Annotated in this window: 49 protein-coding genes (2 of these 49 cut by a window edge); 32 read left to right on the forward strand and 17 right to left on the reverse strand. The window is 75.4% G+C overall.

Annotated features, from left to right (window positions below):
• Together IEW03_RS05550 and IEW03_RS05555 are read right to left on the reverse strand one after the other, a co-directional pair.
• Nucleotides 1-1,083: the 5' portion of a YncE family protein gene (locus IEW03_RS05550; protein ID WP_188522651.1), read on the reverse strand. Its footprint begins 120 nt before the window's first position; only the first 1,083 of its 1,203 coding nucleotides appear in the window; the start codon lies at nt 1,081-1,083; the stop codon falls past the left edge of the window.
• Nucleotides 1,041-1,673, reverse strand: coding sequence for a GlcG/HbpS family heme-binding protein (locus IEW03_RS05555; RefSeq protein ID WP_188522796.1), 633 nt, complete (start codon nt 1,671-1,673; stop codon nt 1,041-1,043). Before IEW03_RS05555 ends, IEW03_RS05550 begins: the two co-directional genes overlap by 43 nt.
• Before the next feature lie 165 nt (nt 1,674-1,838).
• On the opposite strand from IEW03_RS05555, the gene IEW03_RS05560 reads away from it, so the two are divergent.
• Nucleotides 1,839-2,990, forward strand: a complete 1,152-nt coding sequence (locus IEW03_RS05560) for a sensor histidine kinase (RefSeq protein WP_188522652.1) — start codon at nt 1,839-1,841, stop codon at nt 2,988-2,990.
• Nucleotides 2,987-3,628 (forward strand): response regulator, encoded by a 642-nt coding sequence (locus IEW03_RS05565; RefSeq protein WP_188522653.1) that lies wholly within the window; start codon nt 2,987-2,989, stop codon nt 3,626-3,628. The genes IEW03_RS05560 and IEW03_RS05565 overlap by 4 nt, the downstream gene beginning before the upstream one ends.
• Before the next feature lie 24 nt (nt 3,629-3,652).
• Here IEW03_RS05565 and IEW03_RS05570 read toward each other — a convergent pair whose 3' ends face one another.
• Entirely contained in the window at nt 3,653-6,250 is a 2,598-nt protein-coding gene (locus IEW03_RS05570; RefSeq protein ID WP_188522654.1) for an ATP-dependent DNA ligase, read from the reverse strand.
• Nucleotides 6,251-6,329: 79 nt separating this feature from the next.
• Between IEW03_RS05570 and IEW03_RS05575 the strand changes: the two genes are divergently transcribed.
• Together IEW03_RS05575 and IEW03_RS05580 are read left to right on the forward strand one after the other, a co-directional pair.
• Nucleotides 6,330-7,634 (forward strand): MFS transporter, encoded by a 1,305-nt coding sequence (locus IEW03_RS05575; protein WP_188522655.1) that lies wholly within the window; start codon nt 6,330-6,332, stop codon nt 7,632-7,634.
• Nucleotides 7,627-8,415, forward strand: a complete 789-nt coding sequence (locus tag IEW03_RS05580; protein WP_188522656.1) for a MerR family transcriptional regulator — start codon at nt 7,627-7,629, stop codon at nt 8,413-8,415. The genes IEW03_RS05575 and IEW03_RS05580 overlap by 8 nt, the downstream gene beginning before the upstream one ends.
• A gap of 33 nt (nt 8,416-8,448) precedes the next feature.
• On the opposite strand, the gene IEW03_RS05585 is transcribed toward IEW03_RS05580, so the two are convergent.
• The gene (locus tag IEW03_RS05585; RefSeq protein WP_188522657.1) at nt 8,449-9,363 is read right to left on the reverse strand and encodes a MerR family transcriptional regulator; all 915 of its coding nucleotides are present in this window, start codon (nt 9,361-9,363) and stop codon (nt 8,449-8,451) included.
• Between the two features lie 106 nt (nt 9,364-9,469).
• Here IEW03_RS05585 and IEW03_RS05590 point away from each other — a divergent pair, with 106 nt between their 5' ends.
• Both IEW03_RS05590 and IEW03_RS05595 read left to right on the forward strand, forming a co-directional pair.
• Nucleotides 9,470-10,246 carry an SDR family NAD(P)-dependent oxidoreductase gene (locus IEW03_RS05590; protein ID WP_188522658.1) on the forward strand — a complete coding sequence of 259 codons (777 nt, stop codon included), beginning with the start codon at nt 9,470-9,472 and terminating at the stop codon, nt 10,244-10,246.
• A gap of 42 nt (nt 10,247-10,288) precedes the next feature.
• Nucleotides 10,289-10,561 carry a glutaredoxin family protein gene (locus tag IEW03_RS05595; RefSeq protein ID WP_188522659.1) on the forward strand — a complete coding sequence of 91 codons (273 nt, stop codon included), beginning with the start codon at nt 10,289-10,291 and terminating at the stop codon, nt 10,559-10,561.
• Nucleotides 10,562-10,565: 4 nt separating this feature from the next.
• On the opposite strand, the gene IEW03_RS05600 is transcribed toward IEW03_RS05595, so the two are convergent.
• Both IEW03_RS05600 and IEW03_RS05605 read right to left on the reverse strand, forming a co-directional pair.
• Nucleotides 10,566-11,390 (reverse strand): ABC transporter permease, encoded by an 825-nt coding sequence (locus tag IEW03_RS05600; protein ID WP_188522660.1) that lies wholly within the window; start codon nt 11,388-11,390, stop codon nt 10,566-10,568.
• Nucleotides 11,387-12,184 (reverse strand): ABC transporter ATP-binding protein, encoded by a 798-nt coding sequence (locus tag IEW03_RS05605; protein ID WP_188522661.1) that lies wholly within the window; start codon nt 12,182-12,184, stop codon nt 11,387-11,389. Before IEW03_RS05605 ends, IEW03_RS05600 begins: the two co-directional genes overlap by 4 nt.
• Nucleotides 12,185-12,296: 112 nt before the next feature.
• On the opposite strand from IEW03_RS05605, the gene IEW03_RS05610 reads away from it, so the two are divergent.
• From IEW03_RS05610 to IEW03_RS05620, 3 genes are all read left to right on the forward strand, one after another.
• Nucleotides 12,297-13,436 (forward strand): sensor histidine kinase, encoded by a 1,140-nt coding sequence (locus IEW03_RS05610; protein WP_229737567.1) that lies wholly within the window; start codon nt 12,297-12,299, stop codon nt 13,434-13,436.
• On the forward strand, nt 13,433-14,140 hold the full coding sequence (locus tag IEW03_RS05615) for a response regulator (RefSeq protein WP_229737568.1): 708 nt from the start codon (nt 13,433-13,435) through the stop codon (nt 14,138-14,140). The genes IEW03_RS05610 and IEW03_RS05615 overlap by 4 nt, the downstream gene beginning before the upstream one ends.
• 65 nt (nt 14,141-14,205) lie before the next feature.
• Nucleotides 14,206-14,424, forward strand: a complete 219-nt coding sequence (locus IEW03_RS05620) for an SCO4848 family membrane protein (RefSeq protein ID WP_188522662.1) — start codon at nt 14,206-14,208, stop codon at nt 14,422-14,424.
• 57 nt (nt 14,425-14,481) lie between these two features.
• On the opposite strand, the gene IEW03_RS05625 is transcribed toward IEW03_RS05620, so the two are convergent.
• Nucleotides 14,482-15,462: an NHL repeat-containing protein gene (locus IEW03_RS05625; protein ID WP_188522663.1), complete on the reverse strand. Its 981-nt coding sequence runs from the start codon at nt 15,460-15,462 to the stop codon at nt 14,482-14,484.
• Nucleotides 15,463-15,593: 131 nt separating this feature from the next.
• Here IEW03_RS05625 and ku point away from each other — a divergent pair, with 131 nt between their 5' ends.
• On the forward strand, nt 15,594-16,538 hold the full coding sequence (ku, locus tag IEW03_RS05630) for a non-homologous end joining protein Ku (RefSeq protein ID WP_188522664.1): 945 nt from the start codon (nt 15,594-15,596) through the stop codon (nt 16,536-16,538).
• A 12-nt stretch (nt 16,539-16,550) separates the two neighbouring features.
• Here the strand turns inward: ku and IEW03_RS05635 are convergent, their stop codons facing one another.
• Nucleotides 16,551-17,099, reverse strand: coding sequence for a TetR/AcrR family transcriptional regulator (locus tag IEW03_RS05635; protein ID WP_188522665.1), 549 nt, complete (start codon nt 17,097-17,099; stop codon nt 16,551-16,553).
• A 98-nt stretch (nt 17,100-17,197) separates the two neighbouring features.
• Between IEW03_RS05635 and IEW03_RS05640 the strand changes: the two genes are divergently transcribed.
• The 14 genes from IEW03_RS05640 to holA all read left to right on the forward strand — a co-directional run bounded on the left by IEW03_RS05640 (nt 17,198) and on the right by holA (nt 40,378).
• Complete coding sequence (locus IEW03_RS05640) at nt 17,198-18,754, forward strand: MFS transporter (RefSeq protein WP_188522666.1); 1,557 nt, start codon at nt 17,198-17,200, stop codon at nt 18,752-18,754.
• Nucleotides 18,755-18,839: 85 nt separating this feature from the next.
• Nucleotides 18,840-20,627 carry a metallophosphoesterase family protein gene (locus IEW03_RS05645; RefSeq protein WP_188522667.1) on the forward strand — a complete coding sequence of 596 codons (1,788 nt, stop codon included), beginning with the start codon at nt 18,840-18,842 and terminating at the stop codon, nt 20,625-20,627.
• 9 nt (nt 20,628-20,636) lie between these two features.
• Nucleotides 20,637-21,317: a metal-dependent transcriptional regulator gene (locus IEW03_RS05650; protein ID WP_188522668.1), complete on the forward strand. Its 681-nt coding sequence runs from the start codon at nt 20,637-20,639 to the stop codon at nt 21,315-21,317.
• Between the two features lie 92 nt (nt 21,318-21,409).
• Entirely contained in the window at nt 21,410-22,633 is a 1,224-nt protein-coding gene (locus IEW03_RS05655) for an MFS transporter (RefSeq protein ID WP_229737570.1), read from the forward strand.
• Nucleotides 22,630-23,274 (forward strand): vitamin K epoxide reductase family protein, encoded by a 645-nt coding sequence (locus tag IEW03_RS05660; RefSeq protein ID WP_188522669.1) that lies wholly within the window; start codon nt 22,630-22,632, stop codon nt 23,272-23,274. Before IEW03_RS05655 ends, IEW03_RS05660 begins: the two co-directional genes overlap by 4 nt.
• Nucleotides 23,275-23,317: 43 nt before the next feature.
• Nucleotides 23,318-26,275: a leucine--tRNA ligase gene (gene leuS, locus IEW03_RS05665; RefSeq protein ID WP_188522670.1), complete on the forward strand. Its 2,958-nt coding sequence runs from the start codon at nt 23,318-23,320 to the stop codon at nt 26,273-26,275.
• A gap of 99 nt (nt 26,276-26,374) precedes the next feature.
• Nucleotides 26,375-27,931: a DUF3375 domain-containing protein gene (locus IEW03_RS05670; protein ID WP_188522671.1), complete on the forward strand. Its 1,557-nt coding sequence runs from the start codon at nt 26,375-26,377 to the stop codon at nt 27,929-27,931.
• Nucleotides 27,928-28,713 (forward strand): DUF4194 domain-containing protein, encoded by a 786-nt coding sequence (locus IEW03_RS05675; protein ID WP_188522672.1) that lies wholly within the window; start codon nt 27,928-27,930, stop codon nt 28,711-28,713. The genes IEW03_RS05670 and IEW03_RS05675 overlap by 4 nt, the downstream gene beginning before the upstream one ends.
• Nucleotides 28,710-32,159, forward strand: a complete 3,450-nt coding sequence (locus tag IEW03_RS05680) for an ATP-binding protein (protein ID WP_308808199.1) — start codon at nt 28,710-28,712, stop codon at nt 32,157-32,159. Before IEW03_RS05675 ends, IEW03_RS05680 begins: the two co-directional genes overlap by 4 nt.
• Nucleotides 32,160-32,201: 42 nt before the next feature.
• Complete coding sequence (locus IEW03_RS05685; protein ID WP_188522673.1) at nt 32,202-34,670, forward strand: glycogen/starch/alpha-glucan phosphorylase; 2,469 nt, start codon at nt 32,202-32,204, stop codon at nt 34,668-34,670.
• 98 nt (nt 34,671-34,768) lie between these two features.
• Nucleotides 34,769-35,650 carry a DegV family protein gene (locus tag IEW03_RS05690; RefSeq protein WP_188522674.1) on the forward strand — a complete coding sequence of 294 codons (882 nt, stop codon included), beginning with the start codon at nt 34,769-34,771 and terminating at the stop codon, nt 35,648-35,650.
• A gap of 110 nt (nt 35,651-35,760) precedes the next feature.
• Nucleotides 35,761-36,849, forward strand: a complete 1,089-nt coding sequence (locus tag IEW03_RS05695; protein ID WP_188522801.1) for a ComEA family DNA-binding protein — start codon at nt 35,761-35,763, stop codon at nt 36,847-36,849.
• Nucleotides 36,846-39,293: a ComEC/Rec2 family competence protein gene (locus IEW03_RS05700; RefSeq protein WP_229737580.1), complete on the forward strand. Its 2,448-nt coding sequence runs from the start codon at nt 36,846-36,848 to the stop codon at nt 39,291-39,293. The genes IEW03_RS05695 and IEW03_RS05700 overlap by 4 nt, the downstream gene beginning before the upstream one ends.
• 56 nt (nt 39,294-39,349) lie before the next feature.
• Nucleotides 39,350-40,378, forward strand: coding sequence for a DNA polymerase III subunit delta (holA, locus tag IEW03_RS05705; protein ID WP_188522675.1), 1,029 nt, complete (start codon nt 39,350-39,352; stop codon nt 40,376-40,378).
• A 133-nt stretch (nt 40,379-40,511) separates the two neighbouring features.
• Here holA and rpsT read toward each other — a convergent pair whose 3' ends face one another.
• The 5 genes from rpsT to IEW03_RS05730 all read right to left on the reverse strand — a co-directional run bounded on the left by rpsT (nt 40,512) and on the right by IEW03_RS05730 (nt 43,924).
• A complete protein-coding gene (gene rpsT / locus IEW03_RS05710; protein ID WP_188522676.1) occupies nt 40,512-40,772 on the reverse strand; it encodes a 30S ribosomal protein S20 in 261 nt (86 codons plus the stop codon).
• 225 nt (nt 40,773-40,997) lie between these two features.
• Nucleotides 40,998-41,534: a type II toxin-antitoxin system PemK/MazF family toxin gene (locus IEW03_RS05715; protein WP_188522677.1), complete on the reverse strand. Its 537-nt coding sequence runs from the start codon at nt 41,532-41,534 to the stop codon at nt 40,998-41,000.
• A gap of 51 nt (nt 41,535-41,585) precedes the next feature.
• Entirely contained in the window at nt 41,586-42,419 is an 834-nt protein-coding gene (locus tag IEW03_RS05720; protein WP_188522678.1) for an alpha/beta fold hydrolase, read from the reverse strand.
• A 77-nt stretch (nt 42,420-42,496) separates the two neighbouring features.
• A complete protein-coding gene (locus IEW03_RS05725; protein ID WP_188522679.1) occupies nt 42,497-43,339 on the reverse strand; it encodes a maleylpyruvate isomerase N-terminal domain-containing protein in 843 nt (280 codons plus the stop codon).
• 30 nt (nt 43,340-43,369) lie between these two features.
• Nucleotides 43,370-43,924, reverse strand: a complete 555-nt coding sequence (locus IEW03_RS05730; protein WP_188522680.1) for a type 1 glutamine amidotransferase domain-containing protein — start codon at nt 43,922-43,924, stop codon at nt 43,370-43,372.
• Between the two features lie 162 nt (nt 43,925-44,086).
• Between IEW03_RS05730 and lepA the strand changes: the two genes are divergently transcribed.
• Entirely contained in the window at nt 44,087-45,961 is a 1,875-nt protein-coding gene (lepA, locus tag IEW03_RS05735; RefSeq protein ID WP_308808200.1) for a translation elongation factor 4, read from the forward strand.
• On the forward strand, nt 45,961-47,259 hold the full coding sequence (hemW, locus tag IEW03_RS05740) for a radical SAM family heme chaperone HemW (protein ID WP_188522681.1): 1,299 nt from the start codon (nt 45,961-45,963) through the stop codon (nt 47,257-47,259). Before lepA ends, hemW begins: the two co-directional genes overlap by 1 nt.
• 42 nt (nt 47,260-47,301) lie before the next feature.
• Here the strand turns inward: hemW and IEW03_RS20545 are convergent, their stop codons facing one another.
• Nucleotides 47,302-47,814 carry a DUF4870 domain-containing protein gene (locus IEW03_RS20545; RefSeq protein WP_188522682.1) on the reverse strand — a complete coding sequence of 171 codons (513 nt, stop codon included), beginning with the start codon at nt 47,812-47,814 and terminating at the stop codon, nt 47,302-47,304.
• A 148-nt stretch (nt 47,815-47,962) separates the two neighbouring features.
• Here IEW03_RS20545 and IEW03_RS05750 point away from each other — a divergent pair, with 148 nt between their 5' ends.
• Together IEW03_RS05750 and IEW03_RS05755 are read left to right on the forward strand one after the other, a co-directional pair.
• Nucleotides 47,963-48,808: a DUF2189 domain-containing protein gene (locus tag IEW03_RS05750; RefSeq protein WP_188522683.1), complete on the forward strand. Its 846-nt coding sequence runs from the start codon at nt 47,963-47,965 to the stop codon at nt 48,806-48,808.
• 91 nt (nt 48,809-48,899) lie between these two features.
• Entirely contained in the window at nt 48,900-49,487 is a 588-nt protein-coding gene (locus IEW03_RS05755; protein ID WP_188522684.1) for a DUF4282 domain-containing protein, read from the forward strand.
• A gap of 15 nt (nt 49,488-49,502) precedes the next feature.
• Here the strand turns inward: IEW03_RS05755 and IEW03_RS05760 are convergent, their stop codons facing one another.
• The 3 genes from IEW03_RS05760 to IEW03_RS05770 all read right to left on the reverse strand — a co-directional run bounded on the left by IEW03_RS05760 (nt 49,503) and on the right by IEW03_RS05770 (nt 53,702).
• Nucleotides 49,503-50,384 (reverse strand): DUF3097 domain-containing protein, encoded by an 882-nt coding sequence (locus tag IEW03_RS05760; RefSeq protein ID WP_188522685.1) that lies wholly within the window; start codon nt 50,382-50,384, stop codon nt 49,503-49,505.
• Nucleotides 50,385-50,505: 121 nt separating this feature from the next.
• Nucleotides 50,506-53,385, reverse strand: a complete 2,880-nt coding sequence (locus IEW03_RS05765) for an ATP-binding protein (protein WP_188522686.1) — start codon at nt 53,383-53,385, stop codon at nt 50,506-50,508.
• Nucleotides 53,386-53,525: 140 nt separating this feature from the next.
• Nucleotides 53,526-53,702: a hypothetical protein gene (locus tag IEW03_RS05770; RefSeq protein ID WP_188522687.1), complete on the reverse strand. Its 177-nt coding sequence runs from the start codon at nt 53,700-53,702 to the stop codon at nt 53,526-53,528.
• Nucleotides 53,703-54,038: 336 nt separating this feature from the next.
• Here IEW03_RS05770 and IEW03_RS05775 point away from each other — a divergent pair, with 336 nt between their 5' ends.
• The 4 genes from IEW03_RS05775 to IEW03_RS05790 form a co-directional block, all read left to right on the forward strand.
• Nucleotides 54,039-55,148 carry an HrcA family transcriptional regulator gene (locus IEW03_RS05775; protein WP_188522688.1) on the forward strand — a complete coding sequence of 370 codons (1,110 nt, stop codon included), beginning with the start codon at nt 54,039-54,041 and terminating at the stop codon, nt 55,146-55,148.
• 73 nt (nt 55,149-55,221) lie between these two features.
• Nucleotides 55,222-56,346: a molecular chaperone DnaJ gene (dnaJ, locus tag IEW03_RS05780; protein WP_188522689.1), complete on the forward strand. Its 1,125-nt coding sequence runs from the start codon at nt 55,222-55,224 to the stop codon at nt 56,344-56,346.
• Between the two features lie 179 nt (nt 56,347-56,525).
• Nucleotides 56,526-57,290 (forward strand): 16S rRNA (uracil(1498)-N(3))-methyltransferase, encoded by a 765-nt coding sequence (locus tag IEW03_RS05785; RefSeq protein ID WP_188522690.1) that lies wholly within the window; start codon nt 56,526-56,528, stop codon nt 57,288-57,290.
• A 31-nt stretch (nt 57,291-57,321) separates the two neighbouring features.
• On the forward strand, nt 57,322-57,671 hold the 5' portion of the coding sequence (locus IEW03_RS05790; RefSeq protein ID WP_188522691.1) for a histidine triad nucleotide-binding protein. The gene runs 31 nt beyond the window's last position; the window shows 350 of its 381 coding nt (coding positions 1-350); it begins with the start codon at nt 57,322-57,324; the stop codon falls past the right edge of the window.

Genomic DNA, 57,671 nt, shown 5'->3' on the forward strand with positions numbered 1-57,671 from the left:
CACCACGGTCATACCGTCCCACCACCCGTCCTGCGTGTACCCACCGGCGAGCACCCCGAACAGCCTGCCTTCTGCGCCGCGCCACGTGCTGACCGTCTCGTGCCGGCGGTCGGTGGGCAGCACGGTGGAGCCGCCGTCCGGGGCCACGACCTCGATGCTCGGGCCGGAGCCGGCGTTGCCGAACGGTCCGTTGCCGGCGACGACGAGCGTGCCGTCGTCCGCCCGGGCCACGCCGTGCTGGTGGGTGTCGGCGGCGAGCTCGGTGGTGGACACCTCGCCGCTGTCGGGGTCGACCCGGGCGAGCGCCCGCCCCTGGTACGGCAGCAGCAGGTCGCCGTCGTCGAGCACCGCGTAGTGCGGCTTCTCGAACGACGCGAGCCCGCCCTCGGTGCCGAACGGCGCGACCTGGATCGGGCGCGCCTCGCCCGTACCGCCGCCGGGCCGGACGTCGACGACCGTCACCGTGAACGCGTCGTGGTCGACCGTGTAGACCTCGGCGCCGTCGTCGCCGAGCAGCACGTCGAACGGGCGCAGCCCGACGGGCGTGGACCGGCGGACGTCGCCGCTGCTCACGTCGATGGACTCCAGGTACGACCGGTCGCCCGTGCTCACCGCGACGTGCACCGTCTCGCCGTCGGGGGAGACCGCGAGGCCCAGCCCGCCCGGCCGGTACTCGCCGTGCGCGACGTGGTCGGGCGCGTGCCGGTAGCGCAGCAGTTCGGTGCGCCGGCCGGCTTCGAGGTCGACCACGGCGACCCCCTCGGCCGTCGAGACGAACGCGCGCCCGGTCTCCTCGTGCACGGCCACGTCCCACGGAGCCGCGCCCACGGGGATCTCGTCCACGACGGCGGACCCGCGGCGGTCGCGCGGGTCGACGACGGCGAGCGCGTCGCCCTCCGCCAGCGTGGCCAGCAGGAGCCGCCGGGGCGTGGTGTCCGGTGACGAGGGGCCCGGCGGCGCACCGCTCGGCGTCGCGGGCGCGCAGGCCGCGACGCCGAGCAGCGCGAGCAGGGCGAGGGCGGCGCCCCGTCGCCGGGAGGTCAGCTCAGCCCCTTCAGCGTCTCGAGCCCGGCCGCGGCGCACGACTCGTCGACCGCGCCGTCGGGCGCGCCACCCACGCCGATGCCGGCGATCGACGCGTCCCCGTCCTTCACGGGCACGCCGCCGGCGAGGTACATCGTGCCCGGCAGGTCCGCAATCGACGGGCCGTGGTCCGCGACCCGCTCGGCGAGCTCGCTCGTCGGGGCGCCGAACGCCGCCGCGGTGTACGCCTTGCGCTGGGCGGCCTCGAGCGTGTGCTCGGCCGCGTCGTCGCCGCGGAGCATCGCCTGCACCTGGCCGTTGCGGTCGACGACCGCCACGGTGACGAACGGCACGTCCTGCGCCTGGCACTCGGCGAGCGCCGCCTCGGCGGCCCGCGTCGCGCCCGCCACCGTCACGCGCGGCACGTCCTGCACGTCCGGGCCGCCCTTGCCCGCGCCCTGCCCGACGGACTGCTCGGCGGCCTGCTCGACGGACTGTGCCGCCGGCGGCGCGTCCGCCTCCGCGCCCGGGGCGGTGAGGGTCGTCGCGGCGATCCCGGCGGTGGCGACGACGGCGACGCCCGCGAGGGCGAGGACGGTCGCGCGGCGACGGGGGTGACGGTCTGCGGCGGTGTGCCCGTTGCCGGGCATGGTCTCGGTCATGGTGCTGCCTCTCGCGTCTGGAACGGCCCCCGGTGCGGGGGTGCCACCAGGCTCCGACGCGGCGGCCTGCCCGGGCATCGGCTCGACGTCGCGCCGGCTCTCATCCGAACGGATGAGGTGCGGTCCGCCGCCGGCGGGCTAGCGTGGACGCTCGTGCCCGTCTCCCTCACCCGCGGGGTGCACGTCGCGTTCGCCGCCCTGGTCGTGACGTCGGCCCTGCGCTACCTGACGAACCACGGCCCCGGCGGGCGGTGGTGGCTCGTGGTGCTGCTGACCCTCGGGGTCGGCGCCGCGTACGCCGTGCTCGTCGTGCTCGCGCGGCGGCCTGCGACGGCCGCGGCGCACGTCGTCCTCGGCCTGCTGCTCGCGGGCTGGCTCGTGCTCGTGCTCGTCGCGCCGAGCTTCGCGTGGTCGGCGATCCCGCTGTTCTTCGTCTGCCGCAGCCTCGTGCCCGCCCCCGGGGCGCACGTGCTCGTGGGGGCCGTGGCCGTCGTCACCGGCGCGGCCCTGTGGCAGCTGTCCGGCGGGACCGACTGGGCGGCCGCCGTCGCGCCGCTCGTCGTGGCCGTGCTGCTCAGCCTCGCCTACGACGCGATCGTGCGGCAGGCGACCGAGCGCGTGCGCCTGCAGCGCGAGGTCGCGGTGCTCGCCGAGCGGGAACGCGTCGCGCGCGAGATCCACGACACCCTCGCGCAGTCCCTGTCGTCGGCCGTGCTGCACCTGGAGGCCGCGGACCAGCGCTGGGACGACCCCTCCGGCGACACCCGGGACACCGCGCGCGACGACGTGCGGCAGGCCGCCGTCGTCGTGCGGGGGGCGCTCGGGCAGACGCGCGAGCTGGTGCACGACCTCGTGGAGCCTGCCGTGGCGCGCGACGGCGTCGCCCCGGCCGAGCTGGAGGCTGCCGTGCTGTCGGCCGCGCGCCGGCACGTGCCGGACGCCGAGCTGACCGTGGTCGGCGAGCGCACCGGCGTCGGCCCGGACGTGGCGCACGCCCTGGCGCGCATCGCGCAGAGCGCGGTGGCCAACACGCGCCGGCACGCCGGGCCCGCGCGGCTCGGGCTCACGATCACCTACCTGCCGGACGCCGTGGCGCTCGACGTCTTCGACGACGGCCGCGGGTTCGACGTGGGCGCCGTCGCGTCCCGGACGGTCGGCGCCACGGGCGGCTTCGGGCTGCGCGCCATGCGCCAGCGGGTCGAGCAGCTCGGTGGGACGATCACCGTGGAGAGCACGCCCGGGGAGGGCACCGTGGTCGGCGTGCAGCTGCCGGCCGGGGCCGGACGGGAGGAGGGCGCGCGATGACCGGACCGACGACGGGCCCCATCACCGTGCTGCTGGTCGACGACCACCACGTGGTCCGGGCGGGGCTGCGCGCCCTGCTCGACTCGCAGGCGGACATCGAGGTCGTCGGGCAGGCGTCGTCCGGCGAGGAGGCGCTCGGCGAGGTGGCCGCGCTCGACCCCGACCTGGTCGTCATGGACCTCGCGCTGGGCGACGGCATGGACGGGGTGGCGGCGACGCGCGCCGTGCGGGCCGCGCACCCCCAGGTCCCGGTGCTGGTCTTCAGCGCCTACGACACGGACGCGGACGTGGTGCGCGTCGTCGACGCCGGCGCCATCGGGTACGTGCTCAAGGACGCCCCGCCGGCGGAGATCTTCGCGGCCGTGCGCGGGGCCGTCGTCGGGCGCAGCGTGCTCTCACCGCCCGTCGCGTCGCGGCTGCTGCAGCAGGCCCAGAACCCCGGGAGCGCCCTCACCCCGCGCGAGGCCGAGCTGCTCACGCTGCTCGCCCAGGGGCTGAGCAACCGCGAGCTCGGGCGGCGGCTGTTCATCTCCGAGGCGACCGTCAAGACGCACCTCGCCCACGTGTACGCCAAGCTCGGCGTCGACTCCCGGGCCGCCGCCGTCGCGCTCGCGCTGCGCGGCCAGACGGTGCGCTGACACGGGCCGCTCGGCCGGGCCCGCTCAGCCCTCGACGGTCACGTCGGCCGGCGACTTGTCCGTGCGCCAGCCGCGCCACACGGCGTGCCGCAGGCGAGGCGGGTCGTCGGGGGACGGGTGCTCCGGGTCGCTCGTCCAGTCGCCGTAGGAGACCTCCGCGACCCGTTCCGGCGCGGCCCACCGGGCGTGCGCGGCCTCGGGGCGGGGCACGTCGTCCAGCGGGGCGCGGTCGACCCGGCGCAGCCGCCGCACCACCTGGCGCCGGTCGGCCTCCCGGAAGCCCGTGCCCACCTTGCCGACGTACCGCAGCGTGCCGTCGGCGTCCGGCACCGCCAGCAGCAGCGACCCCGCGACCCGCGCGTCCTCGCGCCCCGTCCCGGCGTGCAGCGGCCGCCAGCCCACCACGACCACCTCCTGGGTGCGGGCGTGCTTGACCTTCAGCCAGTCGCGCGAGCGCGCGCCCGGCGTGTAGGTCGAGCCGCGCCGCTTGGCGACCACCCCCTCCAACCGCATGAGGCGGGAGGTCTCCAGCGCCTCGTCGAGGTCGCCGTCCAGCGCGGCGGGCACGTGCACCGGGCGCCGGGGCGCGACCACCCGCTCGAGCTCGGCGCGGCGGTCGGTGTAGGCCCGGCGCTCGAGCGACCGCCCGGCCACGCGCAGCACGTCGAACAGCACGAGGTCGACGCGCACCGCGCGGCGCGCCTTCTCGACGTCGCGCGGCCGGGTGAGGTTGGCCCGCTGCTGCAGGCGGCGGAACTCCGGGCGCCCGTCCGCGTCGAGCGCCACGATCTCGCCGTCGAGCACGAGGGGGAGGTCGTCGCGCGCGACCATCTCCGCCAGCGCCTGCAGCTCCGGGAACGTCGGGGTGAGGTCCTGGCCGGAGCGGGACGTGAGCCGCACGCGCGCGTCGTCCGCGCCGTCGGCGGTCACCTCGACGACGGCGCGGAAGCCGTCCCATTTGACCTCGAACGCCCAGTCGTCGGGGTCGAGCCGGGCCAGCGCCGCCGGGGGCGCGGTGGTCGCGAGCATCGGGCGCGGCGCGGGCACGGCAGCGTGCGCCACGTGGTCCGGCTCGCCGTCCTGCGGTCCCCCGCCCCGCTCGCCGGCCTCGCCGTCGTCGACGTGCTCGTCATGGTCGCCGTGCTCGTCCCGCTCGCCTTCGCCCGGCTGCTGCTTCGTGCGGTGGATGAGCCACGAGTTCTCGTCGGTCCCGCCCCGGCCGCCGGTGCGGATGAGGGCGAGGCGCCGGGAGCCCCGGCGCTCGCTGTGCAACGTGGCGATCACCTCGCCCTCGCGCCACTTCTCCAGGTCGTACGTCCCGGCGTCCCAGATCGTCACCTCCCCGGCGCCGTACTCGCCGGCCGGGATCGAGCCCTCGAACGCCCCGTACTCCAGGGGGTGGTCCTCCGTCTGGACGGCGAGGTGGTTCTGTTTCGGGTCGGTGGGCTCGCCCTTCGGCAGCGCCCAGCTCACGAGCACGCCCTCGTGCTCGAGCCGGAAGTCCCAGTGCAGCCGGCGGGCGTGGTGCTCCTGGATGACGAACGTGGGGGCGTCGCCGTCCCCGGCCGCCCCGGAGGCCGCGGGGCCGAAGGGCTCCGGGGTCCTGTCGGGGTCGCGCTTGGCGCGGTACGCCGCCAGCCGGTCCGACGGCGCGTGGTCGAACGTCGCCATGCGCTCGGGCGTCGGCTCGAGCTGGGCGAGGTGCCCCGCCGCCAGGGGGGCCAGGAGATCCCCGTCGCGCTCCAGGCGCTCCAGCACCTCGGGGTAGGTGAGGTGGCGCAGGTCGGGGTCGTCGAGCTCCGCCCACGTGCGCGGCGCCGCGACGGTGGGGTGGTCGCGCCCGCGCAGCGAGTACGGGGCGATCGTGGTCTTGGCGCCGTTGTTCTGCGACCAGTCCACGAGCACCTTGCCCGCGCGCAGCGACTTCTTCATGTCGCTCACCACCAGGTCCGGGTGCTCCGACTCCAGGTGCCGGGCCAGCTCCTTGGCGACGGCGGACACGTGGTCGGACGTGAGCTCGGAGGTCGCCCCGACGGCGTCGCCCGTCAGCGCCGCGTACAGGTGGATCCCCTTGGAGCCGCTGGTCACCGGGAACGGCTCGAGGCCCATCCCCACGAGGACGTCGCGGGCGAGCCGCGCCACCTCCGCGCACTCGGCGAGCCCGGCCCCCGGCCCGGGGTCGAGGTCGAGGACCAGGCGGTCCGGGGGAAGCGGGGTGCCGGTGCGGCCGAACTGCCACTGCGGCACGTGGATCTCGATCGTGGCGGTCTGCCCCAGCCAGGTGAGCGTCGCCAGGTCGTTCACCAGCACGTAGTCGTTCGTGGACGTGCGGTGCTTGATGGAGCGCCGCGGCACCCACGACGGCGTGGACGCGTCGAGGTTCTTCTGGAAGAACACCTGGCCGGCGACGCCGTCCGGCCAGCGCTTGCGCGTCGCCGGCCGGTGCGCGGCGTGCGGCAGCAGCGCGGGCGCCACCTGCGCCAGGTACTGCAGCACCTCGCCCTTCGTGGTGCCCGTGGCCGGGTAGTACACCTTGTCGAGGTTGGTGAGCTGCAGGCGCCGGCCGTCGACGGAGACGGTCTGCGGCGCGGGTGACGACGACCGCGACGAGGAGCGTGGCATGCGCCCATGGTGGCGCGGGCCGGTGCTGTGCGCAGCCGGGGTTGACCCCGCCCCTACGTCATAGTTCTTACTCGGCCCCATGAGACGCATCCCGGTCGCCTACCTCGCCTCCTACCTCCTGTCGCTGCTGGGCAACTCGATCGCCGGCATCGCCTTCCCCCTCATCGTGCTGCAGGTCACCGGCAGCGCGCTCGGCGCGGGCGCCGTCGCGGCCGCGACCGCCGTCCCCGCCGTGCTGGCGGGCCTGCTGATGGGGGTGGTCATCGACCGGATCAACCGGCGCACGTCGTCGGTCGTCACCGACCTCGTGTCGGCGGCGTCCGTCGCCGCGCTGCCGGTGATCGACATGGTCTCGGGGCTGAGCCTGGGCTGGTTCATCCTGTTCGGCGTCGTCGGCTCGCTCGGCGACGTGCCGGGCATGACCGCCCGGGAGGCCCTGCTGCCGGCGGTCGTGCGGCACGGCGGTATCGGCGCGGAACGCCTCCTGGGGATCAGGGAGTCGTTGGGCGCGGCTGCGCTGCTGCTCGGTCCCGCGCTGGCGGGCGGGCTCATGGTGGCGTTCGACGGCTCCACGGTCCTGTGGATCACCGCCGCGACGTCGTTCGCGGCGGCCCTGCTCACGCTGCTGATCCCGCATCGCGTCGGCGCGATCGCCGCGCCCGCCGACGAGGCCGGCCGCGTCACCGGGGCCCTCGGCGCTGCGGACGCCGGCCCGACCGCCGCGCCGAGCCCGAGCGGGTGGGCGCAGCTGCGCGACGGGTGGCGCGTCCTGTCGCGCAGCCGGTTCCTCGTGGTGACGACGATGCTCAGCGTGGCGTCCGTGACGGTCCTGGCGGCGATGCAGGGGCTGGTCCTCCCGGTGTACTTCACCGTGGTCGGGCAGCCGGGCATGCTCGGCTTCGTCCTCAGCGCTCTCGGCGCGGGGATGCTGGTCGGCGGCGCCGTGTACGCGGTCGCCGGGGCTCGGGGCCGACGCCAGGTCTGGTTCCGCGTCGGGATCGTCGGCACCACCGCCGGATTCGTCGTGGTCGCCGTGCTGGGCTCCGTGTGGACGGTCCTGGCCGGGGCGTTCGTCGTCGGGCTCGCCAGCGGGATGTTCGGCGGCCTGATCGGGGTGCTGATGATCGAACGCATCCCCGAGCACATGCGCGGACGGATCATGGGCACGCAGAATGCGGTCATGACTGCCGCTCCGCCCGTCGGGATCGTCGTCGCCGCCGTGCTGACCGAGTACGTGAGCGTCGGGGTCGCGGCGGCCGTCGTCGCCGGCGCCTGGGTGGTCGCCGCCGTCGTCGGGCTGCTGGCCCGGTCGCTGCGAGACCTGGGACCCGTGGACGACCCCGCGGCGCGGGACGAGGCCCCGGCGGTGGCGGGCCGTGCGTAGCGCCGAGCTGGCGCGGCTCGCCGGGGTCAGCGTCCGGACCCTGCGGCACTACCACCAGGTCGGCGTGCTCGCCGAGCCGCCCCGGGACACGAACGACTACCGCAGCTACGACGTCCACGACCTGGTGCGGGTGCTGCGCATCCGGCGCCTCGCGGCGCTGGGCATCGCGCTGGAGCGGATGCCGGAGCTCCTCGACGACGGCGCCGACGCGGACGGCGCCCCGCTGCTCGACGAGCTCGACCGCGAGCTGGCCGACCACATCTCCCGGCTCACCCGGCAGCGCGAGGTGGTGGCCCGCCTGCGCGAGCACCGCGCGGCGCCGGACCTGCCGCCCGAGCTCGCCCCGGCGATGGCCGCCTTCGCCGCGGCCGGGATCTCGCCCGACCTCGTGCGCGCGGACCGGGACCAGGCCGTGCTCGTCTCCCACCTCGTGGGGGAGGAGGGCAGGCAGCACCTCGCCGAGTTCTACCGGCGCCTCAGCGCGCACGACGTGGTCGACGTGCTGGCGGGCCTCACCGAGCGCTTCGGCCGGCTCGACGCCGGCAGCGACGACCAGGAGGTGGACGCCGTGGCCGAGGGCTTCGTCGAGGCCTTCGGGGCGCTCGTGACCGAGCTCGCGGTGAGCGAGCCGCTGCCGGGATTCGACCGGGCCGCGGCGTTCCTCGGGGAGCACTCCGCGGACCTGCTGCGGCCGCGCCAGCGCGAGGCGCTCGACCTCATCGAGGCGGGCCTGACCCGGCTCGCGGGCCCCGACGCCGACGGGCCCGCGCGAGGGGCCTGACTCCGCACGCCGGGCTCGTCGAGGGAGCGCCGTCTAGGGGGCGGGGGGCTCGCGGGCGTCGAGCTCGGTGACCAGCTCCTGGCAGCGCAGGCGTGCCGGGGAGAGGTCGTAGGGCAGCTTCCCGGAGGCTTCGGCCGCGCTCATGGACGCCCGCCCGCTGCCGGAGACGTGACCGTCCGCGTCCTGCCCGGCACCGGCGGTCTCGGGGGTCGACGGGTGCAGGGCGTCCCAGGAGTCGAAGAGCGCGTCGTCGCTCTCCGCCAGGCCGGAGCTCTCGATGACGGCGTCCAGCGCCCTCTCGACGGCGTGCCGGTCGGCGGCCACCTGCGCCACGCGGGGGTCGTCGACGGCGACCGTGTCGTCGAGCGCCTCCTCGGCGGCGTCGACACGGTCCGACTCCTCCCGCAGGCCGGGGTGGGTGGCCAGGGCGATGAAGCGCGAGGCCCGGACCGCCGCGCCGAGCGGGCCGAAGATCCGCTCGGTGACCAGCAGGTCGTCCAGGTCCGCCTGGCGCAGGGAGCCCTCGGGCAGGCCCTCCAGGCGGTCGGCGACGACGTCGGAGAGGACGCCCAGCCTGCTGCCGCGGGTGCGCATGCGCTGCACTGCGGTCCGCTGCCGCCGCAGCTCTGCCTCCTGGGCGACGAGGGACTCCTCCAGCCGCTCCAGGACGCCCGCGATGTCGTGGTCTGCCTCGGCACCGGCAGGGGGCGTGGCGGCGACGGCGCCGCGGATGTCGTCGAGGGCGATGCCGGCGTCCGCCATCGTGCGGATCCACAGCAGCCGGACCATGTCGTCGTAGCCGTAGCGACGGCGGTCGTCGCTGCCCCGCTCGGGCTCGGGGAGCAGGCCGATCTCGTGGTAGTGCCGGATCGCCCGCGGTGTGGTGCCGACGAACGACGCCGCGTCACCGATCTTGACCTGACGCGGCGGGACAAGGGACGGGTGCATGAGCGGGGCCTTCCTCGGTGGGGCGGACGTGGGTCCACCGGACCACATCACGCGACGGTAGGTGCAACTCCACGCGCGCACCGGGCAGGACACTAGGTTGACCTGCGTGAGCGCCGACTACCTCTCCTCCCTGTTCTCCCTCGACGGCCGCGTCGCCGTCGTCACCGGCGGCAGCTCCGGCATCGGCCGGGCGATCGCCGGCGCGCTCGCCCGGGCGGGCGCGAGCGTCGTCGTCGTGGCGCGTCGCGAGGCCGAGCTGGCCGCGACGGTGGACGAGCTGACCGCCGACGGGTGCCGTGCCGCCGCGGTGAGCGCGGACCTGGCTGCGCGCGAGGGGGTGCGGGCCGCGGCCGACGAGGCCGCCGCCGTCTTCGGGGAGCCCGACGTCCTCGTCAGCTCGGCGGGCATCAACCTGCGCCCGCCGATGGACGGGCTCGACGAGGCGACCTGGGACGCCACGATGGCCGTCAACCTGGAGGCGCCGTTCCTGCTGGGGCAGCGGTTCGGGCCGGGCATGGCCGAGCGCGGCTTCGGCCGCCTGATCCACGTGTCGTCCCAGCAGGCGCACCGGGCGTTCGTGCAGTCGGGTGCCTACGGGGTGTCCAAGGGCGGGCTCGAGTCGCTGGCGCGGTCGCAGGCGGAGGCGTGGTCGGTGCGCGGCGTGACGGCCAACACCCTGGTGCCGGGGTTCGTCATGACGCCGCTCAACGCGCGGCTGTCGTCGGACCCGCAAAGGGTGGCGGCGCTCGCGGACCGCACGCTGGTGGGCCGCAACGGCCTCCCGGACGACTTCGCGGGCGCCGCCGTCTTCCTCGCGAGCGCCGCGTCCGCGTACGTCACGGGGCAGTCGGTCTTCGTCGACGGCGGCTTCTCGGTGCACTGACCCGGCCCGGACCGTTCACCCCCGGGGGGTATGCTGCGCGGCATGACGACGACCGACGACCTCCAGCGGCCCGCCACGCTCACCATGTACGGGGCGACGTGGTGCGGCGACTGCCGCCGCGCCAAGCGGGTGCTCGACACCCGCGGCACCGAGTACGTGAACGTCGACCTCGTGGCCGACCCCACGCGCGCCGACGACGCCGAGGCGATCAGCGGCCGCAAGAACATCCCCGTCGTGGTCTTCCCCGACGGGGAGTTCCTCGTCGAGCCGACGGACGCCGAGCTCACCGCCAAGCTGGACGCCGCCGGCCTCTGACGCCTCACTCCCAGCGGAACAGGACGGCGGCGACCGCCCCCGGCACCACCGCCGCCGCCACGAGGCCCAGCAGGGCCGACGCCGGCACGGCGGCTCCGGCCCACGTGGCGGTGAGCGCGTCGACCGCCGCGCCGAAGGGCAGCACGCCGCCGACCTGCGCCAGGGCGTCGGGCAGGTTCTCCCGGGGGCCGAACAGCCCTCCGACGGCGCCGAGGGCGAAGAAGGCGACCAGCCCGATCGCGACCGCCGACTGCGGCGTGGGCGCCACGGCCGCCACGAGCATCCCGACGCCGTACATGGCTGCGACGGCCAGGGCCAGGACGCCGAGCGCCGCCCACGGGGATGCCGGCGCCGACGCGTCGAAGGCGAGCGCCGCGACCGTGCCCGCGACCGCGACCCCGAGGGCGATCTGCGCGACCCCGACGACGGCCTGCGCGACCAGCACCATGACGGGCGACGCGGGGGTGACGCCGAGGCGCCGCAGGATCCCGGTCCGCCGGTAGGCCGCGAGGAAGCTGGGCATGTTGACCACCCCGACCATCGCGACGACGAACGTCAGCGTGATCGGCAGGACGTAGACGTCGAACGCCGTGCGGCCCCCGGACCTGGGGACCACGACGTCCGTGTCGAAGGCGATTCCGTTCATCACGAGGATCAGCACCGGCATGCCGAGCGGCACGACGAGCCCCGCGGTGTCCCGCGCGACCATCCGCGCCTCGGCGAGCACCAGGGCGCCCCAGGCCCGCGCCGGCGGGTGCACCGGCCGGAGGTCGTCGGGGTCGCGGGGCGTGCCGGGACGTGCGGCGGGACGTGCGGCGGACGTGGTCATCGGACGGTCTCCTTGCTGTTCTCCGTGCCGGTCGGACGGGCGGCGTCGGTCAGGGCGAGGTAGGCGTCCTCGAGGGCGGTGCCGGCGGGCAGGCCCGCCTGCGCCACCAGCGCCGCAGGCGTGCCCTCGGCGACGACCCGCCCGGCGTCCAGCACGACGGCGCGGTCGCACAGGCGCTCCACCTCGTCCATGTGGTGGCTGACGAGCAGCACGGTGACGCCGTCCTCGCGCAGCCGGCGCACCATCGCGAGCATGCCGCGGCGCGCCTCCGGGTCGAGGCCGGTGGTCAGCTCGTCGAGGATCACCACCCGCGGGTCGCCGACGAGCGCGACCGCGACCGACGTGCGCTGCTGCTGCCCGCCGGAGAGCTTCTCGAACCGGGTGTCCCGCGAGTCCGTGAGACCGACGGCCTCGATCAGGGCGTCCGGGTCGCGGCCGGCGGGGTAGAAGGACCGGTGCAGGCGCACCAGCTCGCGCACGGTCAGCGCGTCGTGCAGACGGGGCGTCTGGAGCTGCACCCCGAGCACGCCGCGCACGGTGGCGCGGTCGGTCTGCGGGTCGAGGCCCAGGACGCGCGCCGCGCCGCGGTCGGGGGAGCGCAGCCCGGCCACCAGCTCGACCGTCGTCGACTTGCCGGCGCCGTTGCGGCCGAGCAGCCCGACGATCTCCCCGACCTCGACGCGCAGGCCGACGTCGTCGACCGCCACGGTGGTGCGGCCGCGGCGCCGGTAGGTCTTGTGCAGGGCGGTCGCCTCGATCGCGGTCGGGGCTGTCGTCGGGCTCGTCGGTGCCATGGCCACGACGCTATGGACGGCGGCGTGCCCGCCGCGCGTGCCGGTGGTCACGACCTGCACCCATGACGTCCGGCACGGTCGCGCGGGCGGTCCGGTGTCCTAGCGTGGGGGCGTGCGGAGACTCGGGGCGGACACCATGGCGGGCCTCACCGTGCTCGGCGTGTGCGTCGCGATCCTCGTCCTCGTACCGGTCGCCGTCGAGCCGGACGCGTTCCTCGTGCCCGTGTGGGCGTGGGCCGTCGCCGCGGTCGCCTACGTCGTGGTGACCGTCGTCGTGGTGCAGCAGCCCCGGGGCAGCGGCCGCGCGATCATCGGTGTCGCGGCGCAGACGCTCGTCGCGGGTGGCCTGGTGGTCGGTGTCCCCGGCGCGGGGTGGCTGCCCATCCTGCTCGTGTTCGGTGCCGCGATGGCGACGTACGTCGTGCGCTGGTGGACGACGGGGCTGGTGATCTGCGCGAACTCGGTCGCCCTCGGGATCAGCAGCGTGCTCGCCGCCGAGCGGCGGGGCGACGACGTCGTGTGGTGGGAGGCCGTGTTCGGCGTCGGGCTGTACCTGCTGCTCCAGGTCGCGTCGGCCTTCGTGAGCGCCGCCCTGCAGCGCGAGCAGCGCATGCGCACCGAGCTGTCGGTGGCGCACGCCGAGCTCGCCGCTGCCGCGGTGCTGCGCGACGAGGCGAGCCGGGCGTCCGAACGGCTGCGGATCGCCCGCGAGCTGCACGACCTCCTCGGCCACCAGCTCACCGTGCTCACGCTCGAGCTGGAGTCGGCCACGCACCGCACCGGCGGCGCGCAGGCCGAGCACGTCGAGCGGGCGCGAAGCGTGGCGCGCGAGCTGCTGGCCGACGTGCGGGCCACCGTCGGCGAGCTGCGGCGCCGGGCCCCGGACCTGCGCGAGGCGCTGGGCGCCGTCGGCGCGGCGGTGCCCCACCCGAGGGTCGAGGTGCGGGTCGCGGACGACGTCCGGGCCGACGAGGAGCAGACCGCGGCGCTGCTGCGGGTCACGCAGGAGGCGGTGACCAACGCGGTCCGGCATGCGGAGGAGGCGACGGTGCTGCGGATCGACGTGGACGTGGACGACGACCGGCTCACCCTGGTGGCCCAGGACGACGGCTACGCCGCCGGCGACGTGACGCCGGGCCACGGGCTGCGGGGGATCGCGGAGCGGGTCGAGGCGCTCGGCGGCACCGTCCGGCACGACGGGACCCGCGGCTTCCGGCTCGAGGTCGCGCTGCCCCAGCGGGTGCTGTCGTGACCGCGCCGGACGGCGCCGGGACGGGGGCGACGCGGGACGTGCGGGTGGTGCTCATCGACGACCAGACGCTCGTGCGCCACGGCATCCGGAGCCTGCTCGAGATCGCCGGCGGCGTGACGGTGGTGGCCGAGGCGGACGACGGCGAGTCGGGCGTCGCGGCGATCGCGCAGCACGTGCCCGACGTCGCGCTGCTCGACCTGCGCATGCCCGGCCGGGACGGCCTGTGGGTGCTGGACGAGCTGGGCCGGCGCGGGGTGGACGTGCCGGTGCTGGTGCTCACGACGTTCGACGACGACGAGCTGGTGCTGCGCGCGCTGCGCGGCGGGGCGCAGGGCTACCTGCTCAAGGACGTCACCGTCGAGCAGCTCGCCGGGGCGGTGCGCGCCCTGGCGGACGGCGGGACCTTCGTGCAGCCGGCGGTGACCGCGCGACTGCTGCGGGCCGTGCGCTCCGGCTCGGCGGCGGGGCAGGGACCGGAGGCGGGGACCGGGACGGACGAGGCCCGGGTCCAGCCCCTCACCGAGCGCGAGACCCAGGTGCTGCGCCTGGTCGCCCAGGGCTGCTCCAACCGCGAGATCGCCGAGCTGCTGCACCTGGCCGAGGGGACGGTGAAGAACCACGTGTCGCAGGTGCTGCTCAAGCTGGACACCCGCGACCGGACCAGGGCCGTGCTGCGCGCCCTGCATCACGGGCTGCTCTCCTGAGCCCTCCGGGGTGGTGTGGCGCACCAGCGTCCCGGTCCGCCCCGCGCGTGGCCGATACTCGTGGGGTGGAACTCCCTGTTGTCGCCTCGCTCGTCCTGGTCGTCGCCGCCGTCTGGAACCTCGTCGTCTGGCCCCAGTTCTGGCGGCGGGTCACGAAGGACCCCCGCGCCCGCGACGACGCCGGGCGGCCCACCCGCTTCTACACGGTGCACGCCGTCCTGGTCGGCGTGTCCGTGGTGCTGGCGCTCCTCGTCGGAGTCGTCGGCGTGCTGGCGCTCGTCTGAGCGGGCGCCCGGCCCCGGGCCGGGCGCTCAGGACCGCACGGCTCAGGACCGCACGGCTCAGAGGTGCAGGTCCAGGCGGGTGACCCAGAACGGCGTCGTGGGCTCCGGTGGCGTCGTGAACCGCGCGTTCGGCAGGTAGAGCCCACCGGCGAAGGTCGCCAGCGTGGTCGGGGTGTCGAAGTCGTCGCTGGTCAGCTCGCGCGCCACCGTGCCACGGGCCCCGGCGCGGTCGAGCCGCACGACCGCGACCACGTTGCTCGTGTTCCGCGCGACGTACAGGGTCCGGCCGAGCAGCAGCATGCCGTCGCCGTTCATCAGGGACGCGCCGCCGAGGTCCACGACCGTCGTGGCTCCCGTGGCCGGGTCGACCCGGTGCAGCACGCCGGTCGTCGAGTTGACCACCAGCAGCCCGCGGCCGTCCGGGGTGGCCGTGAGCCCGTTGGCGTTGAACCCGTCGACCTGCTCCCAGTCGCCGCCGAGCTGCACCGTCTCGGCGGCCTCGGGCAGCGCGCCGTGGCGGCCGAGCGGCAGGCGGTACAGCACGTCGCGCTGGGAGTCCGTGAACCAGGCGGCACCCTGGACCAGGACGACGTCGTTGACGAAGCTCGGCTCGCTGGTGAGCGGGTAGTCGGCCAGCAGCTCGCCGGTACGGGCGTCGACGACGCGGGCCGTGCCGGAGGGGCCGCCGGCGACGAAGAGCCGCCCGCGGTGGTCCACCTTCAGTCCCACCGACGGGGTGCCGGGGCCCTGGGCCACGACCCGGCCCTCACCGGTGACCAGGTTCGCGCGGTATATGTCGCCGTCCGCCCGCGAGCCGAACCACGCCCACGGCCCGATGCCGGTGGCGATGCCCTCGGGCAGGAAGCCGTCCGGCAGCTCGACCCGGTCGGGGAGCACCGGACGTTCGTGCCGGGCGGGTGCGGTGGCAGGTGCTGAGGCGGCGGCGACGGCGGCGGTCGCGGGAGCCGCGGTGAGGGCGACCAGCGCCGCCGCGGTGAGGGCGAGCGCTGGTGCGTGCCCGGCGAGTCGTCGGAACATGGTCGGACCTCGCTTCGTCGTCGATCGGGCGTCGTCCTCACGCTACGACCGTCGGCACGCGGTCACGAGCGGGCGCCGGCGGGGGACGGGCGGGGCTGGCGCGTCGTCGCAGGTCGCGTGACGATGGTGGGATGAGGGCCATCTGGAAGGGTGCCGTGACGTTCGGCCTCGTCAACGTCCCGGTGAAGCTGTACAGCGCCACGGAGGACCACGACGTGCCCCTGCACCAGGTGCACGACGCGGACGGCGGGCGCATCCGGTACCGGCGGGTGTGCGAGCTGGACGGCGAGGAGGTGCCGTACCAGAACATCGACCGCGCGTACGACGACGGCGAGCACACCGTCGTGCTGACGAAGCAGGACCTCGCCGCGCTGCCGGCGGAGGCGAACCGCGAGATCGAGGTCGTGGAATTCGTCCCGAGCGACCAGATCGACCCGATCATGCTCGACCGCACGTACTACCTGGAGCCGGACTCGAAGAGCCCCAAGGCGTACGTGCTGCTGCGCCGCACGCTGGAGGAGACCGACCGCACCGCCGTCGTGAAGTTCGCGCTGCGCCAGCGCACCCGGCTGGCGGCGATGCGCGTGCGCGACGAGGTGCTGGTGCTGCAGACCCTGCTGTGGGCCGACGAGGTGCGGGAGGCCGAGTTCCCGTCGCTGGACGGTTCGGTGACCGTCTCCGACAAGGAGCTCGCGATGTCCGCCCAGCTCGTGGACAGCTACGAGGCCGACTTCACGCCCGAGGAGTACGAGGACGAGTACCAGGCGCAGCTGCGGCAGCTCATCGACGCGAAGATCGAGCAGGGCGAGGCGCTGGACACCTCGGAGACCTTCGGCGAGCAGCCCGAGAAGACCGACGCCGACGTCATCGACCTCATGGAGGCGCTGCGCCGGAGCGTCTCGGGGGCGAAGGGGACGAAGGACGAGGAGAAGAAGCCGGCGGCGAAGAAGAAGGCGCCGGCGAAGAAGGAACCGGCGAAGAAGGAACCGGCGAAGAAGGCGCCCGCGAAGCGGAAGGCGCCGGCGAAGAAGCCGGCGTCCTCGACGTCGCGGCAGAAGGAGAAGAAGACCGGCTGACCCGGCGGGCCGTCAGGCGTCGGCGCCGCGGCGGGCGGCCGCGACGTCGTGCACGAGGGCGAGGAGATCGTCCAGCTCGGTGGGGTCGAGGCTCCGGGACCCGGTGGTGGCGAGGGCGTAGAGGCCCTCGCTCATGAGCGCGACGGCGCGGGCGAGCACGGGGTCGCCGACGTCGTCGCGGACCGCGTCGGTCCAGGCCTCCTGGGCCTCGTCGATCACGGCGGCCGCCTGCGGGTGGAGCCCCTGCGAGAGGCGTGAGACCGCGAGGTAGACGAGCTCGAACTCGCCGTCGACGACCGTCGAGGTCCGCAGCAGGTAGTCGACCGCGCCCTCGGGGGCGCCGCGCATCGCCGCGACGTCGGCCGCGGTGAGCTCGCGCAGGTGCTCCACGAGCCCTTCGGCCAGGGCCTCCTTCGACGGGAAGTGGTAGAGCAGCCCGCCCTTGGACACGCCCGCCTGCTCGGCGACGGCCTCGAGTGTGGCCGCGCGCTCGCCGGAGGCGACCAGGATCTCGGCGTAGGCGTGCAGGACCTTGGCGCGGGCGGCGGGGGGCGGTGGCATGGTGCCGACCCTATCGACGGGACCGGTGCGGAGTTGTTACTATACCGGCTGGACGGTGCGGAAGTTCGACGTCACCACGTCGCCCCGGCCGTCCCGGCATGCGTGAAAGGCAATCCCTTGTGACCTCCCTCCTGGATCCGGCGCGCCCCGCGGGCCCGGAGACGTCGGGCCCGGCGTGGCGGCGCTGGGCGGCGCTCGTCGTCCTGATGCTCCCGGTGCTCCTCGTGTCGATCGACAACACGGTGCTGAGCTTCGCGCTCCCGCAGATCTCGCAGGCCCTCGCGCCGAGCGGGACGCAGCTGCTGTGGATCGTCGACGTCTACCCGCTCGTCCTGGCCGGCCTGCTGGTGCCCATGGGCTCGCTCGCCGACCGGGTCGGTCGGCGCCGGCTGCTCCTCGTCGGTGCGGTCGGCTTCGCCGTCGTGTCCGCCGTCGCCGCCTTCGCGCCCACGGCCGGGGCGCTCGTCGCCGCCCGTGCCGGGCTCGGGTTCTTCGGCGCGATGCTCATGCCGTCCACCCTGTCGCTGCTGCGCAACGTCTTCACCGACCGCGAGGAGCGCCGCCTGGCGATCGCGATCTGGGCCGCGGGCTTCGCCACCGGCTCGGCGGTCGGGCCGATCGTGGGCGGCGTGCTGCTCGAGCACTTCTGGTGGGGTGCGGTGTTCCTGCTGGCCGTGCCGGTGCTCGCGCTCCTGCTCGTCCTCGCGCCCCTCTTCGTCCCCGAGTCGCGCGACCCGGTGCCCGGGCGCCTCGACCCGCTCTCGATCGTGCTGGTCATGGCGACCATGACCCCGATCGTCTACGGCATCAAGGCGCTCGCCAAGGGCGGCGCGACGGCGCCGACGGTCGCCGTGATGGCCGCCGGCGTGGCGATGGGCGTCCTGTTCGTGCGCCGTCAGCTGCGCCGGCCCGACCCCATGCTCGACGTCCGGCTCTTCGCGGTCCCGGCGTTCACCGGGAGCGTGCTCGTCAACCTGCTGTCGGTCTTCTCCCTCGTCGGCTTCCTGTTCTTCGTCTCGCAGGACCTGCAGCTCGTGATCGGGCTGTCGCCGGTCGACGCGGGCCTCGTCCTGCTGCCCGGCACGGTCGCGATGGTGGTGGCCGGGCTCGCCGTCGTGAAGGTCGTGCGGCGGGTGCGGCCGGCACGCGTCGTGGCGGCCGGGCTCGGGCTCTCCGCCGTGGGATACCTCGTCACCGCCGTGGTGGCCGGCCGCGGCGAGGTCGGCTGGCTCGCGCTGGCGTTCGTCGTCCTCGCGCTCGGGGTCGGCTCGGCCGAGACGGTCTCGAACGACCTCGTCGTGTCCAGCGTGCCGGCGGCCAAGGCCGGCGCGGCGTCCGCCATCTCGGAGACCGCCTACGAGGTCGGCGCGGTGCTCGGCACCGCGGTGCTCGGCGGCATCCTCACCGCGTCCTACTCGGCGTCGGTCGTCGTGCCGCACGGCGTGCCCGCCGCGGACGCCGCCACCGCCACGGAGACCCTCGGCGGGGCGGCGAACGTCGCCGCCGGGCTGCCCGCCGGCCAGGCGCAGGCGCTGCTCGACTCCGCCCACGCGGCGTTCGGCAGCGGCGTGGTCGTCACGTCCGCGATCGGTTTCGTCGCCGTGCTGATCGCGGCGGGCGTCGCGCTGGCGACGCTGCGCGACGTGCGGTCGTAGTCGTCGGGGAGGCGCCGGACGGGCCGCCGGGCGGCGCCGGGCGGGTCGCTGGCGCCACCCGGCCCGTTCGGACAGGGTGGAGGCGATGACCGAGCAGCACGAGACGACACCGCACGCGCCGGACGAGCACGCGCCGGACGAGCACGCGCCGGACGGGCCGCGCCCGCCGCAGCGCGAACGGCGCACGCCGCCGCGCTGGGTGCGCCGCACCCTGGTGGGGGTGGCCGGCGGGCTGCTGTGCCTCGTCTTCGGCGTGACCAGCGCCACCGCCGAGCTGAGCTTCGGCCCGCACGAGGCGGTCTACGCCGTCGACACGGACGGTCTGGTCGTGGCCGACCTCGGGCCGCTGGGCACCGTCGAGATCGACTCGCCGCTGCCGCTCGGCCTCGGGGTCGAGGTCACGGTCAAGGAGATCCCGGCCGACCTGTCCGCGGTGGGTGCCGCCAGCACCCTGGACGCGCTCGGCGAGGACCTGGAGAGCTACCTGCAGTTCTTCTCCAGCCCCGACGTCGCCGTGCGCTCCGTCGCGTGGGCGCTCGCCGTCGACGCGGTGCGGCGCACGGCGCTGGCGGCGGTGGTCCTGGTGCTGGGGGCCCTCGCCCTGCGCGGCCTGCTCGGCGTGTCGCGGCGCCGCGAGCTGGCCGCCGCCGTCGCCCCCCGGACCTGGGAGATCACGGCGGGGGTCGCGGTCGTCGGGCTGGTCGCGACCACCGTCGTCGCCGGCGGGGTCGTCCCGCCCACCCAGGGCACGACCGCGTCGCCGGTGTTCGCGGGGACGGCGCTCGAGGGCGCCCGGATCACCGGGCGGCTGTCGGGCGTCATCGACACGTACGGCGGGCAGCTCGTCGAGCTGTACGACGAGAACGAGGCGTTCTACGCCGCGGCCGACGACAACCTGGTCGACGCGTGGAACTCGTGGGAGGTGCGGCAGGCGGTGCGCGACGGCGCTCCGGGAGCGTCGGAGGCCGAGACCGGTCAGCCCGACGAGACGCCCGCGGAGACGCCCGGCGAGACACCGGACGGGGCGTCGGCATCGCCGTCCGCCGACCCCGAGGACCTGGTCACGATGCTCGTCGTCTCCGACCTGCACTGCAACACCGCGATGGCGCCGCTGATCCGCACCGTCGCCGAGCGGTCCGACGCCGACCTGCTCCTCAACGCGGGCGACACGACGACGAACGGGACGTCCGTCGAGAAGGCGTGCGTCGACGCGTTCGCCTCGGCGGTGCCGCGCGGCACGAAGGTGGTGGTGGCGGACGGCAACCACGACTCGGCGGAGACGTCGAAGCAGGAGGCCGCCCACGGGCAGGTCATCCTCGACGGCGACGTCGTCGAGGTCGCCGGCGTGCGGATCCTCGGCGACCGCGACGCCCTCGAGACCCGGGTGGGCTCGGGCACCGCCGTGGCCCGCGAGACGACGCCGGAGGAGCAGGGCGCGGCCCTGGCCCAGACGGCGTGCGAGGACGGCGAGGTGGACCTGCTCATGATCCACACGGCGCCCGTGGGCCTCGACGCCATGGAGTCCGGGTGCGTGCCGTTCCAGGTGTCGGGGCACACGCACAGGCGCGCGGGCCCCGAGCAGGTCGGGCAGGGGATCCGGTACGTCAACGCGTCGACGGCGGGCGCCGCGCCGAACCAGCCGACCGTCGGGCCCCTGCGCGGGACGGCGGAGATGACGCTGCTGCGGTTCGACCCCGAGCTGCGCCGCGTCGTGGACTGGCAGCTCGTCGAGGTCGACCCGGCGGGGGAGGCCGTCGTGCGCGACCGCCTGCCGGTGCCCGAGATCGTGCCGCCGGCCGAGGACGTGCTGTCGTCGTCCGGGGTGGCGCCGCCCGAGGGCGAGGGCACCACCGACCCGTCGCCCGGGCCGTAGGCTCGGGGCGTGGACCCCGCCGAGCTGACCCCCGTCGCGCAGGACTACCTCAAGGCGGTCTGGTCCGCCGGGGAGTGGTCGGACGAGAAGGTCACGACGGGGCTGCTCGCGGACCGGCTCGGGGTCGGTCCCTCCACCGTCTCGGAGACGGTGCGCCGCCTCACCGCGCAGGGGCTGCTGGGTCACGAGCCCTACCGCGGGGTGTGGCTCACCGACCTGGGCCGGCGGTACGCGCTGGTGATGGTCCGCCGTCATCGGCTGCTCGAGACGTGGCTGGTGCACGACCTCGGGTACCGGTGGGACGAGGTGCACGACGAGGCGGAGGTGCTGGAGCACGCCGTCTCGGAGCGCCTCGTGGAGCGGATCGCCGCGCGGCTGGGGCACCCGGAGCGCGACCCGCACGGGGACCCCATCCCGTCGCCGTCCGGGCAGGTGGTGCGCCCGGAGGCCGTGCCTCTGGTGGACCTCGACGCCGGCCGGCAGGGCGTGGTGGCCCGGATCTCCGACGCCGACCCGGAGGCGCTGCGCTACCTCGCCGACCTCGGCCTCGAGCTCGACCTGCCGGTGGCGGTCTCCCAGCGGCGCGAGTTCGCCGGCACCCTCGGGGTGACCTGGGAGCGGGAGGGCGAGCCCGTCGCGGTCGACCTGGGCCTGCTCGCGGCGTCGCGCATCTGGGTCGTGCCCGCGTAGGCTGTCCCGGTTCCCCCGACGGCGTGCGCACGGTTCCTCCGTGCCGCGCCGTCGAATCGTTTCGAGAGGCAGCCGTGCGACGACCCCACCCCGTGACCCTCGCTCTGCTGGCGCTCGCGCTCGGCGGCTTCACCATCGGCACCACCGAGTTCGCCACGATGGGCCTGCTGCCGCAGATCGGCGCCGACCTGGGCGTGAGCGACCCGGTCGCCGGGCACGCGATCACCGCCTACGCCGTCGGCGTGGTGGTGGGAGCGCCGCTGCTCACCGTCGCCGCCGCCCGCATGTCGCGCCGCCGCCTGCTGCTCGTGCTCATGGGCGCCTACACGCTGGCGAACGTGCTGTCCGCCCTCGCCCCGACGATCGAGGCGCTGGTCGCCGGCCGCTTCCTCGCCGGCCTGCCGCACGGCGCCTTCTTCGGCGTCGGCGCCGCGGTCGGCGCGGCGGTCGCCGGCCCGGGCCGGCGCGGGCACGCGGTGTCGATGATGATGACCGGGCTCACCGTCGCGAACGTGGTCGGGGTGCCGCTGTCCACGGCCGTCGGCCAGTCGCTCGGGTGGCGGGTCGCGTTCGTCGTCATGGGGCTGCTCGGCGCCGTGACGCTCCTCGGCGTCCTGCGGTTCGTGCCCGAGCACGGGCCCGTCGACTCCAGCGTGCGGAACGAGCTCGGCACCCTGCGCAACGGCCCGCTGTGGATCTCGTTCGCGGCTGGCGCGGTCGGCTTCGGCGGGCTGTTCGCCGTCTACACCTACGTGGCGCCGACCGTGACCAAGGTGTCGGGGATGACGCAGGGCGCGGTGCCGTGGGTGCTCGCCGTCTTCGGCGTCGGCATGACGGTCGGCACGCTGCTGGGCGGGCGCCTCGTGGACCGGGACGTGCTGCGGACCGTGATCGGCGGCTTCGTCGCGACCGCCGCCTCCCTCGTGGTGTTCGCGCTCGTCGGAACGATGCCGGTGCCCGCCGTCCTCGCGCTGTTCGCCCTCGGGGTCACCTCCCAGGTGCTCGGCCTGGCGATGCAGACCCGGCTGATGGACCTCTCGCCGCAGGCGCAGTCGCTCGGCGCGGCGCTGTGCCACTCCGCGCTCAACATCGGCAACGCGAGCGGGGCGTTCTTCGGCGGGCTCGTCATCGCGGCCGGGTACGGGTACCTCGCTCCCGCGTGGGTCGGGCTGGCGCTCACGCTGGTCGGCCTGGCGATGGTGCTCGCCTTCGGCCGGCAGCGAGGGGCTGTCGCGCCCTCCGGCGCGGACCGCGGAGACGGCTCCGCGGCACCGGCCGCGTCGGCCCAGGAACGTGCGGTACCGTCACGGGCGTGAGCCCCACGGTGCCCGACGAGACCCACCCCGCCGACGCCGCCGCGGCCGGACCCCGGGGGCTGACCCCCCGGGCCTACGGCACGCTCCTGACGGTGCTCGGGGCGATCGGCTTCGGAGCCTCGCTGTGGCTGTCGGTCGAGCGGTACCTCAAGCTGCTCGACCCGGAGCGCGTCACGAGCTGCAGCTTCAACCTCTTCCTGGACTGCGGCGTCGCGATGACGTCCTCGGCCGGGGCGCTGCTCGGGTTCCCCAACCCGTTCATCGGCGTGGCGGCGTTCCCCGTGGTGGTCACCGTCGGCGTGGTGCTCCTCACGGGCGCGCGGCTGCCGCGCTGGTTCCACCTGTGCCTGCTCGGCGGCACGGTCGTGGCCCAGGGCCTGATCTTCTTCCTCATGGGCTACAGCTTCTACGCCATCGTGCGGCTGTGCCCCGCCTGCATGGTCGTGTGGACGATCATGTGGCCGCTGCTGTGGTTCCAGGTCGTGCGCGCCGTGCAGGAGCGGCACCTGCCCGTCGGCGAGGGCGTGCGCCGAGCCGTCGTGGGCAACCGCGGCATCGTCCTCGTGATCGGGTACGTCGTCGCCGTCGGGTGGCTGCTGCTGGCCGTCGGCGGGGACCTGTTCCAGTCGTTCGGCCTGTAGAAACGCCTCGGGACCCCGGTCGCCGGCCGGTAGACTCCCGCGGGTGAGCACGCCCGAGAACACCACCCCCACCGCCGCCGGGCCGGAGCCCGCCCACCGCTACACGCCCGCCCTCGCGCGCGACATCGAGGAGCGGTGGCAGGACCGGTGGTCCGAGCGCGGCACGTTCCACGCCGCGAACCCGTCGGGCTCGCTCACGGACGGTGCGGGCGGCCACGCGGGCACGGGCCAGCCCTTCTTCATCATGGACATGTTCCCGTACCCCTCCGGCGCGGGCCTGCACGTCGGCCACCCGCTGGGCTACATCGCCACCGACGTGGTCGGCCGCTTCCGGATGATGTGCGGCGACAACGTCCTGCACGCCCTGGGCTACGACGCCTTCGGCCTGCCCGCCGAGCAGTACGCCGTGCAGACCGGCCAGCACCCGCGCACGACGACCGAGCAGAACATCGTCACGATGAAGCGCCAGCTGCGCCGCATGGGCCTGGCCCACGACGAGCGCCGCACGTTCGCCACGATCGACCCGGAGTACGTGCGCTGGACGCAGTGGATCTTCCTGCAGATCTTCGACTCCTGGTACGACCCGGAGCACGTGCGCCCCGACGGAGGCCGCGGCGGCGCCCGGCGCATCGCCGAGCTGGAGGCCGAGTACGCCGCGGGCACCCGCGAGGTCCCGGGCGGCGTCGCCTGGGCCGACCTGGACGCCGGCGCGCGCCGCGACGTCGTGGACGCGCAGCGGCTGGCCTACGTCGACGAGTCGCCGGTCAACTGGTGCCCCGGCCTGGGCACCGTCCTGGCCAACGAGGAGGTCACGGCCGACGGCCGCTCCGAGCGCGGCAACTACCCCGTCTTCCAGCGCAGCCTGCGCCAGTGGAAGATGCGCATCACGGCCTACGCCGACCGGCTGACGGACGACCTGGAGCTCATCGACTGGCCGGAGAAGGTCAAGTCGATGCAGCGCAACTGGATTGGCCGCTCGGTGGGCGCGAACGTGCGGTTCGACGTCGTCGGCACCGCGGAGTACGACGCCGCGGGCGCCGGCGGGCAGGTCGAGGTGTTCACCACCCGCCCCGACACGCTGTTCGGCGCGACGTTCATGGTCGTGGCCCCCGAGCACCCGCTCCTGGACGAGGTCCCCGCCGCCTGGCCCGAGGGCACCCGCGCCGCCTGGACCGGCGGCCACGCGAGCCCCGTCGAGGCCGTCGCCGCCTACCGTCGCGAGGCCGCCGCGAAGACCGCCGTCGAGCGGCAGGCCGACGCCGGCAAGAAGACCGGCGTCTTCACCGGCCACCTGGCCGTCAACCCCGCGAACGGCCAGGCGATCCCGGTGTTCACCGCCGACTACGTGCTCATGGGCTACGGCACCGGCGCGATCATGGCGGTGCCCGGCGGTGACGAGCGCGACTTCGCGTTCACCCAGGCCTTCGACCTGCCCGTGGTCCACACGGTCGAGCCCGAGGGCGGCTTCCCCGACGGCTTCAGCGGCGCCTGGACGGGCGCGGGCCGAGCGATCAACTCGGCCAACGACGAGGTCTCGCTGAACGGCCTGGGGGTCGAGGACGCCAAGGCGACGATCGTCGAGTGGCTCACCGCCACGGGCGCGGGCGAGGGCACCACGACCTACCGGCTGCGCGACTGGCTGTTCAGCCGCCAGCGCTACTGGGGCGAGCCGTTCCCGATCCTGTGGGACGCCGACGACCGACCGGTCGCCATCCCCGGCGAGCTGCTGCCCGTCGACCTGCCGGACGTGCCGGACTACTCGCCGCGCACCTTCGAGCCCGACGACAGGGACTCCTCGCCCGAGGCGCCGCTGGGCCGCAACGACGAGTGGGTGCACGTCACCCTCGACCTGGGCGACGGCCCGCAGACCTACCGCCGCGACACCAACACGATGCCCAACTGGGCCGGGTCGTGCTGGTACTACCTGCGCTACCTCGACCCGACGGACTCCACCGACGGCCCGGCCGCCGGCACCGCCGTCGTCGACCCGGAGCTCGAGCAGTACTGGATGGGGCCGAAGCACAACGCCACCTCCGGTCCCGCGGGCGGCGTGGACCTGTACGTCGGCGGCGTCGAGCACGCCGTGCTGCACCTGCTGTACGCGCGGTTCTGGCACAAGGTCCTGTTCGACCTGGGGTACGTGACCTCGCTCGAGCCGTTCGGCAAGCTGTTCAACCAGGGGTACATCCAGGCCTACGCGTTCGTCGACGACCGGGGGCAGTACGTGCCCGCGGCCGAGGTGACCGAGGAGCCCGGGGCGGACGGCGAGCCGGTGTACACCTGGAACGGCCAGGTCGTGCAGCGCGAGTACGGCAAGATGGGCAAGTCGCTGAAGAACGTCGTCACGCCCGACGAGATGTACGAGCAGTACGGCGCCGACACGTTCCGCGTCTACGAGATGTCGATGGGCCCGCTGGACCTGTCGCGCCCGTGGGAGACGCGCGCCGTCGTCGGCTCGCAGCGGTTCCTGCAGCGCCTGTGGCGCAACGTCGTGGACGAGGAGACCGGCGCCGTCACCGCGACCGACGACGAGCCGGAGGTCGCGACGCTGCGCGCCCTGCACCGCACGATCGCCGACGTGCGCGTCGAGATGGAGCACATGCGGCCGAACACGGCGATCGCGAAGCTCATCACGTACAACAACCACCTGACCGGCCTGGACCGCGTGCCGCGCGCCGCCGTCGAGCCCCTGGTGCTGATGGTCGCGCCGATCGCACCGCACGTGGCGGAGGAGCTGTGGGAGCGCCTCGGCCACGACGCGTCGCTGGCGCGCGAGCCGTTCCCGGTCGCCGACGAGCAGTACCTGGTCGAGGACACCGTGACCTGCGTCGTGCAGGTCAAGGGCAAGGTCCGCGGCCGCCTGGAGGTCGCGCCGTCGATCTCCGAGGCCGACCTGCAGGCCGCCGCGCTCGCGGAGCCGAACGTCGTCCGCGCGATCGACGGCGCCCCGGTCCGCAAGGTGATCGTGCGCGCGCCCAAGCTCGTCAACATCGTTGTCTGAGGCGGAGGTGCAGCGGAGGTCGGGGGCCGAGCGCGGCGAGGCACCCGGCCGCAGCGGAACCGCAGGCTCGGACCACCACGGGCGGAGCGTCTGAGGCGTATGTCTTCCTCCCGCATCGAGGGTGCCCTGGCCCGCAGCCGGGGCGCCTTCGGCACGCCCGCGCTCGCCCTCCTGCACCGCAAGGAGGGCCCGCTCGTCGTCGCGCTGCTGTCGCTCATCTTCACGCCGAGCCGCACCACGGTGCCCACCGAGCAGATGCACGTCGAGGTCGAGGACTTCCTGGCCGAGGCCCGGGGCGCGGGTCACGACGTCCCGGACGAGCCGGCGCGGGCCCTGTGCTCGCGCTGGGTCGCCGGCCGGTGGCTGGTGCGCTCGCTCGACGACGACGGCGCCGAGCAGTACCAGGTGAGCTCGTACGCGACCGAGGCGCTGGCGTTCGTCGACCGGACGCAGGGCGGGCGCTCGCTGGTCAGCGAGTCGCGCATCCGCACGCTCCTGGTGGCCCTCGAGGGCCTGGCCCGCGACGCCCGGCCCGACCGGGAGTCCCAGCAGGCGGCCCTGCGAGAGCAGGTCGCGCGCGCGCAGGACGAGATCGCCCGGGCGGAGGCAGAGCTGGCGCGTCTCGAGGAGGGCGGCCCGGTGGCCGAGGTGCCGGCGGACCGTCTCGTCGAGCAGTTCGACAACGTGGCCTCCCTGGTGCGCGAGCTGCCCGCGGACTTCGCCCGCGTCGCCGAGTCGATCGCGGAGCTGCAGCGCACCATCGTCACGGGCCTGCGCCAGGACGAGCGGGCCACGGGCGAGGTGCTCGGCGACTACCTCGACGCGTCGGACACCCTCATGCGACGCACCCCCGAGGGCCGGGCGTTCTCGGGCGCGATGGAGCTGCTGCGCGACCCGTTGCTCCTGGAGCAGGTGGACGACCGGGTGCGGGCCGTCCTCGCGCACCCGTTCGCCGAGGGTCTGCCGGCCGAGCGCCGGGAGTCGGTGCGTGCCCTGTACGGCCAGCTGCTGTCGGCCGTCGACGCGGTCCTCGACGCGCAGGCCCGGGCGTCGCGGACCATCACGCAGCAGCTCAAGGTGCACAACCCGCTGCGCGACCGCGAGCTCGACGCCGCGCTGCGCGAGGCGACGGCCGCGATGGCGGACTGGTTCCCCACCTCCGGCCGGAGCTCGCGGGTCGAGCCGTTGCGCTGGTTCGAGCGGGCACGGCTCGGGCGGTTCCGCGCCCAGCTGCACGACCTGCGGCCCGACACCCCGCCGGAGACGCTGGCCGACGCCGACCCCGGCTTCGACGACGCGCCCGGCGAGGCGATGGCGGCGCTGCTCGGCATGGGCGGCCCGCGCTACGCCGAGACCGCCGCGCACGCCGCGCGCGTGCTGCGCGACGGCCCCGCGACCGCGGACGAGGCCTTCGCGGCCGCACCGCCCGAGCTGCGCCGCCCGGTGGAGCTGCTCGGGTACCTGGAGCTCGCCGCGCCGGGCGCGCTCGACGACGCCTTCGCGGACGGCGACGTGCCCGCAGCCGGCCTGCGGCGCGTGACGACCGTGCGTGCCGACGGCAGCACGCGCGACCTCGTGCTGCCACAGGTGCCGATCGCCGTGCCCGGCTCCGGCGACCCCGAGGACGACCCCGAGCACGAGGAGAAGGACGCATGACCGACGTGGCCGACACCGAGGCTCCCGAGGCTCCCGACACCGGGGCGTCGGAGGACCCCGGCCTCTCCGGGGCGGACGGATCCTTCGTCGCGCCGTCGGCGATGGAGGACGACGTCGAGGCGCTGTTCGCGGGCGACACCGGGGTGCTGCCGTACGCCGCGCGACGGGCGCTGGCGCTCGTGCTGCAGCGTCGCTACCTGTCGGCGGCCGGCCACCCGACGGAGTGGAAGGCCCTGCTCGCCCACCAGGGAGTGCTGGCCTCGCGCTGCCACGACATGTTCGTCGAGCTGGTGGTCGACCGCGACTACGAGATCGCCTACAAGCGCCAGGTCCGCTCCGACGGGCTGAGCATCCCCGTACTGCTCAAGGACGAGCCCTACCGGCGGGTCGAGACGCTGCTCATGCTGTTCGCCCGCAACCGGTTCCGGCAGGAGCAGGGCGCCGGCGAACGGGCGGCGTACGTGGACGCGGAGGAGCTGGTCACCTACGCGCTGGGCTTTCTCGCCCAGGACGAGACGAACCTCGCCGGCCGCCGCCGGGAGATCGACAACGCCGTCGCGGCGCTGGTGCGCGAGCACGTGCTGGACGAGGTCGCGGCGGGGCGCTACCGCGTCCAGCCGGTCGTCGAGGTGCTGCTGCCCGTGGAGCGGCTGCGCGAGCTGTCCGCGTGGTTGCGCTCGCCGTCGGCGACCGAGCCGGCCGAGCAGACCGAGCCCGACGGGCCTGCGGAGCCCGCCGAGACGACCGACGTCGTGGACGAGGACGAGGAGGCCCGGGCGTGACGCTCACCGGCGACATCACCAGCGGCATCACCAGCGGCATCACCAGCGACGCGGTCGAGCAGGCCCCTGCACCCCGGATGCAGCAGTCGCTGTTCGGCCTCATCCCGTCGGCGTCCGACGGGCGGCAGTGGGTGGCGCGCTCGGTGCAGCTGGTCAACTGGGGCGGCTACCACGGCCACCACGAGATCCGCCTGGCCGGCACCACGACGCTGCTCACCGGGGCGTCCGGCTCGGGCAAGTCCACGCTGCTGGACGCGTACATCGCCCTGATGATGAGCCACACGACGCCGTTCAACGGCGCGTCCAACGGCGCCACGAGCGGGCGGGCGCGCGGCCAGGAGCAGCGCAACGTCGTGTCGTACGCCCGCGGCAAGCTCGACGAGCAGCGCAGCGGCGGGGCGGCGACGGCGAAGGACCGGGTGCTGCGGGGGGAGTCCTCGGACACCTGGTCGGCGATCGCGATGACCTGGTCGTCGCAGGCGGGCGAGCGGCTCACCGCGCTGCGCGCGTGGTACGTCCCGCGCGGTGCGACGCGCACCGACGAGACGACGGCCGTGCGCGCCGTCGTCGACGCGGACTTCGACGCCCGCGGGCTGGAGCCGCTCGCCGCGCAGCGCTTCGCCCGGGCCGGGCTCGCGGCCGCCGGCCTCACCACGTTCGACACCGACAAGGCGTTCGCGACGCGGCTGCACGCCGCGCTCGGCATCGGCGCCGCCGGCGACGGGGACACCGCGATGCAGCTGCTGGGCCGCATCCAGGCGGGCCAGCAGATCACCACGGTCGACTCCCTGTACAAGGCCATGGTGCTGGAGGAGCCCGAGACGGTGCGCGTCGCCGCCCGTGCCGTCGCCCACTTCGACGAGCTCAGCGAGGTCCGCCACGAGATGGACCGCGCCCAGCGGCAGGTGGACGTGCTGCGCCCCATGCTGACCCACCGCCAGGCGATCGACGACGCCGTCGCCGCGCGCCGCGTCGTCGACGGCCTCGGGGTGGAGGGCCCGCCGGACGCGGGCGACGACGCCCCCACGCCCTTCACGGCGTGGCGCGACCGCACCCAGCTCGAGCTGCTGCGGGACGCCGAGACGGAGAACCGGAACCAGCACCGGACGGCGGCCGAGCGGGTCGCCGTCGCCGAGCAGCGCATCACCGCCGCGGAGACCGAGCTGGACCAGGTGCGCGCCGACCAGCGCAAGAACGGCGGCGACGCCATCGAGGCGGCCGAGCGGGACGTCCGGGAGGCCGAGCGCGTGCTCGCCGACGCGCGGCGGGCACGGGCGGAGCTCGAGGGCCAGCTCGCCCCGCTCGAGCGGGAGGTCTCCTCCCGCCGCGACCTGGACGCCCTGCACGCCGACGCCCGCCGCTACCGCGAGGCCCGTGACGGGCACACGGACGCGCTGTCCGAGGCGGTGCTGGAGGCCAGCCGCCGCGAGAAGGCGGCCGGCGAGGCGCTGGCGGAGCTCGAGCGGGAGGCGGCCTCGCTGCGCGACCGGCGAGGGAACGTGCCCCGGGAGCTGCACGAGGCGCGCGTCGCGCTCGCGCGGGCCGCCGGCCTGCGCGCCGAGGACGTGCCGTTCGTCGCGGAGCTGCTCGAGGTGCGCGGCGAGTACGAGCCGTGGCGGGAGGCGATCGGGCTCGCCCTGGGCGGCTTCGCGCTGACCCTGCTCGTCGACGAGGAGCGGCTGGTGGGCTTCCGGGCTGCGATCGACGCCGTGCCGTCGGCGGTGCGCGTGCGGTTCGAGGGCGTGCCCACCGGGCTCGCGCTGCACGAGGAGACCGACCGCTCGCTCCTGCCGGGACGGCTGGAGATCAAGGCCGGGCCGTTCGGCGGCTGGCTGGCGGGCCGGCTCGCCGAACGCTTCCGGCACGTCTGCGTCGACGACCCGGCCGAGCTCGCCGACCACGACCTGGCGCTCACCCGGTCCGGGCAGACCTCCGAGGGCCGGCGCGGCGCGCACGGCGGCCAGGGGCGGGCGTCGGTGCTGGGCTTCAGCAACCACCGGCGCCTCGAGGGGCTCGCCGCGGACGTCGAGCAGGCGCGCCAGGAGCTGCGGCTCGCGGCCGAGGCGCTGGCGGGCGCGCGGCTGCGGCAGAAGGGCGAGGCCGACCACTTCGTCGCCTACAGCCAGGCGCTGCGGGTCGAGTGGGACGACGTCGACGTGGCGGGAGCCGAGGAGCGGCTCGTGGAGCGGCGCGAGCGGCTGGCCGCGCTCGTCGCGGGTTCCGACGTGCTGCGCGCCCTCAAGGACGACGAGGACGCGCTGCGGGCCCGCCTCACGGAGCTGTACCGCGAGCGCGCCGACGGGCAGAACCGGGTGACCGAGCTCGCCGTCGCGTGGAAGCAGATCAGCGACCAGGTGGACCAGGTCGCCGACGCCGTCGAGCGTGCCGACGCGGACGACGTCCGCCCGACGCCCGAGCAGGCGCAACGCCTGACGGCGCTCATGGCCCAGGTGGGCTGGTCGGGCGCGACGGGGGCGCAGGGCGGCGGCGGGCTCGCCGACCTCACCACCGCGGTGGGCGCCGTCGTGCGGGAGCTGCGGCACGAGCGGGAAGCCGCGGACGACGCCGAGCGCGCGGCCCGCGCCGCCCTGCAGGCGCTGTTCGAGCGCTTCAACGACACCTGGCCCGACCCGAACCGCAGCGCCGACCCCGACGGTGCGTACGAGGACTTCCTGCGGATCTTCTCCGAGCTCGAGTACGCGCAGCTCTACCGGCTGCGGGACAAGTGGTCGGCACACCTACGCCAGATGTCCGGCGACCAGCTCACGCGCCTGAACAACGGCATCGCGCAGGCGGTCGCGGAGATCCGTGACCGGATGGAGCCGGTCAACGCGATCCTCGCGACCCTGCCCTTCCGCGACGAGCACCACCGGCTGCGCATCACGGCCACGCCCACGGAGGGGCAGGACGTCGCGTCCTTCCGCCGTCAGCTGCGCGAGTTCGCGACCGTGCCGTCGGGCGACGTGCCCCTCGCGGAGCACGAGCGCCGCTACGCCCGCATGTCGCGCCTGGTCGACCGCATCCGCCCGGACAGCCCGGAGCACCGCCGGCTGGTGGACGTGCGCGACCACGTGCGCATCAGCGCGGAGTGCGTCGACCTGGACGGCAACCACGTCAGCGTCTACGACCACATCGCCGGCAAGTCCGGCGGGGAGTCGCAGGAGCTGGTCGCCTTCATCGTCGGCGCCGCGCTGCGCTACCAGCTCGGCGACGCCGGGGCCGAGCGCCCCCGCTACGCGCCCGTCTTCCTCGACGAGGCCTTCATCAAGGCGGACGCGAGGTTCGCCGGGCGCGCCGTCGGCGCGTGGCGCGGGCTGGGGTTCCAGCTGATCGTCGGCGCGCCGCTGGACAAGGTGAGCGCGCTGGAGCCGCACGCGGACGTCGTGCTGCAGGCGATCAAGGACGCGTCCGGCAGGACGCGGCTGGTGACGCTCGTGGGGGAGTGACGGCCCCCGGCGGCGCGGCGGGCGTCTGTGTACTGTCGTGACGTGACCGAGACCACGCCGCTGATCACCAGCCCCGAGCACTCCGTGGAAGGTTTCGTCCGGGAGTTCCTGCGCGAGCTGAACTTCACGCAGGGCACGGTGCTGGAACGCGCCACGACGAACGACGCCTACCTCGCGCTGGCCCGCACGGTGCGGCACTACCTGATGTCGCGGTGGATCGAGACCACGGTGGACCACTACCGCGCGCAGCCCAAGGCGGTGGCGTACCTGTCGGCCGAGTACCTGCTGGGCCGGCAGCTCGACAACGCGCTCCTGGCGGCCGACCTGGAGGAGATCGCCGCGGAGGGGCTCGCCAGCCTCGGCCTGGACCTCGCCGAGCTGCGCGACGCGGAGGTGGAGCCGGGGCTCGGCAACGGGGGCCTCGGGCGGCTCGCCGCGTGCTTCGTGGACTCGCTGGCCACGATGAGCGTGCCCGCCATCGGCTACGGCATCCGGTACGAGTACGGCATCTTCCGCCAGCGGTTCGCGGGCGGGCGGCAGGTCGAGGAGCCGGACACGTGGCTCGCCGGGGGAGCGCCGTGGGAGTTCGCGCACCCCGAGCACGCGGTGACGGTGGGCTTCGGCGGGCACACGGAGAAGTACACCGGCGACGACGGCGTCGAGCGCTCCCGCTGGGTGCCGGGCTGGCAGGTGCTCGGCGTCCCGTACAACTACATGGTGCCCGGCTACCGCAACGGCCGGGTCAACACGCTGCGGCTGTGGAGCGCGCGGGCCACGCACGCCTTCGACCTGCAGATCTTCAACGAGGGCGACTACGTGGACGCCGTCCGGTCGCGGACGTTCGCCGAGAACATCTCCAAGGTGCTCTACCCGGAGGACTCGACGCCGCAGGGCAAGGAGCTGCGCCTGCAGCAGCAGTACTTCTTCGTCGCCTGCTCGATCCGCGACTTCGTCGACCAGCTGCTGCCGGCGGGCTTCGACCTGCGCCGCCTGCCCGAGCGGATCGTCTTCCAGCTCAACGACACCCACCCCGTCGTCGCGATCCCCGAGCTGATGCGCGTGCTCGTCGACGACGAGGGCTTCGGCTGGGACGAGGCGTGGGACGTCACGCGGCGCTGCTTCGCCTACACCTGTCACACGCTGCTGCCGGAGGCCCTCGAGGTCTGGTCGGTCGAGCTGATGGGCCGGCTGCTGCCGCGGCACCTGGAGATCATCTACCGCATCAACGAGGAGTTCCTCGCGCAGGTGCGGGAGCGCTCGGGCGGCGACGAGCTGCTGGTGCGGCGGATGTCGATCATCGCCGAGCATCCGCAGCGTGCCGTGCGGATGGCGTTCCTCGCCACCGTGGCGGCCACCAGGGTCAACGGCGTCGCCGAGCTGCACTCCCAGCTGCTGCGCGACAAGGTGCTGGCCGACTTCGCGCAGCTCTGGCCGGAGAAGTTCACCAACGTGACCAACGGCGTCACGCCGCGGCGCTTCGTCCGGCTCGCCAACCCCGGGCTGTCCGGGCTGATCACCGAGGCGATCGGCGACGGCTGGGTCACCGACCTCGACCGGCTGCGCGAGCTGGAGCCGCTCGCCGACGACGCGGAGTTCCGGCGCCGCTTCCGCGAGGTCAAGGCCGCGAACAAGGGCCGGCTCGTGGACGTGCTGCGCCGCCGGGACGGTATCGAGGTCGACCCGGGCACGATGCTCGACGTCATGGTCAAGCGCCTGCACGAGTACAAGCGCCAGCTGCTCAAGCTGCTGCACGTCGTGACGCTGTACGACCGGATCACCGCGGGCGAGGTGAGCGTGGACGACGTCCCGGCGCGCACCGTCGTCTTCGGCGCCAAGGCCGCGCCGGGCTACGTGATGGCGAAGGAGATCATCGCGCTGATCAACCACGTGGGCGCCGTCGTCAACGCGCACCCGGACGTCTCGACCGTGCTGCGGGTGGCGTTCCCCGCGAACTACGACGTCACCGTCGCCGAGACGCTGATCCCGGCCGCCGACCTCTCCGAGCAGATCTCGCTCGCCGGCAAGGAGGCGTCGGGCACCGGGAACATGAAGTTCGCGCTCAACGGCGCGCTCACCATCGGCACCGACGACGGCGCGAACGTGGAGATCCGCCGGCTCGTGGGCGACGACAACTTCTTCCTGTTCGGGCTCACCGAGCCGGAGGCCAGCGCGATCGCGGAGGCCGGCTACCGGCCGTCGTCGTACTACGAGGAGAACCCGGGCCTGCGCCGAGCGCTGGACCTCGTCGCGTCGGGGGCGTTCTCCGACGGCGACCGCGGGGCCTTCGAGCCGGTCGTGGCGAACCTGCTGGCGGAGGACCGGTTCATGGTGCTCGCCGACTACCAGGCGTACCTCGACGCGCAGGCGCGCGTGGAGGCGGCCTACGCCGACCCGGACGCGTGGAGCCGGTCGGCCGTGCTCAACGTCGCACGCTCCGGGTTCTTCTCCTCGGACCGCTCGATGCGCGACTACCTCGACCGCGTCTGGCACGCCCGCCCCCTGCCGGGCTGACCCCCGGCGGCGTGGGGCGCGCGAGGCGCTCACCGTCCCGCGCGACCGGGGACCGACGGTGCTCGACGGCACGGGCCGGGCACTAGACTCCTGGCCTCATGTCCCGACCGACTCCCACGGTCCGTGTCGTCACCGACTCGACCGCCTGCCTGCCCGACGGGGCCGCCGACGACGGCGGCCCCGTCGTCGTGCCGCTGCGGGTGCTGGCCGGGGAGCGCTCCTGGCGCGAGGGGGTGGACATCGCCCCGCCCGAGGTGGCCGCGCGCATCGGCGCCGGGGAGCGCCTGACGACGTCGCAGCCGCCGGGCGAGGACTTCGCCGCCGTCTTCCGCGAGCTGGCGTCCGACGGCGCCCGGGCGGTGGTGGCGGTGCACCTGTCGGGCGGGATGTCCGGGACGGCGGACGCGGCGGCGCGGGCCGGGCAGCGCGCGATGCTCCCGGTGCGGGTGGTCGACTCGCGGACCGTCGCGATGGCGCTCGGGTTCGCCGCGCTGGAGGCCGCACGGTGCGCCGCGGAAGGTCACGACGCCGCCCACGTCGCCGCGCGGGCGCAGCAGGTGGCGGCCGCCAGCGAGACCGTGTTCCTCGTCGAGTCGCTGGATCACCTGCGCCGGGGCGGGCGGCTGTCCGGCCCGGCGGCCGTGCTGGGCGGCGCGCTGGGCGTGCGTCCCATCCTCGCGGTGCGCGACGGGGGCATCGAGCTGGTGCAGCGGGTGCGCACCCGCCGCGCGGCGACCGACCGGCTGATCGACCTGGCGGTGCGGCGTGCGGCACGGTGCGACGCTCCCGGTGTCGCGGTGCACCACCTGGGCGCGCCCGAGCGGGCGGCCGAGGTCGCCGAGCGGCTGCAGGAGCGCACCGGCACGACGCCCGTCGTGACGCCGGTGAGCGCGGTGCTGGGCGCGCACGCCGGGCCCGGGGCGCTCGCCGTCGTGGTCGCCGACCTCGGCAACCACGGGCACGACGAACCCCCTTTGTAGGGACCTGGCAGCTCGGGCGCCGAGGCTGTCCCCAGGTGGCGCCGTCCACATGGTCGGGCCGGCGGCCCCTGGCGGCGCGGGGACGTCCCTAGCGTCGTCGCGTGACCTCGATGGAACGGCTCGACGACCTCACGGGGCGGGGCCCTGCCGGCAGCCCGGCCGACACCACTGCCGACGGCCCGGAAGCCCGTCCGCCCGGCGGGCTCCCCGACGACCTCGCCGCGGCGACGGCGCGGCTGCACGCCTGGCACGCGGTGGCCGACGGCCCGCCCGGGGCCGACGTCGCGGGCCGTCCGGGTCCGGACCACCCCGGTCCCGAGGGCCCGGACCCGGACGGTCCGCAGGGCCCGGGCCCGGGCGAGCTGGCCGACCGGCTGCGGGCCCGCCGGGCTGCCGGACGGTCGGCGAGGCACGTCGCGGCGGCGTACGCCGCCACGCACGGCCACCCGCTGGACGAGGGCGACGACGCCTCGGGGCGTCGTCGCTGGGGCCTGGGCCTCCGGACGGCGGTGGTCGCGTCGGTCGTCGTGCTCGTGCTCGCCCTCGGGGTGTCGGTGGTCGCGTTCCTCCAGCCGGACGACGTGGTCACGCTGGCCGGCGCCGAGCGCCAGCCCGCGGGTGCGGCGTCGACCGAGCCGTCTGCGGAGGCCGACGGCCCCGACGACGCCGGCGCCACGGTGCCTGCCGGGGGCGACGCGGCTGCCGCCGCAGACGACCCGGCCGCCACGCCCGCCGGCGTCTCCGCGGACGCGCCCCGGGCCGTGGTGCACGTCGTCGGCGAGGTGCGCGAGCCGGGGCTGGTGACCGTGCCGGCGGACGCGCGGGTCGCGGACGCCGTGCAGGCGGCCGGCGGGGCGACGCGCCAGGCGGACACGTCCGCGGTGAACCTGGCACGGGCCGTGGTCGACGGCGAGCAGATCATCGTCCCGGCACCGGGCCAGGCGCCGCCCGCACCGGCTGCGGGCGAGGACGGGGCCTCTCCGGGCGGTGCGGCCCCCGGCCCCGGCGGCGTGATCGACCTCAACGCGGCGGCGGCGTCCGACCTCGACGCGCTCCCCGGCATCGGCCCCGTCCTCGCCGAGCGCGTGGTCGCCTGGCGCGACGAGAACGGGCCGTTCACCAGCGTGGACGAGCTGGAGGAGGTGTCCGGGATCGGGCCGTCCGTGCTCGAGCAGGTGCGCGACCTGGTCCGGGTGTGAGTACCCCGGGCGTCGACCTGCGCCTGGTCCCGTCGGTGCTGGCGGCCGCCGTGACGGCCTGGCTGGTGACCGGACCGGCACGGGCGGTCGCGCCGGTCGCGGCCCTGGTGGGCGTCGCGGTGCTCGTCGTGCTGGGCGCGCTGGCGCTGGCGTACGGACGGAGCCGCGCCCGGGACACCGCCGGCACCGGGGCGCCGGGGCCGGGCGTCGTCGCCCACGCGCTGCTGGCGGCGGTGTGCGTCGTCGCGGTGTGCGCCGGGGCCGCCGTGCAGACGGACCGGCAGGCACCGCTCGCGGAGGCCGCCTCGGACGGCGCCCTCGCACACCTGACGGGCCGGGTCGTCTCCGAACCGCGACCGGCGGTCTTCGGCGGCGGGCGGCGGTGGGTGCTCGCCGTCGGCAGCGTGACGGTGCGCGGCGCCACCGCCGGCACGACCGGTCAGGTCGAGGTCACGGCCACCGGGCCGGCGCCGCGCTTCGGGGCCGTCGTCGAGGTCAGCGGCGTGCTGCGGGCGGCGCCGTCCGGGGACGGCGTCCTGGCGCGCACGACCTCCGGGCCGGTGGCCGAGCGGGAGTCGCCCGGCGCCCTGCTGCGGGGGACGCACGTGCTGCGCGCGGCCCTGCTGGACGTCACCGAGCCCCTGTCGCCGCAGGCACGGGGCCTCGTGCCCGGGGTCGCGGTCGGCGACACGTCACGACTGCCGCCCGACCTCGACGAGGCCATGCGCACCACGAGCCTCACGCACGTCACGGCCGTCTCGGGCGGGCACTTCGCGATCGTCGTGGCGACGCTCACCGCGCTGTGCGCCCTGCTGCGCGCGCCGCGGTGGGTGCGCGTGGTCGCCGTCGGTGCGGTGGCGCTCGGCTTCGTCGCCCTGGTGCGCCCCGAGCCCAGCGTGCTGCGCGCGGCGTGGACGTGCGCCTTCGCGCTGCTGGGCCTCGCGCTCGGCCGGCCCTCCGCGGGCCTGCCGGCGCTCGCGGGCGCGGCGACGGTGCTGCTCGTCGTCGACCCGTGGCTCGCGCGGTCGTACGGATTCGTGCTGTCGTGCGCGGCGACGGCGGGGCTGGTGCTGCTGGCGGGCCCGCTCGCCCGCCGGCTCACCCCGTGGACCGGTCGTCCGCTGGCCTTCGGCCTCGCCGTCCCGTGGGCGGCGCAGGCGGCGTGCGGGCCGGTCCTGGTGCTCCTCGACCCCCGGGTGCCGCTCACGTCCGTGCCCGCGAACCTGCTGGCCGCGCCGGCGCTCGTCCCCGCGACCGTCCTCGGGCTGGTCGCGACCCTGCTCGCGCCCTGGTTCCCCGGCGCCGCGCACGCGGTCGCGTGGCTGGCCGGCGTCGGGACGGCGTGGATCGCGGCCGTCGCGCGCGGCTTCGCCGGGCTCCCCGGCGCCGCTCTGCCGTGGCCCGGCGGTGTCGGCGGTGCCCTCGCGCTCGGGCTGGTCACCGCGGCCCTGCTCGCCGTGGTGCTGCGCCGGTCACCGCGCCACGGGTGGCCCCGGGCCTGGCGCGAGGGCCTGCCCCGGGCCCTGCGGCGGGCGCGGCGCTCGGTGCGACGGCGCAGGACGGCCGCGCTGGTCGCGGGCCTCGGTGCGGCGGCACTCGGCGTCGTGATCGTCGCGGTCCCACGGCTGGCCGCGCTGCCGGGTGCCGCGGTGCCGGCGGACTGGCAGGTGGCGGCCTGCGACGTCGGGCAGGGCGACGCGCTCGTCGTGCGCACCGGGACGGCGTCCGCCGTGGTCGTCGACGCCGGACCCGACGGCGCCGCCGCCGGTCGTTGCCTGGACCGGCTCGGTGTGACGAGGGTCGACCTGCTGGTCCTCAGCCACTTCCACGCCGACCACGTCGGCGGGCTCGCCGCCGTCCTGGACGGTCGCGAGGTCGCCGCGGCGCTCGTCTCGCCGCTGGACGCGCCCGAGGAGCAGGCGGCCCGCGTGCGGGCTCAGCTCGCCGACGCGGCCGTGCCGGTGCGCACGGCGGCGGCCGGGGACCACGGCGCCCCCGGCGACGCGCGCTGGCGGGTGCTCGGTGCGGCGGGCCCGGCCCCGGCGTCTGGTGGCTCGAGCCCGGAGGGAGACGGTGCGAACGACGCGAGCGTGGCCCTGGCGCTGACCACCGCGAGCGGGCTGGACGTCGTCGCGCTGGGCGACCTCGAGGAGCCCGGCCAGGAGGCGCTGCGCCGCGCCCTGCAGCAGGGCCGGGCGGCGGCCGGCGTGGACGTCGTGAAGATGGCGCACCACGGGTCGCGCTCCCAGTCGAGCGGGCTGGCGGGGTGGCTGGCGCCGCGCGTGACGCTGGTGAGCGTCGGCGCGGACAACACGTACGGGCACCCGACCGACGCGGCGCTCGGGCTGTACGAGGCCACCGGGTCCGCGGTGGTGCGCACGGACGAGTGCGGGACCGCGGTGCTCGTGGAGCGGGACGGCGCCCTCGCGCTGGCCTGCGTGTGAACCGTCGGTCGCCGGTCGGGTCCGGGCGTGTCCGCGGCACGTGGCAGGCTGGGCCCGTGCCACCCGCGTCGTCCACCCGCAGCCCCCGTTCCGCCCGCCGCGGCTCCAAGCCCGCCGCGAACAGCAGGTCGTGGGACGAGCCCGTCCTCGCGCCCGTGATCCTGGTGCGCGGCCCCGAGGGCCTGCTCGCGGAGCGGGCCGTCGACGGGGTGGTCGGCCTCGCGCGGGAACGGGACCCGGAGGTGGAGAAGTCCGAGCTCGACGGCGGCACGTACGCGGGCGGCCAGCTCGCGGTGGCAGCAAGCCCGTCGCTGTTCGGCGAGTCCTCGGTCGTCGTCGTGCGCGGCGCCGAGGCGGCCACCGAGGACCTCGTGGCCGACGTCGTGTCCTACGTCGCCGCACCCGACCCCGAGACCGTCGTGATCGTGGTGCACGGGGGAGGCCAGCGCGGCAAGAAGATGCTCGACGCGATCGTCGCCGGCGGCGCCCCCGTCCTCGAGTGCGACGCGATCACCAAGGACGCGGAGAAGGTGCAGTTCGTCGGCGGCGAGTTCCGGGCGGCCCGGCGCCGCGCGGAGCCCGCGGCCGTCCGTTCCCTCGTCGACGCGCTCGGCAACGACCTGCGGGAGCTGGCGTCCGCGTGCGCGCAGCTCGTCGCCGACACGTCGGGCACGATCAGCGAGGCGGTGGTCGACCGCTACTACGGCGGCCGCGTGGAGGCCACGGGGTTCAAGGTGGCCGACGCGGCGGTCGCCGGAGACGCCGGGGGAGCGGTCGCGCTGCTGCGGCACGCGCTGGCCACCGGCGCCGACCCGGTGCCGATCGTCGCGGCCCTGGCGCTGCGCCTGCGCACGCTCGCGCGGGTCGCCGCCATCCGCGGCGGCGCGGCCACCGCACGCGAGCTCGGGCTGCAGGACTGGCAGGTCCGCAACGCCCAGCGCGACCTGTCGCGGTGGACCCCGGAGGGCCTGGCCGCGGCGATCGGCGCGGTCGCGCAGGCCGACGCCGACGTCAAGGGCGGCGGCCGCGACCCGGTGTACGCCGTGGAGAAGGCGGTGCTCGCCATCGCCCGCTCGCGGCGCTGACGTCGGTCGACCGGCCTGCGACGCCGCTCGCGGGGGCCGGTCGGCCGAGGGCGCTCAGCCGGTCCCGCCCAGGAAAGGGCGAAGGGCGCCGCACCCGACGGGTGCGGCGCCCTTCGCGGCGTGCGCGCGTGGATCAGAGCGCGTCGACGGCCTTGGCGATCGAGGACTTGCGGTTCGCGGCCTGGTTGGCGTGGATGACGCCCTTCGAGACGGCCTTGTCGAGCTTGCGGGACGCGGCCTGCAGCGCGGTGGTCGCGGCCTCCTTGTCGCCCGCGGCGACGGCCTTGCGCACGTTGCGCACGTACGTCTTCAGCTCCGACTTGACGGCCCGGTTGCGCAGGCGCGCCTTCTCGTTCGTCTGGATGCGCTTGATCTGAGACTTGATGTTTGCCACTGGTGGACTTCCTGGTGTGTTCGCCTGCTGGCGAGCGGATAGGTCGTAGAGGGCGGCCACAGCTCCGGGACTGGGGTGGGGAACCCGTGGAGAGGAGCTGCGACTGTGCCCGCCGACCTGGGCGGACACGCGACCCACCACGATAGCAGAGGCGTTCCCCGGAGCCGAACCGCCCTCCAGGTGCCCGGCATGTGAGATGCGCGACCGGCGAGCGCCGCCCGACCCTCAGCGACGGGCCCGCGCCGCGGCCTCCATCACCGCGTCGAACGTGCCCCGGTCCATGACCGCGCCCTCGCGCCGCACCGCCCCCGGGTCGACCCGGATCACGCGGTTGAGCCGGACCTCGCTCGGCCGCCCGCGCCCGTCCCAGGGGCCGGAGCCGATGTCGAACCAGAGGCGGCCGTAGCGCGCCTCCTGCGCGGCGTCGCGGTCGTGGTCCTTGCTGGTCAGCTGCAGCGCCAGCAGCCACGGCCCGTCACGACCGACGAGCAGCACCGGCCGGTCCTTGCCCCGGGAGTGGTCCTCCTCGTACGGCACCCACGTCCACACGACCTCGCCCGGGTCGGGGGAGCCGTCGAGGTCGGGGGCGTAGACGGGCCGTACCGCGCCGGTGAAGTCGCCCGGGTAGCCGCCGGGCGCGGTCGCGGGCCGCGGGCCCGACGTCGTCCGGGGCCCGCGCGGGGACGGCGGCGTCGAGCGCCGCGACGGTCGCGTCGCCGAGCGCAGGACGTCGAACAGCAGGTTCACCCAACGATTCGCCACGGCGGCAGCCTACGTGGCGACCGCGGCGGGCCCGCGCGGCGGGCGTGGCCGTCAGCGCAGCACGAAGCGGGCGAGCCGGGTCGCCATGGACTCCGGGTCCCAGGTGTGGCCGGCGCCCGGCAGCGTCTCGGCCGTGCCGTCCGGGACGGCGACGGCCAGGTGCTGCGCTGCCTCGGGCATGCCGGGGAACGTCTGCACCCCGGTCATCGCGAGCAGGGGGACATCGATGCCGCGCAGGCCGCCGTCCTCGAGGGCGCGCGTGGCCCAGGCGAGGGCCTGCGCGTCGGCGCGCTGGGAGACGACGGAGGCGGCGATGGCGGGCCAGTCGGGTGACGACTTCGCCCCGGCCAGCCACTCAGGCGGCATGTCCTTCATGAAGTGCTCGGTGGCACCCTCCAGGTCTCCGGCGTCCGTGCGCCGTTCGATCTCGGCGGCCCAGGCCGCGGTCTCGTCCGCCGAGGTCTCGAGCGGGGCCTCCCACAGCGCGAGGCCGGCGACGGGCAGCCCCCGTGCCGCCGCGCGCAGGGAGATGGCGCAGCCCGACGAGTGCCCGCACAGCACCGCGGGAGCCCCCGCGACCTCGATCACGGCGGCGACGGCGGCCAGCTCGCGGTCGAGGTCGAGCCGGCCGTCGGCGGGGGAGTCGCCCCGCCCCAGCCGGTCGAACACGACCGTGGTGAGCCCGAGCGCCGCGGCGCGCTCCGCCGTCTCGGTGGTCACGGGGTCGGTGGCGCGGAAGGGCCCGGCGCCGGCGACGAAGACCAGTGCGGGACCCGAGCCCCGCAGGTCGTACGTCACGCGGTCGCCCCGTGCCGTGGTCGCGGTGCCGGTGGTGGTGGCGGTCGTCGTGGAGGGGGTGCCGGTCGGGGAGGTGTCGTGTGCCATGTCGAGGTGGACCCGGCGCCCGTCGGGAACTCATCGGAGCGGCCTGCGACCGGCCGCCCGCCGACGGGTCGCGAGCGTCAGGGCACGACCGGTGCCCCGAGGGCGCGGCGCACCACGGCGTCGTCGCCGTCGACCGTGGCCCCGGCGCCGGCCGGGTCCAGACGCCCCCAGAGCAGCAGGGCGAGGCCGTGCGCCGGGGCCGACAGGGTGGCGGCGGGCCGCCGCCGACCGGCCTCGTCGTCCGGTGAACCGCCGTCGTGCGCCCCCAGCGTCCACGACCAGCCCAGGTCGGCCGCGACGAGGCGGACCGGTTCCGGCAGCGGGGCCATCCTCCCCAGCCGCACCTGCCGGGGCTGGAACATCGTGACGATCTCGTCGACGCAGTCCGCCCACACCTCGGGGGCGACGGGCAGGGCGTCCCCGGTGACGACGGCGGGCCCGGACCCGAGCCGGGCGGCGTGCAGGTCGTGCAGGTGCACGAGCGTCTCGTGCACCTGGCGCCGGCGCCAGAACGACGCGGGCCCGTCGCCGACCGGCCCGTCGCCGACCAGGGTGCTGGCCCGGGCGGCGGGGCCCACCGCGGCCAGGACGGCCCGCAGCTCGGCCGCGTGCCGTCCGTACAGGTCGGCGAGCGCCTCCGGCCCGCCGTCGGGGACGGGGAGGACCTCGGCGCGTGTGTCGTCGCCGGCGGCCATGCCCGCCGCCCAGTGGTGCACGCCGGCGAGGTGCACGACGAGCTCGCGCGCGGTCCAGTCCCCGCAGGCGGGGACCGGCGCGCCGGGGTCGGTCGCGAGGACCGCCGCGGCGAACGCCTCCTGGAGCGTGCCGAGGAGGGCCAGCCGGTCCGGCTCGGGGCCGCCGTCGGCGCGGAGCCCCGTGCGCGGGTCGACGACGGGACGGGGCACCGCTGCGGCCGGCATGGCGCCGAGACTAGCGCCCGTGCAGGCAGGTCAGGAGCTCAGCACCGCGTCGACCTGGCCGAGGAAGTCGTCCAGGTCGCCGGGGTTGCGCGACGTCACGAGCGGGTAGCCCGCGCCGTCGTCGCGGACCACCGGCCGGTCCACCCAGGTGCCGCCGGCGTTGCGGACGTCGGTCGCCAGCGACGGGTAGGACGTGAGGGTGGCCCCCGCGGCGACCCCGGCCTCGACCACCGCCCACGGGCCGTGGCAGATCGCCGCGACCGGCCGGCCGCTGCCGGCGAAGTCCTTGACGATCCCGACGGCGGCGTCCTGCAGCCGCAGGGTGTCGGCGTTGATGGTGCCCCCGGGCACCAGCAGCAGGTCGGCGCCCGCAGGGTCCGCCTGGTCGTACGTGACGTCGACGGGCACGCTGCGGCCCGGGTCCTTGTCCCCGACGAGCGTGCGCACCTCGCCGGGCTCGTTCGACGCGACGACCACCTCGGCACCCGCGGCGCGCAGGTGCTCGAGCGGGACGACGAGCTCGTCCTGCTCCACGCCGTAGCTCGTCACGATGGTGAGCACGCGCTTGCCGGTCAGGTCGGCCATGATCCGCTCCTCTCGACGACGTGCCACGACCGTAGGCAGCGGGCCGGATGCTCGCACGGGGGTGCGGCGCCGGGGCCGGCCCCCCGGTGCGGCCCCGTGCCGTGGGACAATGGCCTGGCCCTGGCCGAGTGCCTCCAGCGAACCTGACGGAGCGAGATCGCTTTGCCCATCCCCGGACCCGCGCTCAGCGCGCGCATCCAGCCGAACTCCACGGCGCCCGAGCTGATCCGCAACTTCTGCATCATCGCCCACATCGACCACGGGAAGTCGACGCTGGCCGACCGCATGCTGCAGCTCACCGGCGTCGTCGACGCCCGGGCCATGCGGGCCCAGTACCTCGACCGGATGGACATCGAGCGCGAGCGCGGCATCACGGTGAAGTCGCAGGCGGTCCGCATGCCGTGGCAGGCGGGCGACGAGGCCTACGCGCTGAACATGATCGACACGCCCGGCCACGTCGACTTCACCTACGAGGTGTCCCGCTCGCTCGCCGCGTGCGAGGGCGCGGTCCTGCTGGTGGACGCCGCGCAGGGCATCGAGGCGCAGACCCTCGCCAACCTGTACCTGGCGATGGAGAACGACCTCGAGATCATCCCCGTGCTCAACAAGATCGACCTCCCGGCCGCCCAGCCGGAGAAGTACGCGGAGGAGATCGGCAACCTCGTCGGCGTCGACCCCGAGGACGTGCTCAAGGTCAGCGGCAAGACGGGCGCGGGCGTCGAGGAGCTGCTCGACCGCATCGTCGAGCGCGTCCCCGCGCCGGTGGGAGATGCGGACGCGCCGGCGCGCGCCATGATCTTCGACTCGGTGTACGACACCTACCGGGGCGTCGTGACGTACGTGCGCGTCGTCGACGGTGAGATCACGCCGCGCGAGAAGCTCCAGATGATGTCGACGCGCGCGACGCACGAGCTCCTGGAGATCGGCGTCATCTCGCCCGAGCCGCACAAGACCAAGGGTCTCGGCGTCGGCGAGGTCGGCTACCTCATCACCGGCGTGAAGGACGTGCGCCAGTCCAAGGTGGGCGACACCGTCACCAACGCGACCACGCCGGCCACCGAGGCGCTCGGCGGGTACAGCGAGCCGAAGCCGATGGTGTTCTCCGGCCTGTACCCGATCGACGGCTCCGACTACCCCGTGCTGCGCGACGCCCTGGACAAGCTCAAGCTCAACGACGCCGCGCTCAACTACGAGCCCGAGACGTCCGTCGCGCTCGGCTTCGGTTTCCGCGTCGGGTTCCTCGGCCTGCTGCACCTGGAGATCGTGCGCGAGCGGCTGGAGCGCGAGTTCGACCTCGACCTCATCTCCACGGCCCCCAACGTCGTCTACGACGTGACGATGGAAGATCGCACCGAGGTCAAGGTGACCAACCCCTCCGAGTTCCCGGCGGGCAAGATCAAGGAGGTCCGAGAGCCCGTGGTCAAGGCCACGGTCCTGGCCCCCAGCGAGTTCGTGGGCACCGTCATGGGCCTGTGCAACGACCGCCGCGGCACCATGCAGGGCATGGACTACCTGTCCGAGGACCGCGTGGAGCTGCGCTACACGCTGCCGCTGGCCGAGATCGTCTTCGACTTCTTCGACCACCTCAAGTCGCGCACCCGCGGGTACGCGTCGCTGGACTACGAGCCCGCGGGCGACCAGGCCGCCGACCTCGTCAAGGTCGACATCCTTCTCCAGGGCGAGCAGGTCGACGCGTTCTCCGCCATCGTGCACCGCGAGAAGGCCTACGACTACGGCGTGCTGATGACCGCCAAGCTCAAGGAGATCATCCCGCGCCAGCAGTTCGAGGTGCCGATCCAGGCCGCCGTGGGCGCCCGGGTCATCGCGCGCGAGACGGTGCGGGCCATCCGCAAGGACGTCCTCGCCAAGTGCTACGGCGGCGACATCAGCCGCAAGCGCAAGCTGCTCGAGAAGCAGAAGGAGGGCAAGAAGCGCATGAAGAACATCGGGTCCGTCGAGGTCCCGAAGGACGCCTTCATCGCGGCGCTCTCCTCCGACGGCGGCGGCAGCAAGGACGCGAAGGACAAGAAGAAGTAGTGCCCGCGCTGCCCGTCGGCGAGCCGGTCCCCGACGACGGCGCGCTGCCCGACTGGGTCCGTCCCCCGGCTGTCGAGCCGGCCCGGCCCTTCGGCGTCTACGTCCACGTGCCGTTCTGCTCGGTGCGTTGCGGCTACTGCGACTTCAACACGTACACGGCGTCCGAGCTCGGCGGCGGGGCGTCGCAGGCCGCCTACGCGACGACGGCGCTGCGCGAGGTCGCCCTCGCCGCCCGCGTGCTCGACGACGCGGGCCTCGGCGGCCGGCGGGTGGACACCGTGTTCGTCGGCGGCGGCACGCCGACGATGCTGCCGGCCGCCGACATCGCGCGGGTCCTGGACGGGATCCGCGACACCTGGGGCCTGGCCGACCCGTCGACGGGCGCGGCCGCCGAGGTGACCACGGAGGCCAACCCGGACTCGGTCACCCCCGAGTCGCTGCGGGTGCTCGCCGACGCCGGGTTCACCCGCGTCTCCTTCGGCATGCAGTCGGCCGTGCCGCACGTCCTGGCGACGCTGGAGCGCACGCACGACCCGCGCCGCATCCCCGACGTCGTGGCGTGGGCGCGCGACGCCGGCCTGGACGTCTCGCTCGACCTCATCTACGGCACGCCGGGGGAGTCCCTCGATGACTGGCGCCGGTCCGTGGAGACGGCGCTGGCGACGGGCGTGGACCACGTGTCGGCGTACGCGCTCGTCGTCGAGCCGGGCACGAAGATGCATGCCCAGGTGCGGCGCGGCATCCTCACGCTGCCCGACGAGGACGACCAGGCCGCCAAGTACGAGCTCGCCGACGACCTCCTGACGGCCGCGGGCCTGCAGTGGTACGAGGTGAGCAACTGGGCGCGCGGCCGCGAGCACGCGTGCCGCCACAACCTCGCCTACTGGCGCGGCCACGACTGGTGGGGCATCGGCCCGGGCGCCCACTCGTACGTGGCCGGCGGTTCGGTGGCCGGGGCCGCGGCTCCGGCCGGGCGCGACGGGGACCACGCCGGGGTGCGCTGGTGGAACGTCAAGCACCCGCGGCGCTACGCCGCGCTCCTCGAGGACGGCCGGTCGCCCGGCGCGGGGCGCGAGCTGCTGACGCGCGGCGAGGCGCACCTCGAGCGCGTGATGCTCGGGGTGCGCCTGAGCGAGGGCCTCGACCTGGCGGTGCTGGACGCCGCCGGCCGCCACGCCGTCGCCGGACTCGTGGCCCGCGGCCTGCTGGACGGCACCGCGGCCGTGCGCGGGCGCGCGGTGCTGACCCGCCGCGGCAGGCTGCTGGCCGACGCCGTCGTGCGGGAGCTCACCGCCTGAGGGTCGGCGGGCGCCGGCGCCGCCCGCCGGCCGGCGCCGCGGTCAGGAGATGACGCGGATGTTGATCGGGTAGCGGTACGCCTCGAAGCGGTTCACCGCGACGGCGGCGAGGATGCCGAAGACGATCGAGCAGACCGCGACGACCCCCCAGAGCACGAAGCCGATGAGGACGAGCATGAGGATCCACGAGATCGCGTAGCCGATGAGCAGCGTGATCTGGAAGTTCAGCGACTCCTTGGCCTGGTCGCCCACGAACCCGCTGCGGTCGCGGAACACGAGCCAGACCACCAGCGGCGTGAGGAACCCCAGGACGCCGAAGCTCAGCAGCGACAGCACCGGCGGGCCCAGGTGCGCGACCATCGCCCAGGTGCGCTCCTCCTGCGGCTGCAGGGGCCGGGGGCCGTACCCCTGCGGCGGGTACGGGGGCTGCCCGGGAGGCTGCCCGGGGGGCGGCCCGCCGTAGGGCGGCTGGCCCGGCGGCTGACCCGGCGGCTGTCCAGGGGGAGGCCCGTACGGAGGCTGCTGGGGCGGTGGGCCCTGGGGAGGCTGGCTCATGACCCCATCCTTGCGCATCCGCCGTGGTCACGGGAGGCGGCGTGTGCGGTGGCGCCGCGCGGGCGGGGCGGCAAGAGTGGGAGTCGCCGGGCGGCCAGCGCCCGCGCAGCCACGACCAGCGACGCCCCGCGCGTCCGAGAGGGAGCAGATGAGCGAGAGCGCCGGCGGCCCGCCGGAGCAGGAGCCGGGGCCGCGCCAGCCCCCGGCGTACGGCCAGTACTCGTCGGGAGGCGAGCCGCAGCCGCCGCAGGGCGGCTACGGGCCGCCGCCCGCGGGCCCGCCCGACCCGTACCGCCCGGGCGGTGACCGCCCCGTGTCGGTCGGGGAGGCGTTCTCCTGGGCGTGGTCGAGCTTCGGCCGCAGCGCCGGGCCGTGGCTGGGTGCCATGCTGATCGTCCTCATGATCGGCGGCGCCGCGTCCGTGCTGCTCACGCCCGACCTGCGCATGGTGATCGAGAACTACGACGACCCGAACCTGGCCACCGACCTGCTGCAGTCCACGGCGACCGTCACGGACGTGCTGCTCGCCGCCGTGCTGGCCGTGGTGAACATCGTGCTGGGTGCGCTGCTCGCCCACGGGGCGCTCGCGGCCACCCACCGAGGCCGCGCGCAGTTCGCCGACTTCTTCGCCGTGCGCCACCTCGGCGCCGTCCTGCTGCTCGGCGTCATCAACGGGCTGCTCACGTTCGTGCTGGCGTTCGTGCCCCTGCTGGGTTCGGTGCTGCGCCTGGTCATCGGGTTCTTCCTCGCCGCGGCGCTGTTCTTCGTCGTCGACAAGGGGCAGGACGCCGTCACCGCGATCCGCTCCAGCGCGCGGCTCGTGAGCCGCCACGCCGGCATCGTCCTGCTCACGATCGTGCTGTGCCTCGTCACCGTCTTCGTCGGCTTCCTGCTGTGCTTCGTGGGGGCCTTCGTCGCCGTCCCGGTCGCGATGCTGACCGGCGCGTTCGTGTACCGCCGGCTGACCGGCGAGCAACCGGTGACCCCGACCTGACCTGCTCGGAGGCGCGGCACCACCGTCACGACCCGCTCCACGTCACGACCGGCAGCACTCCACCGGCTCCACGTCACGACCAGGAGGAACGATGACCGACAACCCGCAGCAGCCGCCCCAGCCCGGCGACCCGCACCGTCCGCCGTACCCCCAGCAGCCGTACGGCCAGCAGCCTCCGGGCCAGCAGCCTCCGGGCCAGCAGCCGCCCGGCCGCGAGCCGCACGGACACCCGCCGTACGGCGAGCAGCCCTCCGGCCCGTCCCACCGGCCGCCGGGCGAGGAGCCGCCGTACGGCCGGCCGGGGGAGACGCTCGGCGACCCGACGGCGTTCCCGGGGAACGAGGTGCCGCCGGACCGGAGCGTGCACCACCTGCCGCCGACGTCGGACGGCGGGTTCTTCGGTGCGCTGTTCGACTTCTCGTTCAGCCGGTACATCACGCCGACGGTGGTCAAGGTCGTCTACGTCGTCGTGATCGTGGTCACCGCGCTATACTGGCTGGGCGGCCTGATCGCGTCGTTCGCCCAGGACTGGTGGGTCGGCCTGCTCTTCCTGCTCTTCGGCTGGATCTTCGCCCTCCTCTACCTCGCCTTCGTGCGGATCGTGCTCGAGTGCTTCGTGGCACTCATCTCGATCTCGCAGAAGGTGAACGCCTACGCGCACCGCGACGGCGTCTCGTGAGGCCGGGCACGCCGCTCAGGAGGTGACGAAGTCGATCAGCTCCTCGACCCGGCCCAGCAGGGCCGGGTCGAGGTCGCGGTAGTCGCGCACGCGCGCCAGGATCCGCTGCCACGCCAGGCCCACGTCCTGCGTGGACGTCGCGGGCCAGCCGAGCTCGCGCAGGATGCCGCGCTTCCACTCGGTGCCGCGCTCGATCGTGGGCCACGACGCCAGGCCGAGGCGCTCGGCCTTCACGGCCTGCCACACGTCCACGTACGGGTGGCCGAGCACCAGCACGGTGCCGTTCGGCACGGTGCGCAGGGCCGCGTCGGCGATGCGCTGCTCCTTGGACCCGCGCACCAGGTGGTCGACCAGCACCCCGACGCGCCGCTCGGGCGTCGGGTCGAAGTCGGCGAGCGCCTCGGCGAGGTTGTCCACGCCGTCGAGCATCTCGACCACGACGCCCTCGACGCGCAGGTCGTCGCCCCAGACCTTCTCGACGAGCTCCGCGTCGTGCTTGCCCTCCACCCAGATGCGGCTGCCGCGCGCGACGCGGGCCCGCTGGCCGTGCACCGCCACCGAGCCCGAGGCCGTGCGGCTGGGCGCCGCCGGCGCGGCGGGGGCGACGGGCGCGGTGAGCTCGACGGGCTTCCCGTCGACCCAGAACCCGGGCCCGAGCGGGAACGACCGCGTGCGGCCGCGCCGGTCCTCCAGCACCACGAGGTGGATGCCGCCGGACTTCTCCACGCGCACGACGGCGCCGACCCAGCCGGAGGTCACCTCCTCCACGACCAGCCCGGCCTCGGCGGGCCGGGGCACCGACGTCGGGCGTCGGCGGTGGTGGGCGGAGCCGTCGGGGGCGCCGGGGCGGCGCGTGGTGGCGGAGGCGAGGACGTCGGAGCCGTAGCGGTCGTGCACGACGGCGAGCCTACGGTCGCCGGAGCGCGCGCCCGGGCCGACACGCAGCCCGACACGCAGCCCGACACGCAGCCCGGCACGCAGCCGGCTCAGCGGCGGCGGCCCGGCCGGGGCGCGGGCGTCACGAGGTCGATCCGGTGCGGGCCACGACGGCGGCCTCGGTGCGGCTCGCCACCCCGAGCTTGCGCAGGATCGCCGAGACGTGCACCGACGCCGTCTTGCGGCTGATGAAGAGGCGCTCGGCGATCTGCCCGTTGGTCAGGCCCTCGGCCACGAGGGCGAGCACCTGTCGCTCGCGCTCCGTGAGCGCCCGCTCGGCGGTCGAGGTCGTGGCGGACCGCCGCACGTCGCCCCGGGCGAGACCGGCACCGGTGAGCAGGCCGCCGGCCCGGTCGGCGACCAGCCCGCACCCGATGGCCTCCGCCGCCGCGACGGCGTCGTCGAGCAGCGGCCGCGCGGCGCGCCGGTCGCCCGCGGCCAGCAGCGACGCCCCGTCCCGGTACAGCGCGTACGGGCGCAGGTGCGCCGGGCCCTCGGCGGCGACGACCGCCTCCCACGGACCGTCGCCGACCTCGGCCGCGAACAGCGCCGCCCAGGTGGGGAACGTGGGCCAGGAGGCGCCCGTCGACAGGGCCTCCCGGTACGGCCCCACGTCGACGGCCCGGCCGGCCGAGCGGGCACGGTCGAGCACCCGTCCCGCCACGGCCAGCAGCGTGAGCCGGTAGAAGGGGGAGAGCGCGTCGGGGACCGTCGCGAGCCGCACCTGCTCGAGGGCGTCGTCGAGGTCGTCGCGGAGCAGGGCGAGGTCCGCCAGCGTCCCGGCGACGCGCGCACGGATCTGCTCCTCCATGCGCCCGAACCGCAGCCAGGTGGCGCGGTGGGCGTGCGCCCGCCTCTGCGCCTGCGCGACGTCGCCGCGCCACGTCGTCAGCCAGGTCCAGCGTTCCTGGAGGTAGACGGCGTAGTCGCTCGGGTCGACGAGCGGCACGGACCGCTCGTACCACGCCTGGGCGTCGTCCCACCGGCCCTGGCCGATCCATGCCTCGGCGACGTTGCCCTCGAGCATCGCCCGGCTGGCCCAGCCCGCACCGAGCTCCCGGGCCCGGCGGGCGCCGGTCTCGGCGATCGCCTCGGCCTCGGCGTACCGGCCGAGCTTGAGGCGGGTGTCCGACGCGTTCGTGTAGTAGTGGGCCTGGGCGCGCCAGTCGTCGCCGCCCACCTCGCGGGCACGCTCCAGCTCGGCGAGCCCGTCGAGGTCGCCCCTGTCGACGCGGCTCAGGCCGCGCAGGTTCAGGGCGAGCGAGGCGTTCGCGGCGTCGCCGGCCGCCGTCGCGGCGTCGTACGCGGCGCTGGCGACGGCGATCGCCTCGTCGGGCCGGTGGTCCATCATCGCGTTGCGGGCCTGCTGCCGCAGCACCGGCGCGCGCCCGGCGTGGTCGTCGGGCGGCAGGAGGGCCAGGGCCTCGTCCAGCAGGTCGCCGGACCGGGGGTCGCCGGCCTTGGCACGGATGTGCGCGAGGGTCATCAGGGCCTGTGCCCGCCCGGCGGGGTCGTCGGGCGGCCACTCCGCGAGGGCCTCGCCCGCGACGCCCGCGGCCCGGTCGACCCGCGCCGTGTCCTGCAGCGCGGTCGACACGAGGCGGAGCAGCTCCGCGTGGTGCAGCCCGGCGACCTGGGCGGCGTCCGGGACCAGGTCCCACAGCTCGAGGGCGCGCTCCCCGGCAGCGGCCGTGACGGCGGTCGACGTCTGGCCGAAGGCGTCCCCGGTCCTGACCACCTCGACCGCCGAGGCGAGGGCACGGTCGGGCACCCGGGCACGCCACCAGTGGTCGGCCGCGGCCGCGACGTCCGCCAGCGTCCGCCTGCCGTCCTCCAGCGCGCGGGCGCAGGCGGCGTGCAGGCGGCGCGCCTCGCCCGGCAGGAGCTCGTCGGCGACGGCCTCCTGCATCAGCGCGTGCCGGAACCGGTAGCCGTCGGGCTCCGCGACGAGGACGTGGGCGTCGACCGCCTCGCGCGCGGCGGACTCCGCCCGTTCCAGGTGCTCCGTCCCGAGCATGGCGATGAGCAGCTCGTGCGGCGCGTGCTGCCCGGCGGCGGCGACCGCCCGGCAGAACGTCTGGGCCGCGTCGCCGAGCGTCGAGTACCGCAGGAGGAGCACGTCGCGCAGCGAGTCGGGCATCGTGTCGCCGGCGAACTCCGTGAGCTCCTCGACGTAGAACGGGACGCCCTCGCTGCGCTCGACCAGGTCGCTCAGCGTCGCCCCGGACACCTCGGCCGGCTCGCCGCGCGTCGCGAGGAGCGTCGTGACGAGACGGCCGGCCTCCGCGGCGTCGAGCCGCGGCACGTCCACCCGGGTGGCGAGACGGGACCGCTCCAGCTCGGCGAGCACCGTGCGCAGGGGATGGCGGCGGCCGACGTCGTCGCTGCGGTACGTGGCGACCACCAGCACCCGGGACGTCGGGGCGGAGCGGACCAGCCGGGCGAGCACCGTACGGGTCACGTCGTCCGACCAGTGCAGGTCCTCCAGCACGACCACCACCGGCCGGTCGGCGGCGAGGGCGGTCGTGAGGTCGGCCAGCACCTCCGGCAGCCGGCCCGTGTCCACGTCGTGGCGCACGTCGACGAGGCCCGGCGCGAGCACGCTCAGCGCGTCGGCCGCGGGCCCGGCGGCGGCGAGCGTCGCGTCGGCCCCGATCGCGTGGACGACGTCGGCGAGCAGACCCGTCGGCGCCGCGTAGGGGATCGGGCCGGAGCCGGAGTCGGCGCACTGGCCACGCAGCACCAGCGCGTCGGGGCCCTCGCCCGTCCCGGGGGCGGCGAGGAACTCCTGGACGAGGCGCGTCTTGCCGATGCCGGCCTCGCCGCCGACGACCACGGCCGCGCCGGAGCCGTCGGCGGTGCTCGCGAACGCCTCGCGCAGGAGGGCGAGCTCGGCCGCCCGGCCGATCATCGGGGGCGCGGCCGCGGAACCGGGCTGCTCGCGGGTCCAGGAGGCAGGCACCTGTTCATCGTGCCAGGTCACCTGCCTGTCCACCGCCCCGTCGACCGGAGCGACCGCCGGCCGCTCAGCCGGGTGCTCAGCCGGGTGCTCAGCCGGGTGCTCCGGCGGTGCGGGGACCGGGGCGTGGAGCGAGTCGCCGCTCACGCCGCGCGGTGCAGCGCGCCCGGCACGCGCGAGGTCCGCCGCACCCGGCGCGGCGACGTGAACGGCAGGGCCGTGCGGTCCCGCGCCGCCCGGTCGCGCCGCCGCTGCGCGACCGCCCGCTCCAGCTCGGCCTCGCGCTCGCGGTACACCATCTCGAACAGCTGCCCGTCCATGTCGCTCTCCCCGTGCCGTTCGTGCTCCGGCGCGGCCGGTCGGCCGCCACACCCTCAGCCTGGGTTCCTGAGGTAGGCCGGCGGATCGGTCAGCTGCCGCATCTTTCGTGGCGTCGGGGACCTCAGGAGGGGTGGGGTACCTCAGACCGGGACGGGCGTCGGTGCACGCGGTGCGGCACCCGCCCCGGGGCGGACGAAGGTCCGGCCGCCCGGTGGGGCGTTCGACGGACCGGCCGCGCGGCCGCGTAGGATGGCACTCGGGACAGGAGAGTGCTAAGGCCGTGGGCCGGCGCACCAGGTCCGACGGCAGCGACCGACGGCACGAGGGGAGGACGCGTGAGCGAGGAGCGTCGTCTGGCGGTGCTGCGCGCGATCGTCGAGGACTACGTGCACACGCGCGAGCCCGTCGGATCCCGCGTGCTCACCGAGCGGCACGGTCTCGGCGTCTCGCCGGCGACCATCCGCAACGACATGGCCGCCCTCGAGGAGGGCGGCTACATCGCGCAGCCGCACACGTCGGCGGGCCGCGTCCCGACCGACAAGGGGTACCGGCTCTTCGTCGACCGCCTCGCCGAGGTCCGTCCGCTCACGGTGCCGCAGCGCCGCGCGATCGAGACGTTCCTGTCGGAGGCGGTGGACCTCGACGACATCCTCGGCCGGGCCGGGCGCCTCGTCGCCCAGCTCACGGGCCAGGTCGCCGTCGTGCAGTACCCCTCGCTGCGGCTGTCCGGGCTGCGGCACCTGGAGCTCGTCCCCGTGGGCGGCGTCCGGCTCCTCGTCGTGGTCATCACCGACACCGGCCGCGTCGAGCAGCGCTACCTGGACGTCACCGGCGGCCAGGGCGCCGAGCCGACCGTCGCGACGGTCGCCTCCGTCGAGGCGCCCGTGCCGGACGCCGCGGCCGACCGCGTCCCCGTCCTCGACGACGTCGCGCTCGGCGAGCTGCGCGCCCGGCTCAACGCCGCGGCGGCGGGCAAACGGCTCTCGGAGCTGCCCGACGCGTTCGCCCGCGTCGTCGCCGGCGTCACCCCGGAGCTCGCCCCGGTGGCCCGCGGCATCGCGGACCTCGTCGTCGAGACCCTCGGCACGGCGAGCGAGGAGCGCATCGTGCTGGCCGGCACGGCCAACCTGGCCCGGGCCGACATGCGGTTCGAGCACGCGCTGAGCCCGGTGCTCGAGGCGCTCGAGGAGCAGGTCGTGCTGCTCGGGCTGCTCACCGAGATGGCCGCCGACCCGCCCGGCGGGGCCGGCGTCGGCGTGCGCATCGGGCACGAGAACCGGATGGACGGCCTCACGGAGGCGTCCGTCGTCGCGTCCGGGTACGGCACGGACGGCGACACGGTCGCCATCCTCGGCTCGATCGGGCCCACCCGGATGGACTATCCGGGCACGATCGCGTCCGTGCGGGCCGTGGCCCGCTACCTGTCCCGGGTGCTGCCGAACTGACCACCGCCCACCGACCTCCTGACCGCGGGCTCCCCGCCGCGCACGTCACCGACACGTCACCGAAGAGAGACTTGTGACCGACTACTACGAGAGCCTCGGCGTCCCCCGCGACGCCTCGGCCGAGCAGATCAAGAAGGCGTACCGCAAGCTCGCCCGCGAGCTGCACCCCGACGTCGCCGGCGAGGCCGGCGAGGAGCGGTTCAAGGACGTCGCCCGCGCCTACGAGGTGCTCTCCCACCCGGAGAAGCGCCAGCAGTACGACATGGGCGTCGACCCGTCGTCCCCGAGCGGCGGCGCCGGCGGCGGTTTCGGCAACGGCTTCGGCTTCCAGGACATCTTCGAGACGTTCTTCGGCGGGGGCGGCGCCCCCGCCGGGCCGGTGCCGCGCGCCCGGCGCGGCCAGGACGCCCTCGTGCGGATGGACGTCGACCTCGCGGAGGCCGCGTTCGGCGCCAAGCGCGAGCTGCAGGTCGACACGGCGGTCGTGTGCGGCACCTGCGGCGGCGACGGCTGCCGCCCCGGCACCGACCTGAAGACCTGCGAGGTCTGCCAGGGCCGCGGCAACGTGCAGCGCGTCGCCCGCTCGTTCCTGGGCCAGGTCATGACGACGGCGCCCTGCGCCGCCTGCCAGGGCTTCGGCACCGTGATCCCCGAGCCCTGCGCGGACTGCTCCGGCGAGGGCCGGGTCCGCTCGCGGCGCACCCTGACGGTCAACGTCCCCGCGGGCGTCGACACCGGCACGCGCATCAAGCTCACCGCACAGGGCGAGGTCGGCCCCGGCGGCGGCCCCGCCGGCGACCTGTACGTCGAGATCCGCGAGAAGCCGCACGACACGTTCGTGCGCCGCGGCGACGACCTGCACTGCACGCTGCCGGTGCCGATGACCGCAGCCGCCCTCGGCACGGTGCTCGACCTCGAGACGCTCGACGGCGCGCAGGAGATCGACCTGCGGCCCGGCACGCAGCCCGGCCAGGTCGTGACGCTCAAGGGCCTCGGCGTCGGCCACCTGCACACGGGCGGGCGCGGCGACCTCAACGTGCACATCGACGTCCAGGTGCCCACCACGCTGGACGAGGAGCAGACCGAGCTGCTGCGCACGCTCGCCACGCTGCGCGGCGAGGAGCGTCCGGAGCCCCGCCTGGCGGCGGCCCACCCGGGCGTCTTCTCCCGGCTGCGGGACAAGCTGAGCGGCCGCTGACGTGAGCGCGAGGAGCCCCCGCGGAGGTACGCCGAGGAACGAGGTGTGCCGGAGCGAGGCACCGCAGGGCTCACGTGAAGGGAGCACGGGGTGAGCGCGAGGAGCCCCCACGGGAGTCCGCCGAGGAACGAGGTGTGCCGGAGCGAGGCACCGCAGGGCTCACGTGACGGGAGCAGGACGTGAGCGCTCCCGTCTTCCTCGCGGAGGGCAGCGACCTGGGCTCGCTCGCGCCCGGCGGGCTCTACGTGCTCGACGGCGCGGAGGGCCGGCACGCGGGGGTCGTCCAACGTCGCGGTCCGGGGGAGCGCCTCGACGTCGTCGACGGCGCCGGCACGCGCCTGCGCTGCGTCGTCGAGTCGGTCGACGGCCCGCAGGTGCACCTGCGCGTCGAGGACGTGGTCGTCGACCCCGCGCCGGGCGTCGTCCTCACGCTGGTCCAGGCGCTCGCCAAGGGCGACCGGGACGAGCTCGCGGTCGAGGCCGCGGTGGAGGTCGGCGTCGACGCCGTCGTGCCCTGGCAGGCGGAGCGGTCGGTCGTGGTGTGGCGGGGGCAGCGCGCCGCGAAGTCGCGCGCGAAGTGGGTGGCCACCGTGCGCTCGGCCGTCAAGCAGGCGCGGCGCGCCTGCCTGCCGCCGGTAAGCGAGGCACTCACGAGCCGACGGCTCGCCGCCCGGGCGGGCGAGGTGGTGGCCGCCGGCGGCGCCGTCGTCGTGCTGCACGAGGACGCGTCGACCCCCCTCGCGGACGTCGCGCTGCCGTCCCGGGAGCCCGCCGAGCTGCTCGTCGTCGTCGGGCCGGAGGGCGGGATCTCCGACGAGGAGGTCGCCGCGCTCGCCGACGCGGGGGCCGTGCCCGCCCGCCTGGGCCCGCACGTGCTGCGCACCTCGACGGCGGGGCCGGTGGCGATCGCGCTGCTCAGCCAGCGCCTCGGCCGCTGGGGCTGAGCCGCCCCGCCGGGGGCGGTACGGTGCGAGCATGACCAGCACCGAGACAAGCTCCGGGACCGGCAACCAGCCCGCCAGCGACTGCCTGTTCTGCAAGATCGTGGCCGGCGAGCTGCCCGCGGACGTCGTCGCCAGCACGGAGCGCATCGTCGCGTTCCGCGACATCGACCCGAAGGCGCCGGTGCACGTGCTCGTGGTGCCCCGGGAGCATCACGGCGACGTGTCGGTGCTCGCCGCGGCCGACCCGGAGCTGCTGGCGGAGGTCGTCGAGGTCGCCGACCGGGTCGCGCACGACCTGGCGGACGGCCAGTACCGGTTCATCTTCAACTCCGGGCCGCGGGCCGGGCAGAGCGTCTTCCACGTGCATGGCCACGTCATCGC

This window comes from Isoptericola cucumis, assembly GCF_014635665.1.
In the GTDB taxonomy this organism is placed as follows: Bacteria; Actinomycetota; Actinomycetes; order Actinomycetales; family Cellulomonadaceae; genus Isoptericola; species Isoptericola cucumis.

Bases quoted from the DNA above. Each gene is read 5' to 3' on its own strand.
- IEW03_RS05555 (WP_188522796.1), bottom strand. From the start codon at position 1,673: ATGCCCGGCAACGGGCACACCGCCGCAGACCGTCACCCCCGTCGCCGC.
- IEW03_RS05565 (WP_188522653.1), top strand. From the start codon at position 2,987: ATGACCGGACCGACGACGGGCCCCATCACCGTGCTGCTGGTCGACGAC.
- IEW03_RS05570 (WP_188522654.1), bottom strand. From the start codon at position 6,250: ATGCCACGCTCCTCGTCGCGGTCGTCGTCACCCGCGCCGCAGACCGTC.
- IEW03_RS05575 (WP_188522655.1), top strand. From the start codon at position 6,330: ATGAGACGCATCCCGGTCGCCTACCTCGCCTCCTACCTCCTGTCGCTG.
- IEW03_RS05585 (WP_188522657.1), bottom strand. From the start codon at position 9,363: ATGCACCCGTCCCTTGTCCCGCCGCGTCAGGTCAAGATCGGTGACGCG.
- IEW03_RS05595 (WP_188522659.1), top strand. From the start codon at position 10,289: ATGACGACGACCGACGACCTCCAGCGGCCCGCCACGCTCACCATGTAC.
- IEW03_RS05600 (WP_188522660.1), bottom strand. From the start codon at position 11,390: ATGACCACGTCCGCCGCACGTCCCGCCGCACGTCCCGGCACGCCCCGC.
- IEW03_RS05605 (WP_188522661.1), bottom strand. From the start codon at position 12,184: ATGGCACCGACGAGCCCGACGACAGCCCCGACCGCGATCGAGGCGACC.
- IEW03_RS05625 (WP_188522663.1), bottom strand. From the start codon at position 15,462: ATGTTCCGACGACTCGCCGGGCACGCACCAGCGCTCGCCCTCACCGCG.
- ku (WP_188522664.1), top strand. From the start codon at position 15,594: ATGAGGGCCATCTGGAAGGGTGCCGTGACGTTCGGCCTCGTCAACGTC.
- IEW03_RS05635 (WP_188522665.1), bottom strand. From the start codon at position 17,099: ATGCCACCGCCCCCCGCCGCCCGCGCCAAGGTCCTGCACGCCTACGCC.
- IEW03_RS05640 (WP_188522666.1), top strand. From the start codon at position 17,198: ATGCGTGAAAGGCAATCCCTTGTGACCTCCCTCCTGGATCCGGCGCGC.
- IEW03_RS05645 (WP_188522667.1), top strand. From the start codon at position 18,840: ATGACCGAGCAGCACGAGACGACACCGCACGCGCCGGACGAGCACGCG.
- IEW03_RS05670 (WP_188522671.1), top strand. From the start codon at position 26,375: ATGTCTTCCTCCCGCATCGAGGGTGCCCTGGCCCGCAGCCGGGGCGCC.
- IEW03_RS05675 (WP_188522672.1), top strand. From the start codon at position 27,928: ATGACCGACGTGGCCGACACCGAGGCTCCCGAGGCTCCCGACACCGGG.
- IEW03_RS05690 (WP_188522674.1), top strand. From the start codon at position 34,769: ATGTCCCGACCGACTCCCACGGTCCGTGTCGTCACCGACTCGACCGCC.
- IEW03_RS05695 (WP_188522801.1), top strand. From the start codon at position 35,761: ATGGAACGGCTCGACGACCTCACGGGGCGGGGCCCTGCCGGCAGCCCG.
- IEW03_RS05720 (WP_188522678.1), bottom strand. From the start codon at position 42,419: ATGGCACACGACACCTCCCCGACCGGCACCCCCTCCACGACGACCGCC.
- IEW03_RS05725 (WP_188522679.1), bottom strand. From the start codon at position 43,339: ATGCCGGCCGCAGCGGTGCCCCGTCCCGTCGTCGACCCGCGCACGGGG.
- IEW03_RS05730 (WP_188522680.1), bottom strand. From the start codon at position 43,924: ATGGCCGACCTGACCGGCAAGCGCGTGCTCACCATCGTGACGAGCTAC.
- IEW03_RS20545 (WP_188522682.1), bottom strand. From the start codon at position 47,814: ATGAGCCAGCCTCCCCAGGGCCCACCGCCCCAGCAGCCTCCGTACGGG.
- IEW03_RS05750 (WP_188522683.1), top strand. From the start codon at position 47,963: ATGAGCGAGAGCGCCGGCGGCCCGCCGGAGCAGGAGCCGGGGCCGCGC.
- IEW03_RS05755 (WP_188522684.1), top strand. From the start codon at position 48,900: ATGACCGACAACCCGCAGCAGCCGCCCCAGCCCGGCGACCCGCACCGT.
- IEW03_RS05770 (WP_188522687.1), bottom strand. From the start codon at position 53,702: ATGGACGGGCAGCTGTTCGAGATGGTGTACCGCGAGCGCGAGGCCGAG.